This is a genomic window from Granulosicoccus sp. 3-233 (assembly GCF_052681095.1).
In genome coordinates this window covers 231,783-289,453 of record NZ_JBQYLE010000009.1, presented here as the reverse complement: position 1 = coordinate 289,453, position 57,671 = coordinate 231,783, and the positions used below count along the sequence as shown (strand labels likewise).

General features: G+C 57.3%; 47 protein-coding genes (2 of these 47 cut by a window edge). 34 read left to right on the top strand and 13 right to left on the bottom strand.

The window, feature by feature from the left end; genetic code table 11:
- From ACUNV4_RS22240 to ACUNV4_RS22225, 4 genes are all read left to right on the top strand, one after another.
- On the top strand, positions 1-1,048 hold the 3' portion of the coding sequence (locus ACUNV4_RS22240; RefSeq protein WP_430880826.1) for a TIGR01244 family sulfur transferase. Its footprint begins 632 nt before the window's first position; 1,048 of the gene's 1,680 nt are visible here — the last part of the coding sequence; its start codon lies off the left edge, out of view; the stop codon is at positions 1,046-1,048.
- Positions 1,045-2,796 carry a SulP family inorganic anion transporter gene (locus ACUNV4_RS22235; protein ID WP_430880825.1) on the top strand — a complete coding sequence of 584 codons (1,752 nt, stop codon included), beginning with the start codon at positions 1,045-1,047 and terminating at the stop codon, positions 2,794-2,796. Before ACUNV4_RS22240 ends, ACUNV4_RS22235 begins: the two co-directional genes overlap by 4 nt.
- Positions 2,797-2,900: 104 nt before the next feature.
- A complete protein-coding gene (locus ACUNV4_RS22230) occupies positions 2,901-3,341 on the top strand; it encodes a VOC family protein (RefSeq protein WP_430880824.1) in 441 nt (146 codons plus the stop codon).
- A gap of 166 nt (positions 3,342-3,507) precedes the next feature.
- A complete protein-coding gene (locus ACUNV4_RS22225; RefSeq protein WP_430880823.1) occupies positions 3,508-4,542 on the top strand; it encodes a DNA replication terminus site-binding protein in 1,035 nt (344 codons plus the stop codon).
- A 12-nt stretch (positions 4,543-4,554) separates the two neighbouring features.
- On the opposite strand, the gene speB is transcribed toward ACUNV4_RS22225, so the two are convergent.
- The 4 genes from speB to ACUNV4_RS22205 form a co-directional block, all read right to left on the bottom strand.
- Positions 4,555-5,499, bottom strand: a complete 945-nt coding sequence (speB, locus tag ACUNV4_RS22220) for an agmatinase (protein WP_430880822.1) — start codon at positions 5,497-5,499, stop codon at positions 4,555-4,557.
- A gap of 3 nt (positions 5,500-5,502) precedes the next feature.
- Complete coding sequence (locus ACUNV4_RS22215; protein ID WP_430880821.1) at positions 5,503-6,408, bottom strand: alpha/beta fold hydrolase; 906 nt, start codon at positions 6,406-6,408, stop codon at positions 5,503-5,505.
- Positions 6,401-7,885 (bottom strand): coproporphyrinogen-III oxidase family protein, encoded by a 1,485-nt coding sequence (locus ACUNV4_RS22210; RefSeq protein ID WP_430880820.1) that lies wholly within the window; start codon positions 7,883-7,885, stop codon positions 6,401-6,403. Before ACUNV4_RS22210 ends, ACUNV4_RS22215 begins: the two co-directional genes overlap by 8 nt.
- 437 nt (positions 7,886-8,322) lie before the next feature.
- Complete coding sequence (locus ACUNV4_RS22205) at positions 8,323-10,608, bottom strand: putative bifunctional diguanylate cyclase/phosphodiesterase (RefSeq protein ID WP_430880819.1); 2,286 nt, start codon at positions 10,606-10,608, stop codon at positions 8,323-8,325.
- Between the two features lie 476 nt (positions 10,609-11,084).
- On the opposite strand from ACUNV4_RS22205, the gene ACUNV4_RS22200 reads away from it, so the two are divergent.
- From ACUNV4_RS22200 to ACUNV4_RS22170, 7 genes are all read left to right on the top strand, one after another.
- Entirely contained in the window at positions 11,085-11,846 is a 762-nt protein-coding gene (locus tag ACUNV4_RS22200) for a GntR family transcriptional regulator (protein ID WP_430880818.1), read from the top strand.
- Between the two features lie 55 nt (positions 11,847-11,901).
- Positions 11,902-13,011 carry an ABC transporter ATP-binding protein gene (locus ACUNV4_RS22195; protein ID WP_430880817.1) on the top strand — a complete coding sequence of 370 codons (1,110 nt, stop codon included), beginning with the start codon at positions 11,902-11,904 and terminating at the stop codon, positions 13,009-13,011.
- Positions 13,012-13,016: 5 nt separating this feature from the next.
- A complete protein-coding gene (locus ACUNV4_RS22190; protein WP_430880816.1) occupies positions 13,017-13,940 on the top strand; it encodes an ABC transporter permease in 924 nt (307 codons plus the stop codon).
- 11 nt (positions 13,941-13,951) lie between these two features.
- Positions 13,952-14,833, top strand: coding sequence for a carbohydrate ABC transporter permease (locus ACUNV4_RS22185; RefSeq protein ID WP_430880815.1), 882 nt, complete (start codon positions 13,952-13,954; stop codon positions 14,831-14,833).
- A gap of 55 nt (positions 14,834-14,888) precedes the next feature.
- Entirely contained in the window at positions 14,889-15,836 is a 948-nt protein-coding gene (locus ACUNV4_RS22180) for a hypothetical protein (RefSeq protein WP_430880814.1), read from the top strand.
- Positions 15,837-15,945: 109 nt separating this feature from the next.
- Positions 15,946-18,264 carry a DUF4962 domain-containing protein gene (locus ACUNV4_RS22175; RefSeq protein ID WP_430880813.1) on the top strand — a complete coding sequence of 773 codons (2,319 nt, stop codon included), beginning with the start codon at positions 15,946-15,948 and terminating at the stop codon, positions 18,262-18,264.
- A 339-nt stretch (positions 18,265-18,603) separates the two neighbouring features.
- Positions 18,604-20,283: a two-component system sensor histidine kinase NtrB gene (locus ACUNV4_RS22170; RefSeq protein WP_430880812.1), complete on the top strand. Its 1,680-nt coding sequence runs from the start codon at positions 18,604-18,606 to the stop codon at positions 20,281-20,283.
- 21 nt (positions 20,284-20,304) lie between these two features.
- Here ACUNV4_RS22170 and ACUNV4_RS22165 read toward each other — a convergent pair whose 3' ends face one another.
- Together ACUNV4_RS22165 and ACUNV4_RS22160 are read right to left on the bottom strand one after the other, a co-directional pair.
- A complete protein-coding gene (locus tag ACUNV4_RS22165; protein WP_430880811.1) occupies positions 20,305-22,872 on the bottom strand; it encodes a GcvT family protein in 2,568 nt (855 codons plus the stop codon).
- A 108-nt stretch (positions 22,873-22,980) separates the two neighbouring features.
- Positions 22,981-23,457 carry a MarR family winged helix-turn-helix transcriptional regulator gene (locus ACUNV4_RS22160; RefSeq protein WP_430880810.1) on the bottom strand — a complete coding sequence of 159 codons (477 nt, stop codon included), beginning with the start codon at positions 23,455-23,457 and terminating at the stop codon, positions 22,981-22,983.
- Positions 23,458-23,599: 142 nt separating this feature from the next.
- Here ACUNV4_RS22160 and ltnD point away from each other — a divergent pair, with 142 nt between their 5' ends.
- The 13 genes from ltnD (at position 23,600) to ACUNV4_RS22095 (ending at position 36,129) form a co-directional block, all read left to right on the top strand.
- Complete coding sequence (gene ltnD, locus ACUNV4_RS22155) at positions 23,600-24,502, top strand: L-threonate dehydrogenase (RefSeq protein ID WP_430880809.1); 903 nt, start codon at positions 23,600-23,602, stop codon at positions 24,500-24,502.
- Positions 24,502-25,758 carry a 3-oxo-tetronate kinase gene (gene otnK / locus ACUNV4_RS22150; protein ID WP_430880808.1) on the top strand — a complete coding sequence of 419 codons (1,257 nt, stop codon included), beginning with the start codon at positions 24,502-24,504 and terminating at the stop codon, positions 25,756-25,758. The genes ltnD and otnK overlap by 1 nt, the downstream gene beginning before the upstream one ends.
- 2 nt (positions 25,759-25,760) lie before the next feature.
- Entirely contained in the window at positions 25,761-26,411 is a 651-nt protein-coding gene (gene otnC / locus ACUNV4_RS22145; RefSeq protein ID WP_430880807.1) for a 3-oxo-tetronate 4-phosphate decarboxylase, read from the top strand.
- Positions 26,408-27,169, top strand: a complete 762-nt coding sequence (locus ACUNV4_RS22140) for a hydroxypyruvate isomerase family protein (protein WP_430880806.1) — start codon at positions 26,408-26,410, stop codon at positions 27,167-27,169. The genes otnC and ACUNV4_RS22140 overlap by 4 nt, the downstream gene beginning before the upstream one ends.
- Positions 27,170-27,327: 158 nt before the next feature.
- On the top strand, positions 27,328-28,110 hold the full coding sequence (locus tag ACUNV4_RS22135) for an SDR family oxidoreductase (RefSeq protein WP_430880805.1): 783 nt from the start codon (positions 27,328-27,330) through the stop codon (positions 28,108-28,110).
- A 51-nt stretch (positions 28,111-28,161) separates the two neighbouring features.
- Positions 28,162-28,884 (top strand): UTRA domain-containing protein, encoded by a 723-nt coding sequence (locus ACUNV4_RS22130; protein ID WP_430880804.1) that lies wholly within the window; start codon positions 28,162-28,164, stop codon positions 28,882-28,884.
- A 109-nt stretch (positions 28,885-28,993) separates the two neighbouring features.
- Positions 28,994-30,076, top strand: coding sequence for an ABC transporter ATP-binding protein (locus ACUNV4_RS22125; RefSeq protein WP_430880803.1), 1,083 nt, complete (start codon positions 28,994-28,996; stop codon positions 30,074-30,076).
- 33 nt (positions 30,077-30,109) lie between these two features.
- Entirely contained in the window at positions 30,110-31,204 is a 1,095-nt protein-coding gene (locus ACUNV4_RS22120; protein WP_430880802.1) for an ABC transporter substrate-binding protein, read from the top strand.
- A 65-nt stretch (positions 31,205-31,269) separates the two neighbouring features.
- Complete coding sequence (locus ACUNV4_RS22115; protein WP_430880801.1) at positions 31,270-32,208, top strand: ABC transporter permease; 939 nt, start codon at positions 31,270-31,272, stop codon at positions 32,206-32,208.
- Between the two features lie 49 nt (positions 32,209-32,257).
- Positions 32,258-33,058 (top strand): ABC transporter permease, encoded by an 801-nt coding sequence (locus ACUNV4_RS22110; protein WP_430880800.1) that lies wholly within the window; start codon positions 32,258-32,260, stop codon positions 33,056-33,058.
- Positions 33,059-33,075: 17 nt separating this feature from the next.
- On the top strand, positions 33,076-34,398 hold the full coding sequence (hisD, locus tag ACUNV4_RS22105; protein WP_430880799.1) for a histidinol dehydrogenase: 1,323 nt from the start codon (positions 33,076-33,078) through the stop codon (positions 34,396-34,398).
- A gap of 12 nt (positions 34,399-34,410) precedes the next feature.
- The gene (locus ACUNV4_RS22100; protein WP_430880798.1) at positions 34,411-35,784 is read left to right on the top strand and encodes a hypothetical protein; all 1,374 of its coding nucleotides are present in this window, start codon (positions 34,411-34,413) and stop codon (positions 35,782-35,784) included.
- Positions 35,785-35,883: 99 nt separating this feature from the next.
- Positions 35,884-36,129, top strand: coding sequence for a hypothetical protein (locus tag ACUNV4_RS22095; RefSeq protein WP_430880797.1), 246 nt, complete (start codon positions 35,884-35,886; stop codon positions 36,127-36,129).
- Between the two features lie 19 nt (positions 36,130-36,148).
- Here ACUNV4_RS22095 and ACUNV4_RS22090 read toward each other — a convergent pair whose 3' ends face one another.
- From ACUNV4_RS22090 to ACUNV4_RS22075, 4 genes are all read right to left on the bottom strand, one after another.
- Positions 36,149-37,183 carry a YeiH family protein gene (locus tag ACUNV4_RS22090; protein ID WP_430880796.1) on the bottom strand — a complete coding sequence of 345 codons (1,035 nt, stop codon included), beginning with the start codon at positions 37,181-37,183 and terminating at the stop codon, positions 36,149-36,151.
- An 80-nt stretch (positions 37,184-37,263) separates the two neighbouring features.
- Positions 37,264-39,045, bottom strand: coding sequence for a sulfoacetaldehyde acetyltransferase (xsc, locus tag ACUNV4_RS22085; RefSeq protein WP_430880795.1), 1,782 nt, complete (start codon positions 39,043-39,045; stop codon positions 37,264-37,266).
- An 11-nt stretch (positions 39,046-39,056) separates the two neighbouring features.
- Positions 39,057-40,457 carry an NAD(P)/FAD-dependent oxidoreductase gene (locus ACUNV4_RS22080; RefSeq protein WP_430880794.1) on the bottom strand — a complete coding sequence of 467 codons (1,401 nt, stop codon included), beginning with the start codon at positions 40,455-40,457 and terminating at the stop codon, positions 39,057-39,059.
- 30 nt (positions 40,458-40,487) lie between these two features.
- Entirely contained in the window at positions 40,488-40,874 is a 387-nt protein-coding gene (locus ACUNV4_RS22075) for a nuclear transport factor 2 family protein (protein WP_430880793.1), read from the bottom strand.
- A gap of 727 nt (positions 40,875-41,601) precedes the next feature.
- On the opposite strand from ACUNV4_RS22075, the gene ACUNV4_RS22070 reads away from it, so the two are divergent.
- From ACUNV4_RS22070 to ACUNV4_RS22055, 4 genes are all read left to right on the top strand, one after another.
- Positions 41,602-42,606, top strand: coding sequence for a TRAP transporter substrate-binding protein (locus ACUNV4_RS22070; RefSeq protein WP_430880792.1), 1,005 nt, complete (start codon positions 41,602-41,604; stop codon positions 42,604-42,606).
- 141 nt (positions 42,607-42,747) lie between these two features.
- The gene (locus ACUNV4_RS22065) at positions 42,748-43,287 is read left to right on the top strand and encodes a TRAP transporter small permease (protein WP_430880791.1); all 540 of its coding nucleotides are present in this window, start codon (positions 42,748-42,750) and stop codon (positions 43,285-43,287) included.
- A 27-nt stretch (positions 43,288-43,314) separates the two neighbouring features.
- Positions 43,315-44,655 (top strand): TRAP transporter large permease, encoded by a 1,341-nt coding sequence (locus tag ACUNV4_RS22060; protein WP_430880790.1) that lies wholly within the window; start codon positions 43,315-43,317, stop codon positions 44,653-44,655.
- Between the two features lie 23 nt (positions 44,656-44,678).
- A complete protein-coding gene (locus ACUNV4_RS22055; protein WP_430880789.1) occupies positions 44,679-45,176 on the top strand; it encodes a universal stress protein in 498 nt (165 codons plus the stop codon).
- Here ACUNV4_RS22055 and ACUNV4_RS22050 read toward each other — a convergent pair whose 3' ends face one another.
- The gene (locus ACUNV4_RS22050; protein WP_430880788.1) at positions 45,177-45,539 is read right to left on the bottom strand and encodes a cupin domain-containing protein; all 363 of its coding nucleotides are present in this window, start codon (positions 45,537-45,539) and stop codon (positions 45,177-45,179) included.
- Between the two features lie 209 nt (positions 45,540-45,748).
- On the opposite strand from ACUNV4_RS22050, the gene ACUNV4_RS22045 reads away from it, so the two are divergent.
- The gene (locus tag ACUNV4_RS22045) at positions 45,749-46,273 is read left to right on the top strand and encodes an MgtC/SapB family protein (protein ID WP_430880787.1); all 525 of its coding nucleotides are present in this window, start codon (positions 45,749-45,751) and stop codon (positions 46,271-46,273) included.
- Here the strand turns inward: ACUNV4_RS22045 and ACUNV4_RS22040 are convergent.
- Positions 46,255-47,673 carry a helix-turn-helix domain-containing protein gene (locus ACUNV4_RS22040; protein WP_430880786.1) on the bottom strand — a complete coding sequence of 473 codons (1,419 nt, stop codon included), beginning with the start codon at positions 47,671-47,673 and terminating at the stop codon, positions 46,255-46,257. The two genes, ACUNV4_RS22045 and ACUNV4_RS22040, sit on opposite strands and share 19 nt — an antisense overlap.
- Before the next feature lie 120 nt (positions 47,674-47,793).
- Here ACUNV4_RS22040 and ACUNV4_RS22035 point away from each other — a divergent pair, with 120 nt between their 5' ends.
- The 5 genes from ACUNV4_RS22035 (at position 47,794) to ACUNV4_RS22015 (ending at position 56,998) form a co-directional block, all read left to right on the top strand.
- Positions 47,794-49,326 (top strand): acyl-CoA carboxylase subunit beta, encoded by a 1,533-nt coding sequence (locus ACUNV4_RS22035; protein ID WP_430880785.1) that lies wholly within the window; start codon positions 47,794-47,796, stop codon positions 49,324-49,326.
- Between the two features lie 11 nt (positions 49,327-49,337).
- Positions 49,338-51,347: an acetyl-CoA carboxylase biotin carboxylase subunit gene (locus ACUNV4_RS22030; RefSeq protein WP_430880784.1), complete on the top strand. Its 2,010-nt coding sequence runs from the start codon at positions 49,338-49,340 to the stop codon at positions 51,345-51,347.
- Entirely contained in the window at positions 51,344-53,479 is a 2,136-nt protein-coding gene (gene scpA / locus ACUNV4_RS22025; protein WP_430880783.1) for a methylmalonyl-CoA mutase, read from the top strand. The genes ACUNV4_RS22030 and scpA overlap by 4 nt, the downstream gene beginning before the upstream one ends.
- Before the next feature lie 197 nt (positions 53,480-53,676).
- The gene (locus ACUNV4_RS22020; protein ID WP_430880782.1) at positions 53,677-55,572 is read left to right on the top strand and encodes a propionyl-CoA synthetase; all 1,896 of its coding nucleotides are present in this window, start codon (positions 53,677-53,679) and stop codon (positions 55,570-55,572) included.
- Between the two features lie 268 nt (positions 55,573-55,840).
- Complete coding sequence (locus ACUNV4_RS22015) at positions 55,841-56,998, top strand: ABC transporter ATP-binding protein (RefSeq protein ID WP_430880781.1); 1,158 nt, start codon at positions 55,841-55,843, stop codon at positions 56,996-56,998.
- 248 nt (positions 56,999-57,246) lie between these two features.
- Here the strand turns inward: ACUNV4_RS22015 and ACUNV4_RS22010 are convergent, their stop codons facing one another.
- A protein-coding gene (locus ACUNV4_RS22010) for an ABC transporter permease (RefSeq protein WP_430880780.1) crosses the window boundary here: on the bottom strand, positions 57,247-57,671 show its final stretch. The gene runs 1,264 nt beyond the window's last position; only the last 425 of its 1,689 coding nucleotides appear in the window; its start codon lies off the right edge, out of view; the stop codon is at positions 57,247-57,249.

Sequence of the window (57,671 nt, the reverse complement as noted above, 5' to 3'; positions counted from 1 at the left end):
GCTGATACCCCCTGGTGTGCAATGGCTCAAGACAGCAGTCACGGCCTTCGAGCCGGCGAACGATTCGATCATACTTGAAGGCTGTCGAGTCATCCGGTACAAGCGGCTCATCGTCTGTCCAGGTCTCAAACTCGACTGGCACCGGGTGGAAGGGCTGACAGAGACCCTGGGACGCAATGGCGTGACCTCCAATTACCGCTACGATCTGGCTCCCTATACCTGGTCGCTGGTACAGTCGATGACGTCAGGCAAGGCGGTGTTCACACAGCCTCCCATGCCGATCAAGTGCGCCGGTGCGCCACAGAAGGCGATGTACCTGTCGGCAGATCACTGGAATCGCACTGGCGTTCTGCAGGATATCGATATCGATTTCAACAATGCCGGTGGAGTACTGTTCGGGGTCAAGGACTATGTGCCGGCACTGCAGGAATACGTTGAACGGTACCGTGCGTCACTGAATTTCTTTCACAATCTGGTGGCAGTGGATGGCGATGCGGGAAAGGCCTGGTTCGACGTGAGCGACGCCGACAAGCCCGTCAGACGAGTGGAAGTGGAATTCGACATGATGCATGTCTGTCCCCCTCAATGTGCTCCGGAATTCATCAGTGCCTCGCCGTTGGCTGATGCGGCCGGCTGGGTGGATGTCGAGCAGTCGACTCTGCGTCACAGGAGCCATGAGAATATCTGGGCATTGGGCGATGTCATGAATGCACCCAATGCGAAGACGGCCGCCGCTGCTCGCAAGCAGGCACCGGTCGTGGCGGCCAATGTCATTGCCGATATCGCTGGCAGGTCTCCCGTGGCGTCCTACGATGGTTACGGGTCCTGCCCCCTGACTGTCGAGCGTGGCAGGATTGTTCTGGCCGAGTTCGGCTATGGTGGCGCTCTGCTACCCAGCTTTCCGACATGGCTGCTCGACGGGACGCGGCCATCGCGCCTGGCATGGCTGCTCAAGGAGCGGATTCTGCCGCCCGTGTACTGGAAGGCGATGTTGCGTGGTCATGAATGGATGGCGCAGCCGGCCTCGCTACCGGACGCCAGTCAGTGAAGAGAGCGTCGATTGCCAGCTATCTGCCCTGTCTGGAATGGGGCAGGGAGTATGACCGTGGCTCCCTGATCAATGATCTGCTGGCTGCGGTGATAGTCACGATCATGCTGATTCCGCAATCCCTGGCCTACGCGCTGCTGGCCGGCTTGCCGCCAGAGGCTGGTCTGTACGCGTCTATCGTACCGATATTGTTGTATGCGATTTTCGGTACCAGTCGCACTCTGGCTGTCGGCCCGGTGGCCGTGGTTTCCCTGATGACCGCGACGGCCATCGGATCTGTCGTTCATAATACAGGGGTGGACCATGTCACTGCGGCGCTGACGCTGGCCGGCCTGTCCGGTGTGATGCTGGTGACCATGGGGCTTTTCAGACTCGGTTTTCTGGCCAATTTTCTGTCTCATCCGGTCATTGCAGGATTCATCACGGCATCGGCCATTCTCATTGCGGCCAGTCAGTTGAAGCATGTACTGGGCGTGTCTGCCGACGGTCACAATCTTCTGGAACTCCTGTTGTCGCTGGCAAGTCAGTTGAATGCGGCCAACCGGGAGACGCTGTTGTTGGGTGTCACCTCCATTGCATTCCTTTTCTGGTGCCGCAAGGGGCTCAAAGCCCTGCTTTTGCATCTGGGTCTGTCGCCGAAGCTGGCAGAGGCGCTGGCTCGGACGGGACCTGTCATGGCCGTTCTCGTGACGACGGCTCTGGTTTGGGGTCTGCAGCTGGATTCCCACGGTGTCAGCGTCGTGGGTGCCGTTCCGCAGGCCCTGCCACCACTGACCTGGCCGAGTGTCTCAGCCGACCTGTTGCGGGAGCTGTGGATGCCTGCGCTACTGATTTCGGTGATTGGCTTTGTCGAGTCCATCTCGGTCGCTCAGACTCTGGCTGCCAAGCGGCGACAGCGCATTCGCTCGGATCAGGAGTTGATCGGTCTGGGTGCTGCCAATATGGGGGCAGCGCTGACGGGTGGATTTCCCGTGACGGGTGGGTTCTCGCGCTCCGTGGTCAATTTCGAAGCCGGTGCCGAAACGCCTGCCGCAGGCGCCATGACGGCAGTCATGCTGGCGATTGCCGCGCTGATAATGACGCCGCTGATTCACTATCTGCCCAAGGCCACTCTGGCTGCCACCATCATTGTGGCTGTCTTCTCTCTGGTGGATTTCAGCATCCTGAAGCGCAGCTGGTCCTATTCCCGTGCGGATTTTGCCGCGGTATTCATCACCATGGTGGTTACGCTTGTCATCGGCGTGGAGGCCGGCGTCAGCGCAGGCGTGATTGCCTCGGTGGCGCTGTTTCTCTACAGAACCTCACGTCCTCATGTGGCTGAAGTCGGGCTGGTGCCGGGGACCCAGCATTTTCGCAACATCCACCGTCATCGGGTATTGACCGATCCTTCGCTGGTTACCATTCGAGTCGACGAGAGTCTCTACTTTGCCAACGCGCGATATCTGGAAGACCTGATTCATGATCGCCTGGCCTCCAGTGACACGACCCGACACCTGGTGCTGATGTGTTCGGCAATCAATGAGATCGACATGAGTGCGCTGGAGTCACTGGAGGCCATCAACCATCGGCTCGCGGACATGAATATCAGCATGCACCTGAGTGAGGTCAAGGGACCGGTCATGGACAGGCTGCAGCAGTCACATTTGCTGGACGAGCTGACCGGGCAGGTCTTTCTGTCGCAGTACGAGGCCATACAGAGCCTGACACCGGCAGTCATTGCCGCTGAGCTGACCGAGGCAGCTGCCTGAAACGTTGCAGCGTCGCCGGGATGGAAATCGTGGCATGGGCAGAGAGCTTTTCGAGGGACGGTCGCGTTTGTTATGTTGGAGGCACCTCATGCGGAGTACGAATCATGGCAGACAAGCGCAGTGCAGGCAGGGTGACTGGTATCGGCGGGGTCTTTTTTCTGGCCGACAAGGATCACGAGAGTCTCGCAAGATGGTACGAGCAGCATCTGGGCATAGCCCTGGAAAGCTGGGGAGGCGGTGTGCTCGAATGGAAGAACGACAGTGCCGAGGATGGTGGTGCGACAGTCTGGAATGTCGCCGCCAGAGACAGTGACTGGTTTGCACCGAGCCGGGCGCGGTTCATGATCAATTACCGCGTTGATGATATGGAAGCGCTGGTGTCAAGGCTGACATCCGCTGGCGTGGAGATCCTTGAAGGGCCTCAGTATCACGAAAACGGCGTCTTTGCGTGGATTCAGGATCCCGAGGGCAACAAGATCGAGCTCTGGGAACCGATGATATGGGATGAACGGAACAGGCGACAGGACACTCAACGCGATTCCTGACATCAGGCAAGGGCAAGAGGCCGGGTCCAGCGTGCCGGTGGACTCGGCGCGCACGCTCCAACATGCAGAACCCATCGGTGCTGCTCCCGACGCAGGTCACCATGTGCGGATTGTCAGACGGTGGCTTTCATCCTATTCTGTCGATTGACGGGTAGAAAAATACAGCATGGAATCACTCGAACGCATGACGGCTCTTCAGTTGCATGAAGAGCTGGTAGAAGCATTGCAGACTCTGGTTGGCGTGATTCGCGATCATTGCACGGGCGTGGTGGTTTTCGAGTTGCCTACCGTGGAAGTCGATGGTGTCGTGCCAACGCATATCGAGGTCAGAAAATGGGGAAGTCCTGATTCTCGCCAGAAGCCTGCGCTTGATCTGGCCTGTGATGCCCTGACGCGTCTGTCCATGACAGCCGGTCAAAAGAGCACAACGACCTACCGTCTGCCGGGAGTTCTGTCTGTGGCGACAGATCTGAGCGAAGCGATTTCCGCCATCAATGCGCTGAAGGACAAGCTGCAGACGCATCTTGCCCAGGCCTATCCGGATACCGTCGCCAGAAGTCGTGCCTGCAAACACATTTTTCCGGGCGTGCACATGAACCATGTCTATCGCCATCTGCATGTCATTCCGGAGAACATCAGCCGCCTGAATCTGACCTGGCAATGCCAGACGCCTGCCGATGTCTGGATCACGCCCGCTGAGGCCATTGAACTGAGCGAAGCAGCCATTGAAGAAGAGACTCGCAAGGTGCAATCCGGCGACCCGGACAGGGATCGTCTGCAGGCTCTGGAAATTGCCTTGCAATATTTCCGAACCCTGCCGACACCAGTGGAGTTGACCGAGAAGGACCTGTCGGGCATGAAGCCTGCTGAAATGCCTTATCAGCTGGTGCGTCGCAACTACGTTCGCCCACACCCGAGGGCGCAGCTGTTCGATCCACAGGTGAAGGCCAGTGCGCTGCATACCCATGCCGCCAATCTGCCATTGATTCGCCTGCCATCATCCGTATCCCTGAGTGTGCGGGGTCTGAAGGACTATGAAGCCGGGCAGTCGCGAAAGCGCTCTGATACCAAGAGGGGGTTCGAGGAGATCAGTCAGGCTCTGCACATCTACGGTGGTCGACCCACGGTGGACAACTATCGCAGACGGCTCAAGTTGCAGGAGAGCGCCAGACGCCGCAAGAACAAGCAGAGCGTGGCGTAGTGCCAGACCTGACTACTGGCAGGCTGGCAGGGCGCAGAGCATCTCGTACAGCAGGTTGGCAGCAATGACCGCGGTATTGCCGCTGGGATCGTAGGGCGGTGAGACTTCAACCAGATCGGTTCCCACCAGATTCAGGCCAGCGCAACCTCTGACGATTTCATAGGCTTGCCACACCGTCAGCCCGCCCGGCTCGACAGTGCCGGTGCCCGGGGCGAAAGCCGGGTCAAGGCTGTCGATATCGAAGCTCAGGTAGACCGGTGCGTCACCGATGGTCTGTCTGACTTCCTGCATCAGCGGTACCAGTGACTTGTGCCAGCACTGTTCTGCCTGAACCACCGTCCATCCCTTGCTGCGTCCCCAATCGAAGTCCTCGGGAGAATAGCCGGTTGCACGCAAGCCGATCTGATAGACCCGATCATTCAACAGACAGTCATCCTCCCAGGCTCGTCGAAATGGACAGCCATGAGCGACCGTCTCACCGAACATGTTGTCATTGGTGTCCGAATGAGCGTCGACATGGATCAGGGCAACCGGACCATGTCGCTGTCTGATGGCGCGCAGAATGGGCCAGGTCAGCGTGTGATCGCCACCCAGTGTCAGTGGAATGGTTCCGTGAGACAGGATTTCCCGGTAATGTCCGTCAATGATGTCCACGCTTTTCTTCAGGTCGAAGGTATTGATGGGCACATCGCCGATATCGGCAACCTGCATCCGCTGAAACGGCGCAGCTCCCGTGGCCATGTTGAAAGGGCGGATCATGCGGCTCTCATCCCTGATCTGTCGAGGACCGAGGCGGGTGCCGGGACGATTGGAGGTTCCTGTGTCCATGGGAATGCCGACGAAGCAGGCATCGAGACCTGCCGCAGAAGTCGCTGAGGGCAGGCGCATCATGGTCGCAGGGCCGCCGAAGCGGGGCATGGTGTTACCGCTCAGCGGCTGATTGAATGCGTCGGTCATGCGTCAGGGTCTGGTTCGGGTATTCATCTGTTGCGTTGACAGCCAGGTGCCGATACGCGGCCAGATTTCCCGCGCGGACGAACGCGAGCTGACCAGTCTTGCATGGCTGTAGTTTTCACTATAGCCCTGTTGCAGTCCACATTCCAGCCATGTCTTGTTCTCGCCAGGCAGTTGCGAGTACAGGTTCCGGCAAGCGATGGGAGGGGCGATGAACCAGTCTCCGGATCCAGCCATGCACAGTAGCGGCAGTTGCTCGAAGCCCTTGCATTGCTTCAGTGCATCCAGGTAGTCGAGTCCGTCAGCACCTGTCCAGTGGCCGGTCAGATTCCACGCGTACCATTGCAGCATGACGGCGGCGGCTTCGTTGTCAGGTCCCAGCTTGAGCCTTCTGGCCGGGACGTGGCCCAATGCTCGCGTCAGCAATGTGAAGGCTCTCAGGATCAGACGGTGTGACGGAAGCTGACCGGCGTCGCTGGCCTGGCTGGCAAGCATCACCAGAGATTGCAGATATTCCAGTGATCGGGGCTGACGGGCTATCGCCATCAACGCTGCCAGACCGCCGCCACTGTGGCCGATCCAGTGGACTTTCTGTCCCGTGGTGTCATGGACGAACTGCAGTGCACTGTACGTTCCTGACAGAAACAGGGACTCGAAATCTGCAGCGGGCTCTACCGAGTCACTGTCTCCATGTCCTTCGTAGTCCAGCAACCAGCAGTCGAAACCACGACTGGCGAGATAGCGTGCCAGCCCCCCGCAGGTTCGATGATTGGAGAAAGTGCCGTGGGCCAACAGCACCGGCTCTCCCACGGTTCCGTCAGTATTTCCCGCAGCAGCATTGATGCGCTGGAGTGCAAGTGTGGCTCCACGCTCCGAACGGAGCGTGAAGCGGCTTGTATGAGTATCAGTCAATGGTGGTAATCGGTATTCCCTTCAGGGATTTGCCATCCTTGTTCTTGCCGCGTATTTCGGCCAGTCGTTTGCTGGCGACCAGGGACTGAAACATCGGGATGTAATACTGACCTGCATTGATGAACTGCAGAACATCTCCGCTCCTGCGTATCCAGTTCCGAGCCTCGAGGGCTTCCCAGACCGGTGCAAAGGTATCGAGAATGTTCTCGTCGAAGACCTGCCGATAGGCAGCAGTGTCTATCTGCATGGTTTGCATGGACTGGAACAGCCAGGCCAGCTTGACATCTTGATGCTGATAGATGAATCCTCGCTCTACCGGAAATTCTCCCCGATCCAATTTATCGCAATAGTTCTTCAAGGACGTCTGGTTCATGTAGATCCAGCTGCGATCTCCGGGGTCAAGACTGTTTACATGGAAGTTCACGGCTGCAAATCCGATGCCGCATACCTGCCTGATCTCGTTCACCTGACCATCGTCCTGCTGAACGAAGTCATGCATGTTGTGTTCGTAGTCATAGGAACTGAGGCGAGCCGACTCCGCGTCGGTAGGCAGTCTGCGCCAGTCATACACGGTCACCTGTTCGAATCCGGCACCACGCAGGAACTCGTTGGCAGCCAGATACATCTCGATGTTCTCGCTGATGTCGGGTAACAGCTTGCGCTGCGCAGGAGCTGAAAAGTTACTGCGTCCCGCAATGTTCAGTTCGTAGTGGGTGATGTGATGCACGCCAGCATCGACTGCGCGTTTCAGGTCACCCAGCATGTCCTGCATGGTCTGTTCGGGCCAGCCATAGATGAGGTCGACACTGTTGGCCAGGTCGTACTTGTGGCAAAGTTCCAGCGAATTGTGCACCTGTTGCAGTTTCTGGTGACGTCCGCTGTAGCCGATCAACTTGTCGTTGAATTGCTGGACACCAATGCTGACCCGGTTGAATCCAGCTTCTCTCATGGCCTTGATCTTGGGTTCGCTGAACAGTTGCGGGATACCCTCGAGAGTGATCTCGATGTCGACAGGGACCCCGCCATAGAGGTCATCGACCATTTGCATGATTCGCCCATAGTGTTCCGGGCGATACAGATTGGGAGTACCGCCGCCGAAATAGATGCTGGCGAGCTTGTCTTCGGAATAATAGGGACGATAGAGTTCGAATTCCTTTTCGAGATAGGACAGATAGGCTTCCACGCCGCGATTGCCTTCATAGTCTTCGCTGGGAAAAAGGCAGAATCCGCAACGTGCGGGCTTGGTCTTTATGCAGAACGGCGTGCCGACATAGAGGTTGACATCGAAACGCGTATTGCGCGAATAGGCGGCACGTTCTTCAAGTAGCAGACTGGGTGGTGAAGTCAGCGGTTTCCAGTGCAGGGGGGAAGGGTGGCCGTGCAATACCTTGTTGGACTGTCGTCTGAATTCTTCACGATTCAGGAACTGATCGACTTCATTCTGATCGGGGGCAGGAACAGGATTGTTGCTGGTCATCAACTGTCTCTAGTGGCGCAGGTCCAGCTGCTGGGGCGCAATTTTTTGCTTGTCCTTTTGTCTAGGATTGACTAGCCAAACGTTTAGCGTCAACCCATTGCTATGTTAACAAATGCAAAATGTCTCTATTGATGAGAAATGGATCAATTTCCCCACCAATGTTTTCGTGTAAGGAATTGGTGGGTAGATACTGCAGGTTGTCGCGGGTTGTCGAGGCAGGGGGCGAGGGCCGTCGGAGCGTCAGATCACCGGACGTCAGATTGTCAGACAGAATGCCAGCCGAGCAGCCGGACAGCCGGACAGCCGAGCAGGCAAGCAGGCAAGCAGGCAAGCAGGCAAGCAGGCAAGCAGGCAAGTTCCGGCTCAGAGTATTCCTGAGCCGGACGGTGTCGATTCGATCGGGTCGTCGCGCGACAGGAGCTACATCAGTCGTGCAATCAGGCCGCTCGAGGCAATGACCAGTCCATGGTAGTCAGATGCGGAATCTGCTCAGCTTCGACAGGGCGACTGAAGAGGTATCCCTGTATGTAGGGGCAGTCATTGTTGCGCAGGAAGTCCAGCTGTTCGGCCGTCTCGACACCTTCGGCTACCACGTCGTAACCGAGTCCCAATGACAGGTCGATGATGCTTCTGACCATGAGCTGGGCCGCGGGGTCGTCGACTATGCCGTCGATGAAGGATTTATCGACCTTCAAGGTGTCCACTTCGAGTTGGCCGAGCACCGACAAGGACGAATAGCCGGTGCCGAAGTCGTCGATGGCAACTCTCACTCCCGCATTTCTGAGTCGGCGACAGATCCTTGTATGCACTTCCGGATCACGGCTGAGGCTCTCGGTAATCTCGATTTCGATATCCTGGAACTTCAGGCCATTTTCCCTGAGTGTGTCGAATACGAACTCGCAGAATCCCTCGGCCACGAAATGATCTCCGGATATATTGACCGCCATTCCCAGGCGCATCCCCCTGTCATTCCATTGCTTCAACTGAGCACTGGCGTTGGCCAGTACCCATTCACCTATCTCCTTGATCATGCCGACCCGTTCTGCCGTGGAGATGAACAGGTCTGGCGGTATCATTCCTCTGTCAGGGTGGCGCCAGCGTATCAGGGCCTCGACTCCTGTCAGTGTGTTGTCGAGAATGTCGAACTTGGGCTGATACCACAGTTCGAATTCATCACTGTCCAGTGCCTGGCGAAGATCTGCCTCCAGTCGTACGCGCTCGCGATTGTCTCTTGCCATCTTCTCGTCATAGAAGGCAAAGCTGTGTTTTCCCGCCTGTTTGACCGTATACATGGCCATGTCGGCACATTTCACCAGGTCATCTGCCGTCTGGGCGTTGTCGGGAAACAATGCAATTCCGACACTCAAGCGTGGGTGTATGCGATGGTTTCCCACTTGTACTATCTGATTGCAGTACTCGAGGCATTGCAATGCCATGTCATGGGCCTCCTGCCGGTTGTCGATGTCTCGAAGCAACAGGCAGAATTCGTCACCACCCAGTCGGGCGGCCATGTCACCGCGTTCTGTCAGTGAAGTAAGGTAGTTCGAGAAGTGCTTCAGATAGTTGTCGCCACATTCATGCCCGTAGGAATCATTGACACCCTTGAAGTCGTCCAGGTCGACATAGATGATGGCGAATTGCTGATGGCGCAATCTGGCCAGCGCGAATTCGGCATCGAGATTTTCATGAAAGTGTGCTCGGTTGGCAAGGCCCGACAGGTCGTCGTAGTAGGCCATGCTGTAGATCTTCTGTTCTGCGGATTTCACGTCGGTGACATCCTGAATCGTGCCCAGCAGAAACGTCTTGTCATCGGAGTCGACAAGCAGTTTCAGTACCTGTCGCATGTGGCGCATGTCGCCGCTTCGGGTATCCGCGGTGCGAAATTCGATTTCGGTGTCGACACCCGTTTTCATCACATGGGCGCAGGCGTGCTGCACTTTCAGCTGGTCATCGGGGTGCATGAGTGCGAAGCAATCCTTGATGTCTACCTTTCTGTTCCGGAAGCCCAGCATCAAGGTCAGATTGGTGGACATGTCAACGGCTTTCGAGTTCAGATCCCATTGCCAGTAGCCGAGTCGAGCCATCTGTTCCGTGGTACGAATCAAGGTCAGATTGGTTTCCTGGGAGTCCTGTCGCAGCCGTAACAGATCGATGTAGTTCTTGCCGACATCCTTGCCGCATGCGAGCAGAAATCCGAACACGAATGTGCTGAACAGGGCCAGTTCGATGGAAAAGCTGCTGCCTTCGACCAGCAGGCGGATGAATACGGAAGTGAAGATGAGCAGCTGGAAGATATTGCTGAGCGAGCGGTCGTAGGGCAGGGAAGCCAGGGCGCCAGCGGCCACGCCCCCGAGAGTCAGGACCAGCAGTACCTGATGTGCCATGTCGTCGGTGGGGAAGATCATCCACATGGACAGCGACCAGGCAATGGCGGATGACAGGGCGCCTGTCTTGAATCGCCTGGTCCAGTGTTGAACGTGCTGCCGAGCGTGCGTGGCACGCATGAAGAGGTAGCAATCCAACGCCCTGGCAAGATAAACCAGCCACAAGGCTGTGAACCAGATCCAGGCCGCTCCCTGCGACGCTACCAGAGGGCCGAAGAAGTACATGGCAACGACAGCAGCTGCCAGTGAGCCAACGACTGAGAATTTTACCCCTTTGTACAGGAGCTCATTCTGGTTGTGTCTGATGGCCTCCTTTCTGGCCGCCGTCGTACTCCCCATGAACCTTGTTCTCTGAAGAAAATATGCATCAGGTAGCCTCCATGAATTCTCCTACCCGGCACTTGTCACCCCTTGAACGGCCGAGCATGATCATTCTTTAGGCTCGATCAGCAGTTGAGTCTGCTCCATATGCAATGTCTTTCATGTTTTCCACCGGTATTTCTCCACTCTGCCGGTTCAGGTCAATCTTCTGACACCCGTGAGATTGGCCTTGGCATCTCTTTGCCGAGTCTGAATGCGATCAGTGTGTGACCATCACGGTCGCAGCGATGCAGATCCAGCTCCCGGTCCGGATCCCCGCTGGTTACGCAAATAGCAAAGTAAGGCCACAGACTCATCTGGCGTTGCGGACAGGTAATGCCGTAAAAAAACTATCAGGACATGTGTACAAGCGTCAGCAATATCTGATATCTTAGATTCACCATTAAGTATATGAGGGATCGCGACTCAAGGTGCCTGCCCCGAAAATCACAGATTTGCCGGTACTCAGCTCCATCGAAGATCTGCTGGATGGTGTTGAACTGCAGCCAGGGCAGGGATTGGTCGCCCAGATCTACGATGTGCTGTGGCAGCTGATCGTCTCGATCCGATTGCTGCCGGGTCAGCTGATCACGGAGAAGGAAATTGCGGAGGCACTCAAGGCCAGCAAGACGCCGGTACGCGAGGCGCTTATTCGACTGGAAGAGACCGGGCTGGTGAGTGTGGTTCCGAAGAGCGGCACCTATGTCACGCCAATACGCATCAACACCTACATCGAAGCCTGTTTCATCCGTTTGCAACTCGAGATCGGGGCCGTGCGTCGGGCAGCGACCTATAACGCCAATGGTCGCGCCCTGGAGCAACTGGACGAGATCATCGAACAGCAGTCCGAGGCGTTGAGCCGGGAAGACTTCGCCAATTTCTTTCTCTTGGACGAGGCGCTTCATCGTGCCTTTTTCGAGATGGCCGGTGTCACCGGAGCATGGGCAGTCGTCAAGCGCACGCAAAGCGAAATACATCGAATACGCCAGCTGAAACACCGATTCAGGATCAGCAGGAGATCGGTGGTACTCCGCGATCACAAGGCGATTGTCGAGGCTATCCGTTGTGGCGATTCGGACGAAGCGCAGTACGCACTGGTGCGCCATATCGGTTCACTGGAAGGGGAACTCCAGGAGCTGGCAGCGCTGCCGGAATTGCTGGCGTTCATGGAAACATCCGGTTTTACCAGGCCGGGTACTCGAACCACAAGAACGTAGGAAAACCAGACCCGCACGGTGTGCAGCACCCATCGGGTTGCTTAGGAGGTGAATAGTGTCTCAAGTAGTTCTGGAAAAGATCCTTAAGAGTTATGGTGAGGTCGATGTCGTTCACGGCATCGACTTGACGGTGGATTCAAAGGAGTTTGTCGTACTGGTCGGGCCATCGGGCTGCGGAAAGTCGACAACGTTGCGGATGATCGCCGGGCTCGAGGAGATCTCAGGCGGAAAGCTGTCCATCGGAGATCGGGTGGTCAACGATATTGCCCCCAAGGATCGCGATGTTGCGATGGTCTTTCAGAACTACGCGCTCTATCCGCACCTGAACGTGGCCGAGAACATTGCCTTCGGTCTGAGAATACGCAAGGTCGACAAGGACGAGATCAAGCGCTCGGTTGACGAGGTTGCCGACATTCTCGGTTTGACGAATTATCTGGACAGAAAACCTGCCGATCTGTCAGGCGGTCAACGCCAGCGTGTGGCGATGGGGCGAGCCATCGTGCGCCACCCGCAGGTGTTTCTGTTCGATGAGCCCCTGTCGAATCTGGATGCGCAACTGAGAACGCAGATGCGTGCCGAGATCAAGCGGCTTCATGCGCGTCTGGGTGTCACCAGCATCTATGTGACTCACGATCAGGTCGAGGCGATGACCTTGGCAGATCGAATCGTGGTCATGAGCGCAGGGCGAATCGAACAGATTGGCACTCCGATGGAATTGTTCATGAACCCGGTCAATCGTTTCGTGGCGGGCTTCATCGGATCTCCTCCGATGAATCAGGTCAAGGCAACCATCACCGATGGCGCTGATGGACCGGAGGCAAAGATATCCGATACCGTCAGCATTCCCCTGTCACGTGCCGAAGGGCTGGCCTCGGCCACCGGTCAGTCGGTGATTGTCGGTATACGTCCCGAAGACGTGCTGCTGGAATCATCGGGTGGTCAGCCAGCGGTACCGCTGGATGTCAACCTCATCGAGCCATTGGGTTCGGAAGCGCTCATTCATGCCAGTGTGGGGGGGGAGCCCTTTGTCATCAAGACGCCTACCCATGGCGACATTACACACCTCAACGACGTCAAACAGTTCTTTGTCGATGTCGGACGGGTGAAGATCTTTGATGAGAACAGCGGATCGGCGCTCTACCAAGCCGATCAGGCGCGGGGGTAGGCGCGATGAAGAATTCATCAAGAGGCAGCTGGCTCATACAGCATTTCAAGCGGGAGTGGCAGATCTATCTGCTGCTGGCCCCGTTGATCATCTGGTTTCTGCTGTTTCTGTACAAGCCGATGTATGGCTTGCAGATCGCATTCAAGGATTTCAGTCTGTTCAAGGGGGTGGATGCCAGCCCCTGGGTCGGTCTGGAGCATTTCCGCTCGCTGTTCGACAGCGACATGTTCATCAGAGCCATCAAGAACACTTTCATCATCAGTTTTCTGAATCTGCTGATCGGTTTTCCGATGCCGATCATTCTGGCACTCATGTTCAATGAGATCGCCCAGGGGAAATTCAGAAAGACGGTGCAGACCATCGTGTATCTGCCGCACTTCATCTCTCTGGTCATCATCGCCGGTATTGTCATCAACATCTTCTCGCCGTCAACGGGTGTGGTCAATCTGTTGCTGCAGAAACTGGGCTTCGATCCCATCTACTTTCTGACACAGCCCGAGTGGTTCCGACCGATTTTCATCGGGTCCGGTATCTGGCAGGAAGCCGGTTTTCAGTCGATTGTCTATCTGGCAGCCATCGCCGGAGTCAGTCCGTCCCTGTACGAGAGCGCCGTGGTCGACGGAGCCAGCCGCTGGCAGATGATGTGGAAGATCACGCTGCCCTGCATACTGCCAACGATCATCATCATGCTGATCATTCGCATCGGCAATCTGCTGGAAGTGGGTTTCGAGCTGATCATCCTGTTGTACCAGCCAGCCACGTTCCAGACAGCTGATGTCATCAACACCTTCATCTATCGTCAGGGCCTGGTAGGCAATCAGTACGATGTGGCTGCGGCAGCCGGACTGTTCAACGCAGTCGTTGCCTTCATCCTCGTCATGACAGCAAACACCATCAGTCGTCGCTTCACGCGCACGTCGCTCTGGTAGGGGAGAAAACGATGCAAAACATGAATCTCTACTCCCGCGGCGACAAGCTGTTTGTCAGGATCAACATCTTTCTGCTGACGCTGTTCGCCCTGAGCACGCTGTATCCGTTCATCTACATAGCCGCGGTTTCATTCAGTTCCGGTTCCGCGGTGACCGCCGGTGACGTGATCTACCGCCCCATAGAGCTGACTCTGGCGGCCTATGAATACGTCTGGAACGAGTCGCAGTTCTGGATCTCGTACATGAACACCTTCATCTACACGATCTTCGGTACGCTGGTCAGTCTGCTGATCATCATTCCCGGTGCCTATGCACTGTCCAGACCACAGTTGATCGGCCGACGTTTCCTGAACCTGTTCGTGGCCTTTACCCTGTGGTTCAATGCCGGGCTCATTCCGTTCTTTCTCAATATGCGGGACCTGGGGCTGCTGGACAGCTATTTCGGGATCATCATCGGCTTCGCCTGCAACGCCTTCAACGTGATCCTGTTGCGCAACTTCTTCGAAGGCATTCCGCAGTCGTTCGAAGAGGCGGCAAGAATGGATGGTGCCAATGATTTCCAGGTGCTCTGGAAAGTCTATATTCCCTTGTCCAAGCCGGCCATTGCCACGGTTGCATTGTTCTGTATCGTGTCACGCTGGAACGGCTTCTTCTGGGCCATGATCCTGCTGCGTGACGAAGGCAAGATTCCCTTGCAGGTCTTTCTTCGACAAACCATCGTGTCGCTGACCAATGACGAGGAGTTCGGCAGTACCTTGCTGGAAGCTGCCTATTCCTACGAAACGGTCACGGCTGCCATCATCGTTGCATCGATCATACCGGTGCTGTTCATCTACCCATTCCTGCAGAAATACTTCAACAAGGGAATATTGCTGGGTGGGGTGAAGGAATGATGGCTATTCATACACCACAGGCACTACCCCAAGATCACTACCAACGGAGGAATCCATGAGAGCGATGAAACTACCACTGGCGTTCGCCATAGCTACAAGCCTGGGGCTGTCTGCCCCTCTACTGGCGGCTGACGAAGACTACCGAATCGTCGACAAGCCGCTGACGCTGACCATTCATTTCCATTCGGGTGACAAGATTGTCTATGACAACGACTGGCCGGTGGAAAAGCGGGCGGCAGAGCTTACCGGGATCAGTCTCGATGGTGTTGCCTCGATGGCTACCCAGAAAAGCGCCGATGCCTTCAACCTGATGATTGCTTCGGGCGATCTGGCCGATATCGTGGGTGGCAACCGCCTGAAGGACGGATTCAATCAGTATGGTCAGGAAGGCGCCTTTCAGCCCCTGAACGATCTGATCGACGAACATGCGCCGAACATCAAGGCATTCTTCGAGTCACGACCCGACATCAAGTCGGCCATCAGCTATTCCAATGAGCATCCGGTCGAGACCATCAAGTATTTCGATTTCTGGTTCACCGAACTCGGTCGACGTCTGTCGAACTTCGGAGTGGAAGGTGTGCACTACGACCTGGTGGATGGAAAGGCAATCTACAAGCCTGAGGTACTGAATGCATCGGATCCGGTCAATGCGCAGATGTGGAACATCGGTGCACAGATACCCAAGGGATTCTGGCAGGATTTCGAATACCAGGTGCAGTGGACCAATGAAATGGGGCTGGAGAGCATAGCGCTGTATGAAGCGGGGGATTACCTGACCGAGCAGTTCCTTGGCGTCTCCATGAACCCGGAAGAGCAGAATGTCTATGACAAGTACCAGGGCAATCTGCTGACCTATATGCTCGAAATGCAACAGATCTGGATTCTGGGCACCGAGGATGTGGAAGCTGGCTGGGACAAGTACCAGGAGCAGCTCGACAAGCTGGGCTACCACAAGATCATTGAAGCCATGCAGTCGGCTTACGACCGTCAATACGGAAGCTGATCAACAGCAACCGGCGACCCACCTCGGCATACGGGGTGGGTCGCATGATTCAAACCATTACAGGGATTATTTTCCAATGTCATCACGAGTGTCCGAGAAAGGCAATTCCATGAAGCCAGAGCTTGCCTATCTGGATGAGCCCGCAGCGGGCGGGCTGACGATCAGCTACCGCCCGCAGGCAAGCGATCGGATTACCGAGAATCCGCCGCGTTTCTGCTGGTTGCCGGTACTGGATGAGGATGCTCGTTATGTGCTGCGTATTGCCGGCAGCGAAGATTACGCAGAGGCTGACACCCGCTACTACAGAAACATTCATCTGAACTTTCATACACCGGACGAGCCGCTGCCGCCTGGCGACTACGTCTGGTCCTATGCGGAGTGGTGTCCGGATTCAGGCACTGCGCTCAGTCAATGGAGCAAGTCGCGTGCTTTTCATATTGGTGAAGGCCTTCCGGAGACGCCATTGCCGACGCGCGACGTCAGATATGAAAGGACTGCTCCGAGCCACCCGCGATTGTGGCTGAACAAGGAATCACTGGGCAGCTTCCGCAATGAGATCAGTCAGGATCCGGCTTACTGCGCCTGGGATGTTTTCTTCAAGCATTCGGTTCAGCCGTGGATGGATCGTGACATCCTGCCTGAACCCTTGCCATACCCGAACAATCAGCGCACGCCACCGGTATGGCGCCAGACCTATATCGATTGTCAGGAAGTGCTGTATGCAATTCGTCATCTGGCCATCGCCGGCAAGGTTCTGGAAGACGATCCGATGCTCGAGAAGGCGAAGAGCTGGCTGCTGGAGGCCGCCAGTTGGGACCCGGATGGCACGACATCACGAGCCTACACCGACGAATGGGCGTTTCGCATCAATCTGGCGCTGGCATGGGGTTATGACTGGTTGCATGACGAACTCAGCGAAGAAGAGCGGGTGCTGGTACGCACTGCCTTGCTGGCGCGTACCCGACAGATTGCGGTGCATGTCATGCAGCAATCCAATATCCATCTTTTCCCGTTTGACAGTCATGCGGTGCGTTCGGTCTCTGCGGTGCTGATTCCCGCTTGCCTGGCCATGTTGCATGAAGAGCCGGAAGCTCGTGAGTGGCTGGATTACAGTATCGAGTTCCTGTTCACCGTCTATTCTCCCTGGGGCGATGCTGATGGTGGCTGGGCGGAAGGGCCGCACTACTGGATGACAGGCATGGCCTATCTGATCGATGCCGCCAATCTGCTCAAGAGTGCTACCGGGCTGGATATCTACCAACGGCCATTTTTTCAGAAAACCGGTGATTTTCCACTGTACACGAAAGCACCCGACACTCGTCGATGCACGTTCGGGGATGACTCGACCATGGGAGACCTGCCCTGCCTGAAGGTGGGTTACAACCTGCGTCAATTTGCCGGGGTCACCGGCAACGGTGCCTATCAATGGTATTTCGAGGAAATCCTGCGCAATGACCCGGGAACCGAGAAGGAATTCTACAACTATGGTTGGTGGGATCTGCGCTTCGATGACATGGTCTACCGGCATGATTATCCGGTTGTGGAGGCGCAACCCCCAGCAGATGATGATGTCCTGCGCTGGTTCAAGGGTATCGGCTGGGTTGCGTTGCAAGTGAGCATGGATGTTCCGGACAAGCACATCCAGTTTGTCATGAAGTCCAGCCCCTATGGATCGGTCAGTCACAGTCATGGCGATCAGAACGCGTTCGTGTTCTCGGCTTTCGGCGAAGATCTCGCCATTCAGTCGGGCTACTACGTGGCTTTCAACAGCTCCATGCATCAGCGCTGGAGACGACAGACGCGTTCGAAGAACGCCATCCTGATCAATGGCAAGGGGCAATACGCTGACAAGGACAAGGCACGGACCATGCGCGCGTCAGGCAATATCGAATTTGCCACGACCCATGAAGATCATGTGCACATTCGTGGCAATGCAACGGCTGCCTATGCGTCGCTGAGTCCGGAAGTCAGCAGCGTGCTGCGTGATGTGTACTTTGTACGAAACCAGTATTTTGTCATCGTGGACAGTATCGATGCCGATTCACCGGTCAGTATCGACTGGCTATTACATACAAATACGCCTCAGCAACTGGGCAAGAATTCTTTCCGCTACTCCGGGGAAAGAGCCGGTTTTTACGGGCAAGTGCTGTGGTCCGAGGCTGGAGCGCCGACGTTACGGCAGGAGGCTGCTTTTGCAGGTGTGGACCCCGCCGAGATCGAAGGCTTGCCGGTGAGTTCGCAGCTGAGCGTCTGCTATCCGGAATCGCGGCGCCACCGAATCGCTACCTTGCTCGTGCCATACCCGCTCGATCAGCCTCGACGTGTATTTCACTTTCTGGATGATCAGGGCTATGACTGTGATCTGTATTTTACCGACGCAGATGATCATTCCTTCAAGGTCACCGTGCAGAAGCTGGCGAAGGCATAGCCTGGTCGAGTCTCTGGCCTGACTGAGGGGCAAGACTGAGAGGCCTGACTGAGAGGCAGGCTGAGAGGCAGGCTGAGAGGCAGGCTGAGAGGCAGGCTGAGAGGCAGGCTGAGAGGCAAGGCACCCCGCTCATGGAGCGGGGCTTGCCCATGGTGTATGAGCGGCACAGGAGTCACAGCCAGGGTATGTCTGATCGCACCAGGTGTGGCTGATCAGGAAAGATCCGACAGTGACGGCTTGCGGTAATTTTTACACGCGGCTGCTCGTGGAACGACACTTTCCAGCAGGATATGGCACCATCAGGGACAGGGTGAAGGTGCTTTCCGGGATGAAAAGACAGTGAGTAACCAGAGGATCTACGAGGTTCAGGAAATTCTCGATGTCATGCCGCTCATGTTCTTTCAGAAGGACACGCGAAACTGCATAGTCAGAACCAATCAGGTTGTTGCCGATATGCTGGGTACAACCGTGGGTGCGATGATCGGTACTTCTGCGGAACAGTGGTTTCCCGACGAGGCAGGCGATTTCTTCAGTGATGATCTGCAGGTCATGAATTCCCGGCAGTCGCGGTTGAGCATCATCGAACAATTCGAGACACCCGTTGCTGGCAAATTATGGGTCAAGACGGACAAGCACCCTCATTATGATGCGACCGGTGAGGTTGATGGTGTGCTGGTATTCTCCAGAAGGGTCGACGGCAGGACGCTGGATGAGGAGCAGCGATCGGAACTCGAAGCGCAGGTCCGCTATGCCCAGAAGCTGGACAGCATCGGCGTTCTGGCCGCAGGTGTCGCACACGATTTCAACAACTATCTGACGATCATCATGGCCGGTACCGAGATGGCGCTGGATCGCATGGGTCGTGGCGTTCCGGAAGCACTTCCACTGGAAGAATCACTGAAAGCAGCTCATGAAGCCGCCAGAATTGCCAATCAGCTGGTCACCTATGCCGGCAAGTCGCCGATTGTCAGCAAACCGATCAACCTGTCGCTGCTGATCCACCAATTCAGCGACATGCTACATGCCTCTGTTGCAACGAATGTAGCGCTGTCGTTCAGTCTCGATTTCGATATTCCGGAGATCAATGCCGATATCGCACAGATGCACCAACTTCTCGTGAATGTCGTCATCAACGCGTCCGAGGCTATCGATGGGGAACGAGGCAAGATCATCATCAGCACCAGTGAGCGTCACTACAGCGCCAGGGAACTGATGAATACCGTTATCGGCTCGGCGCTGCATTCCGGTCCATTTGTTCTCCTTACCATCAGCGATACAGGACAGGGAATGTCGGCCGAAGTGATGAAAAGCGTTTTCGAACCCTTTTTCAGCACGAAGATGTCCGGTAGAGGTCTGGGACTGGCTACCGTCATTGGCACCATCAAGGGTCATGGTGGAACCTTGCATGTCGAATCCACAGAGGGGCAGGGCACCACCATTGACCTGTTGTTCCCGGTAGCGAACAGGGCTTATCACTCGGCTGGAAACGCTGCCGACGACGATCGTTCTGCGCTCAGCGCAATACAAGGCAGGCCAGGCGGTCATGCGCAGGATGCCAGCCCTGGTGTGTCGAGCGACGGCCGTTTTGCCAGCATCAGTCCGGGAACAAGCGCACAACAGACTGACAGGAACCGTTACCCGATACTGATCGTGGATGACAACAGTGCTGTCAGGGAAACCCTGCAGACATTTCTGGAGAGCGACGGCTTTACGGTGGTGAGTACTGATGGCAGCGAGGCAGCACTCGCCTTGCTACGGGCTCCAGAGGCAAGGTTCAGCGCTGCGGTCGTGGATTACTGCATGCCCGAAACCAATGGTCTCGAATTGTTCAGACAGATCAGGCAGCTGCGCACGGACTTGCCGTTCATTCTGGTCAGCGGCTCTGCCAATCTGGATTCCATGGAGCAATTCGAGAGTCTGTCCGGTGTTGCTTTTCTGAAGAAGCCATTCAACAGGGGCGCGATACTTGAAAAGTTGAAGGATCTGCTTGAAAACAGCCATGCCGAGCGTGCCGACTGAACGACACGCCAGTTGTTGATGTCAGGACTTCGGCCTGACATTCTCTGCATCGTACAAGGCTCGGTAACCCACTGCCTCAACGCTTACCGGGTACTGCTCGCCGAAATACTCCATCAGCAGTGTACGTCCCTCCTGGCAATACTCATGGGGCAGGTAGCCCAGCGCAATGTTCTTCCCCAGACTGGGTCCGTAGGCGATACTGGTGGTATAGGAACGTCGGCCATGCTCATCCTGCAGCACATCGCCGGTTTCCGGATCTACGATCGGGCAGGTGCCGACCGGGTATCGGGCCACACCATTGGCATCCTTGTTGTCTGTCATGACCAGGGTACACAGATAGGCAGACTGATGCTCGAGTTCTCGTTGTTCCAGATACGCTTGTTTGCCATGGAAATCGGCAGCCTTGACCTTGGGGCGTGCAAGACCGGCTTCATACAGATTGTATTCGGTCAGCAAATCGGCATTCTGCAATCTCAGGCTCTTCTCGAGGCGACGACTGTTGGCGTAGGTTTCCACACCGATCGGAGTCACGCCTTCAGCTGCCAGGGCATCCCAAACGGCCAGCCCGTCCTGGTAGGCGAAATGCAACTCCCAGCCCTGTTCTCCGACATAGGAAATCCGGAAAGCGCTGATTTCCACGTCACCGATGTGAAGTGTCCTGACCGCTGCGAACGGAAAATTTTCCTGGGTGACGGCGTTCGGGTCGCTGATGACCTTTTGCAGGACGCTGCGTGCATTGGGACCCCACAGTCCCAGGCAAGAGAAGTCTTCCGTGCGGTCCACGATGCTGACGGCTGGAAAACCATGGTCCTGACTGATACGCTGCATCCAGACGAAATCGCGATTGCCGGAGTCACCGCCGTCGATGACACGGAAATGATCATCGGCCAGTCGAATCACGGTCAGGTCGGCTCGCACACCGCCGGCATGGTCGATGAAGTGGGTGTAGACTCCCTTGCCGATCGGCGTATCACCTCCAACCTTGGCCACGCACAGGTATTCCATCAGGGCCTCGGCATCGACGCCTGACACATCGTAGAGTGCAAAATGCGACAGATTGACCATGCCGACATCTTCGGACAGCTGCAGATGCTCGGCGTTGGACACACGCCAGAAGTGGCGATTGTCCCATTCCGACTGACGAACCGGTACGCGGTCGCCGAATTTTTCCAGCAAGTGCTCATTGCCGGCGTATCCATGGGCGCGCTCCCAACCGGCCGCCTCCATGAAATGGGCGCCATGGGCCTTTTCACGCTCGTGGAAAGGGCTTTGCCGGATGCCACGTCCCTTGGAATAGGGCTCGCGATTGTGAACCGCAGGGTTGTATATCTTGAAGGCTGACTCATAGCAGCGATCATGGATGTATTGTTCTTCCTGCTGAAAAGGATAGTAGCGAGCCACGTCAACACCGAAATGATCCAGTTCGGTTCGTCCGTCGGTCATCCAGTCAGCGATAAGCTTGCCAGTGCCGGGTCCGTCCTTGACCCAGACAGACACCGCGTACCACAGACCGCGGACACGGGCCGACTCGCCAACGGAAGGGCCGCCATCGGCGGTGACCTGCAGCAGGCCATTGAATGAGCGCTTTTCGTCAAAACCCAATTCACCCAGGATAGGGGTCAGCTCCATGGCCCGTTCCAGTGGTTCCATGATCTGTTCCATTTCCAGATCCCGTTGAGAGGGTGACAGGCGAGCCTCTTCCTTTTCCTGAAGGTCGCGAGGATGACACATGCGAGGTTCCTTTTCCTCGTAATAGCCCCACTCGATCATGCCGCCTTCGGCCGTTCGTGGATCTCCGGTGTCGCGAAGGTAGGCCGAGTTGCCCTGATCGCGCAGCAAAGGCCAGCCGATTTCCTTGCCGGTATCGGCAAATTCGTCGTAGGGCCCGAACCACAGGAGTGGGTGATCGACCGGCATCACAGGCAGGTCCTCACCAGCCATCTGTGCAATCAGTCGTCCCCAGAGTCCTGCACAGACCACCACGTAGTCGGCCTTGATGTAACCCCGGCTGGTCTCCACACCGACAATACGACCTTCCTGTATATCCAGGCCGGTTGCCGATGTATTGGCAAAGGTGGTGAGCTTGCCTGTTTTTTCGGCCTCTTCCACCAGTTCTCCGGCGACAACCTGCGAGCGCGGTATGACAAGTCCTGCATCGGGATCCCACAGGGCGCCCTGAATGACATCCTCTTCCAGCAAGGGCATGCGTTGCTTTGCCTCGCTGGCGCTGATCATGGTTGCGCGCGTGCCGAAGGCCTTGCCTGATGCAACCTTGCGCTGCAGTTCGAGCATTCGTTCGTCATCACCCACGCGGGCAACCTCGAGCCCGCCCACCTTGGCGTAATGACCTCTCTTTTCATAGAAGTCGATGCTGTACAGGGTGGTGTGGCAGGTCATCTGATCGTGCGCCGTGGCGTAGCAGAAATCCGATGCATGCGCTGTAGAGCCGATGTCGGTCGGAATGGCAGACTTGTCGATACCGACAATGTTGCTCCAGCCGCGCTCGATCAGGTGGTGTGCAACCGACGCTCCGACGATTCCGCCCTGACCAATGATGACAACTGACGCCTGTTCTGGAAATTTAGCCATTATCAATTAACTCGAAGAGCACAAGGACCGTATGTAGCGGCCATAGTAAAACCGACAACAGATCTTCTCATTGTCATGATTGCGACACTCATCGTCGCCAGGCTGACCTCATGCACCGGAGCCAGGTGGTTGCTCATCAGCGCGAATGACATCCCTGATGCGGTTGCAGGCCATCATCAGGCTGCGCGCGCTCTTCTCATCGACCCCGATCGCGCATTGGATCGAGGCAGGGATACCCAGCGCCCGACGATACAGATCGTGCCCCTTGTCGGTCAGGTGAATCATCACACGGCGTTCGTCATCTCGACTGCGTACGCGACTGACAAGGCCCAGTTTCTCCAGACGCTGTATCAGGGGGGTGGTGGTTGCGCCCTCCAGTTGCAGTCGGGAAGCCATGGCCTGGATCGTGATGCCATCACCTTCCCACAATACCAGCATGGCCAGATACTGCGGATAGGTCAGACCCAGGTCCGCCAGCAGCTTGCTGTACTGGCGGGTGATGGCGCGCGATGTCGAATAGAGGGCGAAACACAACTGGTCCTGCAACAGGAGTCCATCTGACGGCTTGGAGACTGTCTTGTTCATGCTGGGCACTATATACCAGTGTGTCGAGGTGGCCTGCAAACCGCTGAACTGACCCCGTGCCGGCGCGGTATCTGAGAACCGGGCTGTCAGGTATTATGTTTGGTCCATTCTGCGATCGACAGCTACGAGAACCCTGACAGTTATGAGTGAAGCAAGGAATATTGCCGTTATCGGACTGGGCTCCATGGGGTATGGCATGGCAAGCTCTATACGCAAGGCGGGACACACCACCTGGGGTGTCGATATCGCTGAGTCTGCAATGCAGCGCTTTCGTGAAGAGGGCGGTGCTGCCGGTGAGCTGACTGATGTGGCTGGCACGCTGGATGCTGTTGTCGTTGTGGTGCTCAATGCCGCGCAGACAGAGAGCGTGCTGTTTGGCGACAACGGCATCGTGGCGGGTCTCAGAGCGGGTGCGGTCGTCATGGCCTGCGCGACGGTACCGCCTGAATTTGCCCGCTCCATGGCACAACGCTGTGCCGAGACCGGCGTACTGTATCTGGATGCACCCATCTCCGGCGGATCCGTCAAGGCGGCACAGGGAGCCTTGAGCGTGATGGCATCCGGCAGTCAGGAGAGTTTTGCCGCGGCGCGTCCGGTACTGGATGCAACCGCCGAGACCGTCTTCGAACTGGGTGATGAGGTGGGGATGGGGTCTGCGATGAAGGCCGTGAACCAGTTGTTGGCAGGCGTCCATATTGCCGCCATGGCCGAGGCCATGACCTTCGGCATGACACAGGGCATCGCACCGCAGACCTTCGTGGATGTGATCAGCAAATGTGCAGGTACTTCCTGGATGCTGGAGAATCGAGCCCCTCATGTTGTGGACGGTGATTATACGCCGCGTTCGTCCATCGATATCTGGCCCAAGGATCTGGGAATCGTTCTGGATATTGCCAAATCGGCGAAGTTCGGCGCGCCGCTGACCGCGGCAGCCCTGCAGCAATTCCTGGCGGCCTCCGGATCCGGTCTGGGGCAGGAGGACGATGCCGCCGTGGCCAAGGTCTACGCCCGCAATGCAGGCCTCGAACTGCCGGGAGAGGCGTGATGCTGCTGGGATGCATCGGGGATGACTTCACCGGCTCATCCGATCTGGCAAATACCCTGGCCAAGCAGGGCATGCGTGTGGTGCAGTACACGGGAGTACCCTCCACTGCTGCCGACTCGATAGTCGAGGCCGGCGTGGTCGCCCTGAAATCACGCTCCATCGACCCGGCTGATGCAGTGCGACAATCACTCGAAGCCCTGGAGTGGCTACAGGCGCAAGGTTGCGAACAGTTCTTTTTCAAGTACTGCTCCACCTTCGACTCCACGCCGGAGGGCAACATCGGACCGGTAGCGGATGCCCTCGCCGAAGCACTCGACGCCCACCGGATCATCGTCTGTCCGGCGTTTCCCGGGACGGGCCGCTCCATCTATCAGGGGCATCTGTTCGTCAAGGACACCCTGTTGAACGAAAGCGGATTGCAGAATCACCCGCTGACGCCCATGACCGATCCGGATATCCGCCGCTGGTTGCGTCCGCAGACGACATTCGAAGTGGGGCATGTGGCTGCAGCGTCGGTGTTTGCCGGCAGTGAGGCCATTCGTGCGGCTCTGGATGAACAACATGAACAGGGCAAACGACTGATCGTGGTGGATGCCCTGCGGGATGAAGACTTGATGCAGATCGGCGCAGCCGTGGATACGCTGCCCCTGATTACCGGAGGATCCGGCGTTGCTCTGGGCTTGCCCGAGAACTTCAGACGGCGAGGTCTGATCACTGGTTCGGGGGCTCACTGGCGAGGGGAATCCGGCAAGTGCGTCGCCTTGTCCGGGTCCTGTTCCACGGCGACCCGCGAGCAGGTGGCACGGCATCTCGAAAAGGCGCCCGGCATGGAGATTGTGGCCGCCGATGTCATCGAAGGCAGAGTCACACCGCAGGGCGTCGCGGATTTTCTGATCAACGCCGACGGTGTGCCATTGGCCTACAGTTCGGCTGACCCGATGGTTGTCAAGGAGGTGCAGGCACGTTTTGGTCGGGAGCGATCGGCCGAAGCGCTGGAGTCCTTTTTCGCGCAAGTGGCCCGGTGCCTGGTGGCTGGGGGTGTCAATCGCCTGTTGACCGCCGGTGGTGAGACCTCGGGGGCCGTGGTGGAGGGTCTGCAACTGGACACTCTGGAAATCGGTCCCGAGATCGATCCGGGCGTACCTGCGCTGAGAGCGGGTGACAGTCTGGTGATTGCCTTGAAATCCGGCAATTTCGGGGCGCCGGACTATTTCGAGAAGGCCGCCAGGGTGCTGGGCCTGTCAGGGCAGGAATAGCGATGAGTGCAGAAGCCGACTTGCGCGAACAGATGTGCCTGCTGGCCAAATCGTTGTTCGACCGGGGGTTGACCAGTGGCAGTACCGGCAACATTTCTTCCCGGACGGCTGATGGTGGTTTGCTGGTATCACCCACGGGCACCAGTTTCGGGCGTCTCGATCCGGGGCGTCTGTCCCGGTTCGATGCAGACGGCCGACTGATCGACGGAGATTCACCCACCAAGGAAATGTCACTGCATTCGGCCTTCTATACCACGCGAAGCACGGCTGGTGCCGTGGTGCATCTGCATTCCTGTCATGCGGTGGCCTGGTCACTGATGCCCGAGGTCGATGAAGACAACTTTCTGCCACCGCTGACTCCATACGGGATCATGAAGCTCGGGCGAGTCAAACTGCTGCCGTACTTTCGACCCGGCGATCCGGCGATGGGGGAGGCCGTACGCGGTCTGGCGGGCAAGCGCAGTGCCGTGATGCTGGCCAATCATGGCCCGGTGGTTGCCGCCAAGGATGTCGAGGCAGCCTGTAACGCCATCGAGGAGCTGGAAGACACGGCCCGACTGGCAATGATGATGCGCGGTCATGCCGCGCGTGCACTGAATTCAGATCAGATCGCTGATCTGGTATCGCATTTTGATGTGGAGTGGGAAGCTTGAAATTTTCTGCCAATCTCGGTTTTCTATGGACCGAATCGAGTCTGCCCGACGCCGTGCGCGCCGCTGCCAGCGCCGGTTTCGATGCTGTGGAGTGTCACTGGCCGTATGACACGCCTCCCGAGCAGCTTCGCCAGGCGCTGGCGGATACGGGGCTGACCATGCTGGGGCTCAACACCTCGCGTGGCAACCCGGATGCCGGCGATAACGGTCTGGCCGCATTGAGCGGACGAGTCGAAGAGGCTCGTCAGTCGATAGATGCGGCGATAGCCTATGCAGATGCTGTTGGCATTCCCAATGTGCATGTCATGGCCGGTTTTGCCGCGGGTGAGGAAGCACACACCACCTTTGTATCGAACCTGCAGTACGCCTGCGTAATGGCCGCCGCGCGGCACATCACCATTCTGATCGAACCACTGAACCACTACGATGCCCCGGGGTATTTTCTGAATACCACCACTCAGGCGCTCGACATCATGGATGCTGTGGCAGCTGACAATCTGAAGCTGATGTTCGATTGTTATCATGTGCAGTTGATGGAGGGTGATCTGAGCCACCGCCTGTCCGAACTACTGCCGCGAATCGGTCACATCCAGTTTGCTTCGGTGCCTGATCGTGGTGCACCGGATCACGGAGAGATCAATTATGATCATGTGTTCCGGCTGATCGACGAACTGGGCTACGCGGCACCGCTGGGCGCTGAATACAAGCCTGGAGGCGACACCGATTCCACGCTTGGCTGGTTGCGCGGATACCGTTGATGCCCGTGCTGTGACGGAGCCGGCAGGCAGTATTCCCGAGGAAAAAGGCCTGCAGGAGTAGGTTTTCATACTGTTTCGAGGGGGCTTCGACTGGTTGACACTGCCTGTATATACAGGCTATCGTCAACCTGAAATCCAGAATCAGCAAAGGTGGCCGGATGACTCCGGAGTCCGTCAATGCCCTGTTTGACCTGCAGGGCAGTACCGCAATCGTCACGGGTGCCAGTCGAGGTATCGGTCGGACCCTGGCAATGGGGCTGGCCGCTGCGGGTGCCGATATTGTCCTGACTGCGCGTTCGCAAGGCTCATTGCAGGACGTATCCTCTTGCATCGACGCGCTGGGGCGTCATTGCCATGTGCGTACGCTGGATGTCAGCCGTACAGGGTCGATCGAGGAATTGTTCGGGTCCCTGCAGGCCGACGGCATCCTGGCTGACATTCTTGTCAATAATGCCGGCGTCGAGCAGGTCTGTCCGTCCGTGGATGTGGACGCGCAATTGTGGGACACCATCTGCGATACCAATCTCAAGGGATCCTTCTTCATGGCGCAGCATTTTGCTCGCGCCTTGCTGGCGCATGACAAGCAAGGCAGCATCATCAATCTTGGCTCGCTGACATCCGCGGTTGGGGTTCCGGGAGCAACGGCCTATACCAGCAGCAAAAGCGGCCTGCTGGGAATGACGCGAGCATTGAGTACCGAATGGGCGCCTCGCGGCATCCGAGTCAATGCCATGGGTCCCGGCTATTTTCGTACGGCATTGACAGAAGAGTTCTATCAGGATGCCCAGTGGCAGGACACCATGTTGTCGAAGATTCCGATGCAACGTTTTGGCCGGTTGGAAGATCTGGTAGGGCTGGGCGTCTTTCTGGCAGGTGATGCATCCGCCTATGTCAGTGGCCAGATCTTCTATGTTGATGGCGGATATCTCGCTGCCATCTGAGGCGGGAGAATCCTCATGAATTTCGATAGTGATCGATGAGAGTCCAGTCCGATGAATGACCCGGCACCGTTGTACGTCAAGGTAAAGCGCCACATCACCGATGCGATCAGTGACGGAAAATATCTGCCGGGCGCCAAGTTGCCATCGGAGAGCGCCCTGGTCGAGGCGCTGGACGTCTCCCGAATGACGGTCAACCGGGCGCTGCGAGAGCTGACACGCGATGGGCTCATCACTCGGCTGCAGGGCGTTGGTTCCTTTGTCAGCAACGCTCGCCCCATGACCTCTCTTGTCGAGCTCAGGGACATTCGTGATTTCGTACTCGAGCTGGGCGCGGATTATTCCTGCAAGGTGCTGGTCGCAGAACGACGGCAGGCGAATCGGCGAGTGGGGGAGCTACTGGAAGTCGGCAAGGGCGCACAGGTTCTGCATGTGGCCATATTGCATTATTCCGATGGTGTTCCGATGCAGCTGGAGCGTCGCTTCGTGCGCGAGGATTTTTCGCCCGATCTGCTGAAGCAGGACCTGGAAGCCACCTCGACATTTCGCTATTTCCAGTCGATCGCGCCGGTATCCGAGCTGGAACAGGTGGTCGAGGCCTGTACACCCGATGCGCAAGAGCGTCGTTGGCTGAAACTGGAGGCGAATTGTCCACTGCTGAGAATCAGAAGGCGAACCTGGGTGGGTTCCAGAATTGTGACGCTGGGCTACTTTTCGCATCCTGGCGATCAGTTTCGTGTGACTGTCAGGCTCTGTCCCGGCGATCTGTCGCGTTGACATCGGGATATTCCTGTATCTTGTATATACAAGGGACGAGGGGTAAACTTCCTTACCGTCTTGCAGACACATGCCGTTAGAGCCGGGAGTTATGAGTACAGCTGCACACATGGTTGAGATCAGGAATGTCTCCAGAGCCTTCGGCCAGACTGTCGCGGTCGATAACGCGAGTCTCTCTCTGCAGCGCGGTGATTTCCTGACCATCGTTGGCCCCAGTGGTTGTGGCAAAACCACCTTGCTGCGAATGATTGCCGGGTTTGATGAACCGACCCGGGGCGAGATTCTGATCAACGGGCAGAATGTCGAATCCGTGCCGGCTTACCGGCGCTCGATCGGCATGGTGTTCCAGAAGCTGGCATTGTTTCCTCACATGACTGCCGCTGAGAACGTTGCCTTTCCACTGCGCATGCGTCGTTTCAATCCGGCATTGATCCCCGAACTGGTGAACCGATATCTGGCGCTGGTCAAGCTGGAACATCTTGCCGATCGCCGGCCTCATCAACTGTCAGGTGGACAGCAACAGCGTGTGGCCATTGCCCGCGCCCTGTCCTTCAGTCCGGATCTGCTGTTGCTGGATGAGCCCTTGTCAGCTCTGGACAAGAAGCTGCGGGAGGAGATGCAGTTGGAGTTCAGGCGTATTCAGCAGGAGCTTGGCGTCACCACGATCAATGTGACTCATGATCAACGCGAAGCGCTGGTCATGTCCGATCACATGATCGTCATGGATGAGGGCGTGGTGCAGCAGGCCAATACACCGCGCGAGGTCTATCACAGCCCCGGAAATCGCTTCGTGGCAGGTTTTCTCGGCGTTACGTCCATGTTCAAGGGCAGCGTGACGGCCATCCGGGAAGGCAGGCTGTCGGTGGATATGGGTGGCGTCACGATGACGGCTCGGGGTAACGGACAATTGTTTTCGGTCGGTGATGTCATCGACTGTGCTGTGCGTGCAGAACAGGTCGTTCTGTTCGAGGAAGATGCCCGGCATTGGGAGAATGCGGTCACGGGTGTTGTTCGCCAGCGCATCTTCGAAGGTGATCGAATGGTGTATGAGGTTCATGTCGAAGACATGAATGGTTCATTCATCCATGTGTTCGATCATGATCCCGGCAAGCACGCTGAACATGAGGTTGGAGCCATCGTGCATCTGGGCTGGAATGCAGAGTCGTTCTATGCGTTCCCTGTCGTTAAATAGCAGAACCTGAAAATCTTGAATCAGAGGATCGTGATGATGAACAGACTACCGATACAGAGCATGCGGCGACGCGCGGCACTCAAGGCCAGTGCGGCCGCCGCCGGAGCCCTGGCATTTCCTTCCCTGCTCAGAGCCAATGACAAGCCCGGAGAGTTGATCGTGCGCGCCTGGGGAGGCGCCTGGGGCGATGCACTCAAGGCGGGCGTTGCCGACCCGTTTACCGAAGCCACCGGCATCAAGGTGCGCCTGGATTTCACGGAAGACAACGAGATCAAGCCGAAGATCTGGTCGGCTGTCGATCAGGGACGCATTCCGCCCATCCATGTCAACTGGGACACCTCGACCAACGCAACGATTTCCGCGTTGCGGGGTGTGACTGTCGATCTGAGTGATCTGCCCAACCTCGAAGGCCTCTTGCCGCTGGCGAAACCTGCCGGACTGGAAGGCTATCCGCTGGTCAACACCTACGCCTATGTCTATGTCTGCGCCTATCGTCCCGAGGCGTTTCCCGATGGTCCGCCCACGTCCTGGAAGACCATGCTGGACCCGAAATACAAGGGGCGCATCGCCTTGTACGACGACGGCATCGGATTCAACCCCATCGCGGTGATCGCCGGTGGCGGCACATTCGACGATATTCCCGACAATATGGAGCCGGGTTACGAATTCTATCGTCAGCTCAAGGCGAACGAGCCATTGCTGGGTGAGGACTCCGACTTCACGACCTGGTTCCAGAACGGCGAGATCGATCTGGCCTGCACCATCTCGGTGAATGCACGGGCAGCTCGCCAGAACGGTATCGATGTGCAGTGGACCGTACCGGAAGAGGGTTGCAAGGTGGATACCGACGGTTTGTGGATTCCCAGAGGCTTGCCGGAGAACGAAGAGTTCTGGGCCAAGGAGTTCGTGAACTTCGCACTCTCCAGAGAAGCACAGGAAAAATGGTGTTCCCTGCTCGGATTGCCTCCCGTGTTTCCGGGAATCGCACCACCGGAAGATCTGGTCGACGATCTGTCCTACCCGACGAAACCGGAAGATTTTGCCAGACTGGTCAGTGTGCCGTCGCCCGTACTGGTCGAGAATCAGCCGAAATGGTTCGCCCGGTTCAACGAGATTTTCCAGGGCTGATGATGCCCATGGTGCAACCCCGGCAGCTGCCGGGGTTGCACGGCTACCTAGAGTGAATCACCGACTTGCCTGAACGTACACCGGATAGACTGCCACTGCGCTGGACACTGCTGGACAGGCTGGAAGCTATCGCAGCCCTGGTCTGGCCAGCGCGCTTGCGTGGGGCAACCGGCTGGCTGTTCATCACACCGGCCCTGTTGCTGGTAGGCGTGTTGCTGATCGGTCTGGGCTACATGATCGAGTACAGTCTGCACGAACTGGATCTGTCCACCTACCGCCTGAAGGAAGCCTACACGCTGGACAATTACCTGTTCCTCATGGAGCAACCCGTCTATCTGCGAGTACTGTTGCGGACTTTGCTGGCAGCGACCATTGTCACGGCAGCGACTCTGTTTCTGGCTTTTCCCTATGCTTATGTCATGGTCAGAACCTCGTCCTCGAGGTTGCGCAAGTTCCTGCTGATTTCGCTGTTTCTGCCTTTTTTCATCGGCCAGGTGGTACGTGCCTATGGCTGGCTGATCATCCTGGGCAAGGAAGGCATCATCAACAGCCTGCTGCTGACACTGGATTTGCCGACACTGGATCTGATCTACAACAACGGTGCGGTGATCTTCGGTCTGGTGCAGTACATGCTGCCCTTTGCCGTGTTGCTGATCGTACCGGCCATCACTGCCATCGGCGAGGATATCGAACTGGCAGCAGAAAGCCTGGGTGCCCACTGGACAAGAGCCTTCTGGCATGTGGTTCTGCCCATGGCCAGGCCCGGACTGGTTGGTGCCGGGGTTGTCGTGTTCACCCTGACCATGACAGATTTTGCCATGCCGGAAATTCTGGGTGGTGGTACCAGTGATTTCATCGCCAGTGCGATCTACGACAGCTTTTTCCAATTGTCCAATTCCGGTCTGGGCGCTGCCCTGTCCATTGTCCTGGTGACACTTGGCAGTATCCTGGTGGCCATCGTGTTCCGGCTCACCGGTGCCGGGACGCTGAGTATCCGGCAATGAGTCAGCTGTTGATCGTGTTGGTGAAGACGTTGCGATGTCAGGGGGGCGCATGAATCTCATGCCGTCGAAGAACTGGGTCCTGTGGACATTGGTGACTTTCAGTCTGATCACCTTGAGTCTGCCGACCATCATCATCATTGGTGCCTCGTTCACCTCGGGTGAGATCATCCAGTTTCCGCCAGATGGTTTTTCTCTACGCTGGTATGAACGTCTGTGGCAACTGGATGACTTCAAGGATGCATTCCTGCGCACGCTGCATGTCTCTTTCATCTGTACCCTGGTGGCCATTCCCGTGGGCACGCTGGCAGCTCTGGCCTGTGTGCGCTATCGCATGCGTTTCCAGCAGACCATACAGGTCTATCTGTTGCTGCCATTCACCATACCGCTGGTGGTATCCGGAATCGCCATGATGATCTTCTTCGGTGAGATTCGCATTTTGGGGCAGATCTGGCCAGTGGGTGTCGCGCTGTGCCTGATCAACCTGCCGTTCATGATCTGGTCGGTGAGCTCGACGGTCAACGGTCTGGACCCGGAGCTGGAGAATGCCGCTCACAGTTGTGGTGCACCACCGGTGCAGACGTTCTTTGCCGTGACGCTGCCGGCAGTCATGCCCGGTGTGATTACCGGGGCACTGCTGATGTTCATTCTGGCGTTCAACGAGTTTCTGGTCAGTCTGTTCCTGACCGATGCCCGCACCGTGACCCTGCCGGTGCAGATCTACAATTCGATTCGCAGTGTCATCACGCCAGACCTGGCTGCGGTATCGGTCGTCTACATCGTGGTCGCACTGCTTGCCGTCTGGTTGCTCGACCGTCTGGTCGGACTCGACATCTTCCTCAAATCACGATAAACCGCCTTCCCGCATTCATGAACATCAGTTTCCATCACCATGCGTCGCTGGACGATGCGCAGAAAGCTGCCTTGCTGCAGCGTACCGAAGGCGATCTGGGGCCTTTTCTGGAAAAGGTCGTGCCCATCATCCATGCTGTTCGGGATGAGGGTGACGCAGCGCTGGCGCGCTTTGCCAGGCAATTCGATGGCTCTACGGTTGCTGCCGATGCCATTGCGGCCACGCCTGCAGATTTCGACAAGGCGTTTGACAGCCTTGACAAGGACTTCATCGAGATACTGGAATACAACAGCGACAATGTGCGCCGCTTTCATCGGGCACAGATGCCCGAGCAGATGTGGATGAAGGAAATGCATCCGGGGGTCTTTGCCGGGGAGAAGGTTGAGGCGATCAGCTCGGTAGCCTGCTATGTTCCCAGAGGCAAGGGTTCGTTTCCCAGTGTTGTCATGATGACGGCCATTCCGGCCGTCGTGGCGGGTGTTCCCGAACCGGTCATCATCACGCCGCCGGGGCCCGATGGCAACGTGGATGCGGCGACTCTGGTGGCAGCCAGGATCGCTGGTGTCGAACAGGTCTACAAATGCGGTGGTGCTCAGGGCGTCGCAGCCGTTGCCCATGGCACGCAGACCGTGCCGCGTTGTCGCAAGATCGTCGGACCGGGCAGCCCCTGGGTGGTCGCGGCCAAACGTGTTCTGGCCGACCGTCTCGATCCGGGCCCACCCGCCGGTCCCAGCGAGTCGATCATCCTGGCCGATGAGACTGCCAATGGACGTGTAGCCGCTCTGGATCTGCTGATCGAATCCGAGCACGGACCTGACAGCTCTGCCTATCTGGTGACCTCATCAAGGGCGGTTGCCGAAGCTGCGATTGCGGCCATTCCCGGATATTGGAAGCAGATGAGTGAACAGCGAGTGGCGTTTTCATCCACGGTGCTGTGTGGTCCGCGAGGCGGAGTGATTCTGACTGACTCCATTGAAGAGGCCATCGCTTTCGTCAATGAGTATGCTCCCGAACATCTGCAGATACACTCGAAGGATGCGCATGACTACCTGGGCGCCATACGCAATGCCGGGGAGATACTGCTGGGAGAACATACGCCGATCTGTATCGGTAATTTCACGCTTGGTCCCAATGCTGTGCTGCCAACCAATGCAAGCGCACATACGCGCTCACCCCTGGGTGTGCATGATTACCTGAAGCTGGTCTCGATCGGCCATGTGACAAGAAAGGGTTACGACACCTTGGCGCCCTATGCCCGGAAGATGGCACGGTACGAAGGGTTCGATGCACACGAAAACGCGGTGTCGGAGATGCGCACAAAGGCGTTCGAGGCCGGATAGGCGCTGGACGACATGATGGATTCACGTTTGAAGATTGGCGCGCAAGCCGGTACGCCATTGGATAAGCAGGCTGGTTCGGGAGCCAGCCATGATGCACCGGCAAGCCCGTTGTCGCGGATCAGGCAGCTTGGCCGCGATCCGGCGAGCATGCCCGAGGCCGCGCTCGCGATGATCGAACTGCTGGATCGGAAGTTTCCGTTCACGGTGGTGCCGGGCAGTCTGACTCTTGACACCTGTAATCCACTGGCACTGAACTCGCTGCGAGCAGAATTCAGAACCGAAGACGGACAGCACCTGTTTCTCAAATGCCATCACGAGGACGGTGAAGCAGACCGAGTGGGGGAGTATTACCGGTCTGGTATTCTGGAAGAAGCCGGCTTTCCGATTGACAAGGCCCTGTATCAATCCTCCGCAGTTGGCGAGCAACTGGTGATCTACCGCTACCGGGATCGTCGCCAGTTTCCGGAGTTGCACAGTGTGGCCCGTGATCTGGAATCGCATGGTTGCAGGCCGGCGGACATGGCGCCAGTGGTCGCAGCCTTTGACCGCTTTCAGCAGCAGCTGGGAGCGCGTTATCTGGATAGTCTGCACCTTGCCTCCCCAGCGGAGGTTGCGGCCGAGGCGGTGCATGGCTTGTATCATCGACGCCTGGTCGATCACGAGGAAGCAGTCGTGTTCGGTGGGCGAGTTCGCGAATTCTACCTGGGAAGACAAGTAGAGCTGCCCGACGGCAGCAGCCTGCCGTTCGAACAATTCTGGCATTTACGCTGGCGTATCAATGGGCAGCTGCAAGAGTCGAGTCTGCATGAGGCCTTGCAACGCGCCCGGGTGCTGCTGCTGCCGACACCGCATGAGTCCGTGGCGGCCCTGACAGCCCATGGCGATGACCACACCGGAAATCTGCTGTACAACCCGGCGGAAAGTATCGACAGGGCGATCAGCTATTTTGATCCGGCTTTCGCTGGCAACCACATTCCGGCATTGATGGCGCCCTGCAAGGCGCTCTATCATGTCTGTTATGCGCATCCGAACATGCTGTACGATCCGGACGAACTGCGGGTGGATCTGTCAGCGAAGGTGAGTCAGGGTGTGCTGCAGATCGAGCATGACTGGCAGCTGACGCCGTTGCGGCAGCAATTTCTGGCATCGCAGACAAGACATGTCTGGCAACCCTTGCTGCGAACCATGAGGGCACAGAATCTGCTGCCCGTGCAGTGGCGGGACATCATCGGTGCTGCATTGCTGTGCTGCCCGTTGTTGTGCAAGAATCTTCTGGCAGGGGCAGGTCGACCCAACCCCTTGACGGCTGAAGCCTCACTGCTGACGTTCTCGGTTGCCCTGCAACTGGCCGATGGCCTGTTTACCCATCAGCTGGACGACCCGTGAGCTGCGTGAAGACAGCGACACGCTGAAGAACAGCTGTGTGTACCTGATCCGAATCCCGGCGTATCATGACGCTGAACCCGGCTACCGGTGGAGACTGTCATGTCGCGGCAAATACCTGCATTGAAGCGCATCACCATTCGTACGGCACGCGAACTGGATGTCTGGCTTGCCAGTGGCTTCACTCAGGCAAACAGCGTCATGCTGGTGACCCATGCCAGATCCTCCGATCCGCAAAGCATCAGCCCGGATCAGATGGCACAGGCAATGGCAGGGCATGAATGGAAGGTCGGGCGTCGCTATACCCTTGGATCGGGCCTGCTGGGACAGGTGATCAGCAGACCATGACCGGGGTGGGTCTGCGTGATCAAGCCAGAAAATGCACGCCGACAAGAATGAACACGCCGATGAACAGGGTTTCAGCCACGATGAGGATGATGGCCTGAGAACCGACGTCGAAGATTCTGCGCAGAGACGTTTTCATGCCTACTGCCGAGATGGCGGTCAGCAGGGCCCAGCGAGACAGATCGTTCAGGAAGCTGCCAACGGACTCCGGTATCAGATTCAGGGAATTGATGCCAGCCAGCAGCAGAAAACCCAATACAAATCCCGGCACCAGTGGTGGTCGTTTCTTGCCTTCAAGCGATTCCGATTCGCCGCGCATGCGGATCACCAGAGCGAAGACCAGTACCACGGGGGCCAGCATGCTGACACGGATCAACTTCACAAGCGTGGCTGTTTCACCGGTCTGTTCGGAGACGGAGAAACCGGCACCGACAACCTGCGCGACATCGTGGATGGTGCCGCCGAGAAAGACCCCGGTGGCAAGATGATCCAGCCCCAGTGTCTGTGTGATGATGGGGTAGGCAATCATGGCGATCGTGCTCAACACGGTGACGCCCAGTACCGTGAACAGCAGATTGCGTTCGGAATGTTCGTTGGTGGGCAGAACGGCGGCAATGGCCATGGCCGCTGATGCTCCGCAAATGGCAACAGCGCCCCCCGTCAGCAAACCCAGTCGCCAACCGCGTCCCAGTACCGCGGCACCGCCCAGACCGAACAGGATGGTCAGAATGACACCGGCTATGGTCAGCGAGATCATGGACGGACCAAGACCGATCAACAGATCGATACTGATTCTGACACCCAGCAAGGCCACACCGAAGCGCAAGACAGTGCGTGCCGTGAATTCGATACCCTTGACGCAGACGCCTTCTTCAGCAAGAAAATGAAAGGCAATCCCCAGCAGCAAGGCCATCAGCATGGCGGGCGCGCCATAGTGCTCTGACAGGAATTGCGCGGTCACGGCAATGACCAGTGCGACACACAATCCCTGGCCTACCCCTCCCAGACGACCGCTGACTGCATCGAATCGGGAGGCAATCGCTGACTGCATATTCATGGTGACGTTGTTCGTGATTTCAGGTTGGGGGGGCGAGGTGTGGGGAGTCAGGAAGCGGATGCTCCCTGACTCCTGTCCAATCAGGAAGGTTGTTGCGGACGCATGTCGGCAGCATTGATGCCGGCAACCGATACCGGTGCTTTCATGGCATCGCGACGGAAGGGTTCGCCGAGTTCCTGGTTCAGTACGACTTCGATGAAGGTAGTGACATTGTCGTTCATCTGTTCCTGCACGGCAGTTGTCAACGCAGCCGAGAGATCCTCGGTATTGAACACCTTGACACCCTTGAGGCCGCAGGCTTCAGCGATCTTCGCGTAATCCACCTGAGTATCCAGCTCGGTTCCGACAAAGTTGTCCTTGTACCAGAGTGTGGTATTGCGCTTCTCGGCGCCCCACTGATAGTTGCGGAAGATCACCATTGTAATCGCTGGCCAATCGTTTCGGCCGCAGGCGGTCATTTCATTCATCGAGATACCGAAAGCACCGTCTCCGGCAAAACCGACGACCGGTACATCGGGACAACCGATCTTGGCGCCCAGGATGGCTGGCAGACCGTAGCCACAAGGTCCGAACAGGCCGGGAGCCAGGTACTTGCGACCTTTTTCGAAGGTCGGGTAAGCGTTGCCGATGGCGCAGTTGTTACCGATGTCGCTGGAAATGATGACGTCTTCAGGCAGTGAGTCACGGATTGCCAACCAGGCATTGCGCGGTGACATGCGATCGGGATTGCGCTCACGCGCACGCTCGTTCCAGGTGATGCCCTCGTCGTTGTCTTCCTCGTGCTCCATGGACACCAGTTCCTGCGCCCAGCGATCCTTGGTGTGCTTGATGTCGGACTTGCGTTCGCTGCGGCCGGCATCACCGGCAGTCTTGCTCAACTGGCCGAGAATTTCGGTGGCCACGTACTTGGCATCACCCTGGATGGCTACGGTTACCGGCTTGGTCAGCCCGATACGATCGGCATTGATATCCACCTGAATGAGCTTGGCGTCCTTCGGCCAGTAGTCGATTCCGTAACCGGGCAGTGTGGAGAAGGGGTTCAGACGCGTGCCCAGAGCCAGCACCACATCCGCCTTGGCAATCAGTTCCATTGCCGCCTTGGAGCCGTTGTATCCAAGGGGACCGACAGACAGCTCATGTGAGCCGGGGAATGCATCGTTGTGCTGGTAATTGCAGCAAACCGGTGCATCCAGTTTTTCGGCCAGCTGGCGTGAGGCATCGATGGCACCACCGATAACGACACCGGCACCATTGAGAATGACGGGAAACTTCGCTTCAGACAGCAGTTTTGCCGCATCGGCAATGGCATCGGCGCCACCGCGTGGACGTTCCAGACGCACGATCTGTGGCAGTTCGATGTCGATGACCTGAGTCCAGTAGTCACGAGGAATGTTGATCTGCGCCGGTCCACACAGACGCCAGGCCTGCTCGATGACGCGGTTCAGAACCTCGGCAACACGGGAAGGATCACGAACCTCTTCCTGGTAGGCCACCATGTCCTCGAACAGGGCCATCTGCTTGATTTCCTGGAAGCCGCCCTGACCGATGGTCTTGTTGGCTGCCTGAGGTGTTACCAGCAGCATGGGGGTGTGGTTCCAATAAGCAGTCTTTATGGGAGTCACGAAATTGGTGATGCCCGGGCCGTTCTGGGCAATGGCCATGGACATCTTGCCCGAGGCACGGGTATAGCCGTCGGCACTCATGCCGGCGTTGCACTCATGTGCGCAGTCCCAGAACTTGATGCCGGCAGCCGGGAACAAGTCGGAAATGGGCATCATGGCAGAGCCGATGATGCCGAATGCATGTTCGATACCATGCATCTGCAGTACCTTGATGAAGGCTTCTTCTGTTGTCATTTTCATGGTGTTGGTCCTCAGAGTTTCTCGTCTTGCAGGTGGTAGTAAACGTACATGAATCGTTGACCCAGACGTCTGAACGGAGTCAGTACGCCATGGCTGGGCAACGGTGATGTAAAGATGGGTAGATCAAGGCCCTGGTTCTGTCCCGCGACCAGTTGCGCCATGCGACGGCCGGCCTGTGCGGAATACATGACTCCGTTGCCGCCGTAGCCCATGGCGTAATAGATGGTCTGCTTCGGATCGGGCTGGAATATTCTCGGCATCATGTCGTGACTGACGTCCACCCAGCCCCACCAGGAATAATCCAGATCGATATCGTCGAGCACCGGAAATTTTCTGGCCAGTCCCTGACGCAGTGCTGCCAGGTGCTTCGGGTTCTCAGCATCCTTGCCGGTCACGGCACTACGGCTACCGATCTGTACCCGGCCATCAGGCAGATAGCGGTAGTAGTGGCGCAGCGTACGCGTGTCGGTCAGGGGCGAGCAGGTCTGGAATCCGCATTCACTTTTCTCTTCGTCGGTCAGAGGCCGAGTCACGATCGAGTTGGACAGAATCGGCATCAGGCGATTCTTGGTGCGGTTGCTCAGGCCTGCCGGCGTATAACCGGCGGTTGCCAATGCCACCGAACGTGCGCGTACGATGCCGCCGGGTGTTGTCAGATGGTGGACACCGTCGATGGTCTTCCAGCCCATGACAGGGCTACCCGGATGAATGGATGCTCCGAGCTTGCGTGCCATGTTCTGGTAACCGAATGCCAGCTTGGCTGCGTGTATGGAGACACCATCCGGCTCCCACATGGCACCGGCTGCTTCCTGGTCTCGGACATGATTCTCGTGAAGCTCCTCGCGGGACATCATGCGTGAGCCATACCCGAAAGTATCATTGAGCAGTTGGCATTCCTTGTTCAGTTTTGCCATGACGCCGGGCTTGTGTGCGATGTAGAAGTGACCACCATCCTGTGGTTCGCAATCGAACTCGCCACAACCGATCAGGTCACGAAACAGTTCAAAGCCCTCGCTGACCTCGGCATGCATCTTCTTGGCGACGTCCACACCCCAGCGATCGATCCACTGGGAGCGCTTGAGTCGTCCGGAGGAGATCTGCGCCTGACCACCGTTACGCGTGGAGCAACCCCAGGCGACGGTATTGGCTTCCAGTACAGTGGCCTTGATGCCGAATTCCTTTGCCAGGTGAATGGCGCAGGACAGACCGGTGTATCCGGAACCGACGATGGCAACATCGACGTCCATATCTCCGGACACAGGGCCATCATCCTCTGGCGGTTCTCCGGCCGTGCCTACCCAATAGGTGGGCGCGTAGTCGCGGTTGTGTCCCGGACCGGAGTCGACGAGAGGATCGTATCGAGGGTCGTAGCTGGATTTTGGCCAGTGTTTCCGACGTAGTGAATCAGTCATGGCGGCAGACTTCCTGCGGAAGAGAAACTATCAGGATTGTTGGAGAGGGCGATCCTTGCGCAACGCCTGTTTGACAATGATCTTGCCGTCGCGCAATGTGAACAGGTCTGCTCCCTGCGCTTCAACGCGAGAGCCATCGGCATTGGTACCGGAGAAAGTCCACTCGGAAACGGCACGGTCACCGTGTACGAAGTGGCTGTGGTGATCCCAGTGGGCGTCCTTCATGCCTGCCCAGACAGCGCTGAATGCCTTGGCGATGGCTTCCTTGCCTTCGATCTTGCTGCCGTGCACTTCGGGTCCACCGACCGTGTAGAACACGCAGTCGTCGGCGAAGCAGGTCATGACACCCTCGATGTCATGGCGATTGAAGGCGTCGAAGGTTGCGGCAAGGTCTGCTGCAGTGAGTTCGTTGGACATCGGTTTCTGTTTCCCTGAGTAAGCTGAGACACCAGGAGCAGGTCTCTTGGTGATGGATCTTAGGGGGACTGGGGCGTTTGCGTACGTACCAATGAAAACGCGGCGGTGGAGCCAGCGTGTGTGTCGAGACGGATGGACCCTGGGACAGGCCTTGGCCTCAATGAGACATAAAGACGCGCAGCAGAAACGCGATAGACCGGTGAATACAGTCGCGCACGGAGTTGTTTTCGGGGCGGCCCTCCGCAAACCGTGGCTTGGTTACTCCAAGTGAGGTTTGGAAATATCGAGTACGCGGCTGTAGACGCCGGTATAGCGCGAGCCGTAGGCGGTTTCTGGTCGTGGACTTATGTCTCATTGAGGCTAGGTCAGGGACTTCTTGCGCAGCAGTAAACAAGTTGATTGATGAACCAGATCAGTGCAATCATGGTCAGGGCTGCACTTTGCCTGTTCAATCGAACACGACATTTGGGCCAGCTGTCAGTTCCGTCTGAGGCCACTGACAAAGTTGTCTGGACGTGAACCCGATTAGCGGTTACAAGTTGTCCCACGAATTCAGAGCACCGGGAATCTCACGCCCTCGATGAAAAACGCTCTCTTTCGGACTTTTGAAATTCCACAGCCTGACAGGATCAGGATTGGAAGAAGTCATCGTTGCGCCGCATGAGTCCTCGGCGCAACTGCAACACATCGATAGTCGATGTCGTCCCCATACCACGGAGAAACGATCATGAAGTTGTTTTCGAAACTTGCCATTGCGGCATTTACTGCCACCTTGTTCGCAGCACCTGCCAGCGCGAAGAATTTCAAGATCGCCGTCGGCGACAGTGGTGGCAGCAGCCAGGAAGCGACGGGCCTGGGTTTTGTCTCGGCTCTGGAAGAGCTGTCCGGTGGCAAACATACAGCGACGCTTTTTCTCAACGGACAATTGGGTTCAGAGCAGGACACGGTCAATGAAGCGGCGATCGGCACACTGGACATGTCCTTGCTTGCCATCAACAACATCACACCTTTCTCTCCGACTGTCGGTGTGTTCTCACTGCCCTATGTCATCCTGAGCCTGGAAGATGCGGAGAAGCTGACGCAAGGCCCCATCGGTGCAGAACTGACCGAGAACACCATCGAGGACGCAGGTGTCCGCATCATTGCGTGGACCTACACAGGCTTTCGCCGTCTGACCAACTCCAAGAAACCGGTAAAGTCCGTGGCTGATCTTGAAGGGCTGGTCATTCGCGTTCCCAAGAATGAAATCATGATCGATACCTACAAGTCCTGGGGTATCAGCCCAACGCCCATGGCCTGGTCCGAGACCTTCGCCGGCCTGCAGACCAAAGTGGTTGATGGTCAGGACAATCCCTACACCACCATCAATGCAATGAAATTCTACGAAGTGCAGAAGTATGTAACCAACATTCGGTACATCTTCTCCATCGAACCTCTGGTGATTTCCGAGCAGGTTTTTCAGGAACTCTCAGCCGAAGACCAGGATATCGTCCTGAAGGCCGGTGAGGCCGCCACTCAGGCATCGGCAACATTTCTGCGTGAAAAGGAAGCCGAGATCAAGGACATCCTGATCGAGAAGGGCATGCAGATTGACGACCCTGAAAATGACGAAGCCGAGTTCATCGAACTGGCTACCAAGGCGGTATGGCCCAAGTTCTACGAGAGCATCGGTGGCATCGAAAAGCTCAATGCCGTTCTGGCAGAAATCGGCCGCGAACCAGTCGCGGAATAAGGTCTGTCTGGCGGTCATCGAGAGTGCCGGTCTAGACTGGCACTCTCGAATGCCCATCCGTTTTGCCCATGATAACGGGTTGACGGCAGCAGTCCTGACATCGATAGTAACAATACAACCACGAAACAGACAGAGAGTGTAATGAACAGATTCTGGAGCTTTGTCGACAACCTGGAAAGTTATCTTTGCCGCACCTTGCTGGCCACCTTTGTCTGTCTGCTGTTTCTGCAAGTGGTGGTCAGAACACTGTTCAATTTCTCTTTTTCGTGGCTTGAGGAATTGACTGTCTACATGTTTGTCTGGTTCGTGTTTTTCGGTGCAAGCTATGCAGCCAAGATGGCAGCCCACAACCGGGTGACATTCCAGTTCAAGTTTCTGCCGGCTTCCGCCATCAAGTACATCGAGGCCTTTGCGGATCTGTTCTGGATTGCGTTCAATGTCGTGTTCATCTATCTCTCCATCGATTTCATCTTCAACAAGATGAACAAGTTCCAGTCGTCACAGACCATGGGTTTTCATCTGAGCTGGGTGTATATCGTGCTGCCCATTGCGTTCTCGTTGATGACGTTCAGGGTTCTGCAGGTCAATTACAAGAAGCTGGTTCTCAAGCAGGACATGCGCGATCCGGATGCCATCGATCTGGATGAAGTGAAATCGGAAATCGAACGCGGCGAAAGCTGATCAAGAATCAAACGGGAATACTCGGCAATGGAAAGTGAAATCATTCTGATCCTGTTCGGATCTTTTCTGGCACTGCTGTTCATCGGCGCACCGATCACCGTGGCACTGGGGGTGTCCACGCTGATCTCGTTCATCTATCTTGGCGACAACCCGATCAAGTTCGTGCAGATCGCCTTTACGTCGGTAGGCTCGTTCCCCCTGATGGCCTTACCGGCCTTCATACTCGCTGGTGCGCTGATGGAGGCAGCAGGACTGTCCCGGCGATTGATCAACGTGGCGGAGAGTTTTGCCGGCCCGTTTACCGGTGGCATGTCGGCGGCAGCCGTTGTGGCCTGTCTTTTCTTCGGGGCCATTTCCGGGTCCGGGCCCGCTACCACTGCAGCGGTAGGCATGCTGATGATTCCTGCCATGATCGATCGCGGTTACAGCAAGGGCTACGCATCGGCCATCACGGCGTCCTCGGGGGGGCTGGGTATCGTCATCCCGCCCTCCATCCCGATGATCATCTTCGGTATTGCAGCTCTGGGTATGCCGCCGCCTCCAGAGGCTGTCGACAAGTTCGGTGTGTTCCAGACAGTGTCCATTCCCAAGCTGTTCATCGCCGGATTTCTGCCCGCCTTTCTGATAGCAGGCAGCCTGCTGACGATGAACTACTTCCTGTCGAAGAAGCATGGCTACAAGGGGACTACGGAAGGCTGGTCCTCACGTCAGATCTGGTGTGAGCTGTATCGCGGCTTCTGGGCGCTGATGGCACCGGTGGTCATACTCGGTGGTATCTATTCCGGATTCTTCACACCGACCGAAGCCGCCATCGTGGCGATCTTCTATACCTTGATCGTCGGCACATTCATCTATCGCGAGATGAGCTGGAAGAAGCTGTTCACCGCCCTGGAAACCACCACCTGGCTGACAGGGCGTGTGCTGCTGATCATGTTCACCGCCACGGTCTTTGGCCGGCTGCTGGTCGAGAACCAGATCCCGGCGACCATCGCAGAAAGCATGTTGTCGTTCACCAGCAATCTCTACGTGATCTGGACCTTGATCATCGTGTTTCTGTTGTTTGTCGGCATGTTCATGGAGACACTGGCGACCATTCTGATTCTGGTGCCGGTCATGCTGCCGGTAGCCTACAGCGTCGGCATCGACCCCATACACTTTGGTGTGGTCATGATCTGTACCCTGGGCATCGGTTTTCAGACACCGCCACTGGGTGAGAATCTGTTCATTGCCTCGGGCATTTCCAAGATCTCCATCGAGGAGATCTCTCTCAAGGCCTTGCCGTTTGCCGTGGTCAATACGGCTGCCATCTTCATCATCGCGTTCTTCCCGCAGATATCGCTGTGGTTGCCGCGGTACTTCGGCTATTGAGCCTTCAGGAGGCGATGAGCATCATGAGTTCCACGATATCCCGAATGCTGTTCACGACAGATCTGTCTGTCAATTCCACCTATGCCTTGCACCAGGCGATCGGCCTGGCCAGGGCCACCGAGGCGCGCATGCATATCCTGCATGTTGCAGAGCCCATGAGTGAGGACGCACGCATTACCCTGAGGTTGTTCATTCAGGATGAAAAGGCCCGTGAGTCGGCGTTACAGACACGCAAGCAGGCGATCGAACAGGAGCTGGCAGACAGACAGGAACGATTCTGGTCGGCCTTGCCGGAAGACTCGCAGTCGATAAGGCAGCAGGTTGATGAAGTCGAAGTGGTGGAAGGGCATCCGGCGGAAGTGATCTTGCGCCGTGCGAAAGAGCTTGATTCCGATCTGATCGTACTGGGTGCGCACAGTCACGGTTTTTCCCAGACGTTTCTGGGGTCCACCGCCAAGCGCGTCCTGCGCCGGGCAACCATCCCGACGCTGGTCGTACCTTATCGTTCTGACAGGGACTGATCAGTACTGTCTGATGACAAAGTGCTTGCGTGTCTCCTCGATGACTTCCCAGTAGCCCCGGAAGCCATTGGGGATCAGGAAGGCATCACCGGTCTTGTAGGTGTTCGATTCACCGTTTTCGCTGATGAGGCGGCAATGGCCGTAGATGATGTAGCAGAATTCGTCTCTGTCGGTGAAAGCATGCCATTTACCGGGTGTGCTGGTCCAGCTGCCCGCCAGCAGGGACTTGTCTTCACTCTCGAACTGTATCTGCGTTTCATGATGCGGGTCGCCATCGACCACCCTGTCCGGCAAGTCAGCCAGTCGTCGGCTGGAACTGGAGGCGGGTGGGTTGGAGAAGGAGACTACCTGGGTATCCGGCATGGTTGTTTCTCTCGGGTGGCTGGTGATTGAAATGCAGCATCCATTGTATGGGATCGGCCTGTTCCTGAATGAAAGGGGCGTGAAAATATTGCATTACCGTTGAACCATTGCCGTTGAAGTCTATCGTTTGACAAAGACTTGCGTGTGGCGTGTGGCGTGTGGCGTGTGGCGTGTGGCGTGAGATTCCACCCGGATGACGGTGAGCGAAGATGCTGGAGACTCTTCTTTCAGAATTTGGTACGGATCAGGGTTTGCCGATGCTGGTCATTGCCGTGCGGGTTGCGGGAGCAGCCTTGTTCAGTGGCGTGATCGGCCTGGAGCGAGAAATACGCAAGGATACGGCTGGACTCAGGACTCATATGCTCATCGGTACGGCAGCAGCGGTCTTTGCGGTCATAACCATCGAGCTGATGCTGCTGGCGCAGGGCGATTATGGCGCGCTCAGGCTTGACCCTCTGCGTCTGGTCGAGGCGGTGACGGGCGGAGTTGCATTTCTGGCTGCCGGCATTGTCGTCTATACCAAGGGCAATGTGAAGGGGCTGACCACAGGCGCCGGCATGTGGCTGGCAGCGAGCATCGGACTTGCCTGCGGACTCGGGTACTGGTCCATTGCACTGATTGCCTGCGTTGCCGGGATCATCGTCATCGGTTTGCTGCGGCACGTGGAGGTCGCCTGCGGATCGAAGGAGCTGGCCGGGAAGTCGGTAACAGGTTCTCAGTCCTCCAGCGAATAGGGCATCAATTCGCGACTGTTCTGATCGATGGTCAACGCCCGCTTCAGCGGTGGCAAGGCGCGTTGCACACAGTGCTCCCGCTCGCAGATTCGGCAGGATATGCCGATAGGCTCGAAATTCTCCAGGGGTTGGCCGGCGAAATTGTCGCTGTACACGAACTCATCCTTGAAACGGTATTCGCAACCCAGTGCCAATGCGTACTGCTGGGTCGGATCCTTGAAACCGCCGGTGGGTTTGTCCACGGTGCAGGCCAGACAGAGATATTGCACACCATCGGGTGTCTCGGCAAGCTGGCGAATGATCCGGCCCGGAGATTCGAACGCCCGGTGGGCATTCCACAAGGGGCAGGCGGAACCGAAGCGGGCAAATTGCAATCGTGTGGCACTGTGGCGTTTGGTGATGTTTCCTGCGCGATCAAGCCGTGCGAAGAAGATCGGTACACCTGGCAGGCCTGGTCGCTGCAGTGTACTCAAGCGGTGCGAGACCTGTTCGAGGCTGGTCTGGAAGCGATCTGCCATGTCAACCAGGTCGTGGCGCAGCTCGCGAGCCGATTTCTGGAAGCGGGTATAGGGCATCAACAGCGCGCCGGCAAAATAGTTGGCCAGGCCGATTCGGCAGACCTTGTCGGCTTCGGCATTGCCGAACCCGGCCTTTGCGATGATGTCGTTCATCGTGTCTGCCTGTTCCAGCAGGGCTATCTGGTGGGCCATCTGAAAGGCGCGGGTAGATGCCGGATGACGCCTGTTCAAATGCAGTTGTCGAGTCTCGGGGTCATAGGTACGAATGGTCTCGTTATCTGCCAGATCAATGCCGATGCTGACCTTGTGTTGACGTCGCAAGTGTTCCATGAGCAATTGGTCGCGATCGCTGGCGCTGGCATCGAAGAGCTGCTCGGACAGGCTCTCCGCGGCCAGGTCCAGCTCGTGAATATAGTTATCGTTGAAGTGAAAGTAATCGCGCACCTGCTCATAGGACGTCGCCTGCACGATGACGCCCGCTCGGGTGATGGTGTCATCCAGTTCGGCAAGTTGGTCATGCGCGCGTCGCAGTGCCTGATGCATGGAAACCAGCGCCATGGCCACAGCCGGCGAGTTCTGACTGGCAAGACGCAGTTCCCGGCTTGAGGGGCTCCTGTCCTTCAGCAGCGGGTCGGCGAAGACTTCGGTCAGAGTTGCCAGCAGGCGATCACTGTCCTGTCTGGAGAGGCTGGCAATATCGACGGAGAAATGCTCGGCCAGACCCAGCAGTACCGTGGCGGTGGCGTGCCGCTGGTTGTTTTCCAGCTGGTTCAGATAGCTGGTGGAAATGCCCAGCCGCTCGGCAAAACGCGCTTGCGTCAGGCGGTGCTCTTCACGCAGCGCACGCAGTTTTTCACCAATGAAGAGTTTGTGTCCTCGCATTTCGCAAGTTTACTATTTGTAAACTGTGTTTTGCAATATTCACAACGGGACGCCTTAATACAGTTGCCATGAGACTCGAAAATTGCAATGGTTGTCAGATACCAATGAGGAGTAGCAACCATGAATGCCATCACGCAGGAGTTGGAGAATCGGCGAGCGAAGGCTCGTCTCGGTGGTGGGCAGGCGCGGATCGACAAGCAACATGCCAAGGGCAAGCTGACAGCGCGCGAACGCATCGATGTTCTGCTTGATGACGAGTCGTTCGAAGAATACGACATGTACAAGACGCATCGTTGCACGGATTTCGGCATGGCCGATGACCGACCGCCGGGTGATGGTGTTGTCACGGGCTGGGGCACGATCAATGGTCGACCCGTCTATGTCTTTTCGCAGGACTTCACCGTATTCGGCGGTTCGCTGTCGGAAACCCATGCGGAGAAGATCTGCAAGGTCATGGATCTGGCCGTACAGAACGGTGTGCCCGTGATCGGGCTCAATGATTCGGGTGGCGCTCGAATCCAGGAAGGCGTGGCGTCTCTGGGAGGCTACGCCGAAGTGTTCTACCGCAATGTACAGGCCTCGGGAGTCATCCCGCAGATCTCGGTCATCATGGGCCCCTGCGCGGGAGGCGCGGTGTACTCACCGGCCATGACCGACTTCATCTTCATGGTCAGGGACACCAGCCACATGTTCGTCACCGGTCCTGACGTCGTGAAGACCGTGACCAATGAGGTGGTGACGGCCGAGGAACTGGGTGGCGCCGGTACGCATACCAAGACCTCGTCAGTGGCAGATGGCGCATTCGACAATGATGTCGATACCCTGCTCGAGATACGGCGCCTGTACGATTTCCTGCCTCAGTCCAGTCGCACCGCCGCGCCCGTCGTCGAGACCACTGATCCGTTTGATCGACTGGAGCCGGCGCTCGATACCCTGGTTCCGGATGACTCAAGCAAGGCCTATGACATGAAAGAGGCCGTGCGCAGTATTGCCGACGAAGGCAATTTCTTCGAGATCCAGGCTGATCATGCCGGTAATATTCTGTGCGGATTCATTCGCATCAATGGCGAGAGCATCGGTGTGGTGGCCAATCAGCCGATGGTGCTGGCGGGCTGTCTCGATATCCAGAGTGCTCGCAAGGCCGCGCGATTTGTCCGATTCTGCGACGCCTTCAATATCCCCCTGTTGACACTGGTCGATGTGCCGGGTTTTCTGCCGGGAACCGCTCAGGAATACGGTGGCATCATCAAGCACGGTGCCAAGCTGTTGTTTGCCTATGCCGAAGCCACAGTGCCGAAGGTGACCGTCATCCTGAGAAAGGCCTACGGCGGCGCCTATGACGTCATGGCGTCCAAGCACATCCGTGCCGATGTGAATTATGCCTGGCCGACTGCCGAGATTGCGGTCATGGGGGCCAAGGGGGCGGCGGAGATTCTGTACCGCAGCGAGTTGGGTGATCCCGAGAAGATTGCAAAGCGCACGCTCGACTATGAAGAACGGTTTGCCAATCCCTTCATCGCTGCGCAACGCGGTTTCATCGATGAAGTGATTCAGCCGCATTCGACGCGGCGCCGGGTGGGCCGGGCGTTCGAATTATTGAAGAACAAATCGACCGTACGTCCTGACAGAAAACACGACAACATTCCACTGTGAGGCAGAAGCACATGTTTTCAAGAATACTTGTTGCCAACCGTGGCGAAATTGCCTGTCGTGTCTTCGCGACAGCGAAGCGAATGGGGATTCCCACGGTAGCCATTCATTCGGATGTCGACGCCGAAGCCCTGCATGTGAAAATGGCCGATACGGCCGTTGGCATCGGTGGCAAGACGGCGGCCGAAAGTTATCTGGATATCGACAAGGTCATCGATGCCTGTCGCCAGAGCGGCGCCGATGCCGTGCATCCCGGCTATGGTTTTCTGTCGGAAAATGCGGAGTTTTCCGAACGGCTGGCAAAGGAAGGCATTACCTTCATCGGCCCGTCTGCCCACGCCATACTGTGCATGGGAGACAAGATCACCTCGAAGAAGCTCTCGGCGGAGGCCGGTGTCAATACCGTGCCGGGATTCATGGGCATCATCGATGATGCTGATCAGTGCGTGCGAATCTCCTCGGATATCGGCTACCCGGTCATGATCAAGGCCAGCGCCGGTGGTGGTGGCAAGGGAATGCGGATTGCCTGGAATGATGACGAAGCAAGGGAAGGCTTCGAGCGGTCGCGCTCGGAAGCAAAGTCGTCATTTGGTGATGACAGGATCTTCGTCGAAAAATTCATCACGCAACCCCGGCACATCGAAATACAGGTGATGGCAGACAGCCACGGCAACTGCATCTACCTTGGTGAGCGCGAATGCTCCATTCAGCGACGCAACCAGAAGGTGGTGGAAGAGGCGCCTTCACCATTTCTCGACGAGGCCACCCGTCGTGCCATGGGCGAGCAGGCGGTCGCGCTGGCCCGTGCCGTGGAGTATGTCAGCGCAGGGACCGTTGAATTCATCGTCGACAGTCAGAAGCAATTCTATTTTCTGGAGATGAACACGCGCTTGCAGGTCGAGCATCCGGTTACCGAACTGATTACCGGCGTTGATCTGGTTGAACAGATGATTCGCGTGGCGGCCGGCGAGAAGCTGAGCATGGCACAGGATGATGTCAAATTGACCGGCTGGGCCATCGAGAGTCGTCTTTATGCCGAAGATCCGAAACGCAACTTTCTGCCCTCCATTGGCCGGTTGGCACGTTATCGTCCACCACAGACCCTGACGACAGCCGAGCATGTCGTGCGCAACGATACCGGTGTCGAGGAAGGGGGCGAGATCTCGATGTATTACGACCCGATGATTGCCAAGCTCTGCACCTGGTCGACCACGAGGGAAGCCGCCATCGATGACATGTCCCGAGCCCTTGGCCAGTTCGATCTGGCCGGTGTGGGCAACAACCTGCAGTTTCTGTCCTCGATCATGAAACACCCACGTTTTCGCACCGGTGATCTCAGCACGGCATTCATTGACGAGGAATATCCGGATGGTTTCCATGATACGGATCCGCCAGCCGAGACCATGGCGCTGTTCGCGGTAGCCGCCGCGGTGATCGAGCACGCATCGTCACGCTCGCCTGCAATCAACCGTGATTCTGCCGTACTGTGCGGAAAACCGGCCAGTGCATCGCGCGATGTCGTGGTCATCATCGGGCAATCACAAACCCGACTGCAGGTGACAAACAGCGATGATGGTCTGGTGTTGCAGGATGAAACGGGCAAGGCCACGACAGCCTCCACCGATTGGACCGCAGGCCAGACGATTGCCACGATTCGTATCGACGGCAGGGAACATGATTTCAAGCTATGGCCTCGGGTGGCAGCGCTGGGGTTGGAACACGGTGGTTATCTGGTCAAGGCACAGGTGCTCAGTCCGCGCAAGGCGGAACTGGCGGCGCTGATGCCGATCAAGGCAGCGGCCGACCTGTCGAAGTTCCTGCTTTGCCCCATGCCGGGCCTGGTCACGACACTGATGGTCAAGGAAGGTGATCCGGTCGAACCCGGTCAGCCACTGGCGATTGTCGAAGCAATGAAGATGGAGAACGTGCTGCAGGCGGAAAAGTCCGGTGTGGTGTCGAGAATTCCAGTTGCCGCAGGTGATAGTCTGATGGTGGATGACATCATCATGGAGTTTGAGACATGAGCGACGCTAAAGATCAATGGGCCAGCATTGCCCAACGCGAGTTGAAGGATCGTCCGCTGGAATCCATCACCACGCAGACGCCTGAGGGGATCAGTATCCAGCCCTTGTACACAGCTGAAGATTGCCCTGAGGAAGCTGCCGATGCGCTGCCGGGAGTTGCACCTTTCGTACGCGGTGTGCGAGGTACGATGTATACCGGCAGGCCATGGACAATACGTCAATACGCCGGTTTCTCCACCGCCGAAGAGTCCAATGCCTTCTATCGCAAGAATCTGGCGGCAGGACAGAAAGGCCTGTCGGTCGCCTTCGATCTGGCCACCCATCGCGGTTACGACAGTGATCATGAGCGGGTAGTCGGGGATGTCGGCAAGGCGGGAGTAGCCATCGACAGTGTCGAGGACATGAAGATCCTGTTTGATGGCATCCCGCTGGACCAGATGTCAGTGTCCATGACCATGAACGGAGCGGTTCTGCCGGTGCTGGCCATGTTCATCGTGGCTGGCGAGGAGCAGGGCGTGGATCGTGCGGTGTTGAGCGGTACGGTGCAGAACGATGTGCTCAAGGAGTTCATGGTTCGCAACACCTACATCTATCCACCTGAGCCTTCGATGCGCATCGTGGCCGACATCATCGAATACACCTCGAAGGAAATGCCGCGCTTCAACTCGATTTCCATTTCGGGCTACCACATGCAGGAGGCCGGCGCCAACCTGGCACAGGAACTGGCGTATACACTGGCTGACGGAATGGAGTATGTGCGTGCCGCTCAGTCGAAGGGGCTGGATATCGACGCATTTGCCGGTCGATTGTCGTTCTTCTTCTGTATCGGTATGGACTTCTTCATGGAAGTGTCCAAGTTGCGCGCAGCGCGTGCGCTGTGGGCGCGCATCATGACCGACCTGGGAGCACAGAAGGAAAGCTCCAAACTGCTGCGGACTCATTGCCAGACCTCTGGTGTGTCACTGACCGAACAGGATCCGTACAACAATGTGGTCAGAACTGCCTATGAGGCACTGGCGGCAGTGCTCGGCGGAACCCAGTCCCTGCATACCAATTCCTTTGACGAGGCCATCGCGCTACCGACAGAGACATCGGCAAGAATTGCGCGCAATACGCAGCTGATATTGCAGCATGAGACGGGCGTGACACGAACGGTCGATCCGCTTGGCGGGTCCTACTATGTGGAATCACTCACGGCCGAACTGATGGACAAGGCCTGGGAGATGATTCAGGAGATCGAATCCTACGGCGGCATGACGAAGGCATTGCTCGACGGATTGCCCAAGCGACGGATCGAAGAGGCTGCCACCGGTAGGCAGGCGAGGGTGGACAAGGGGGATGATGTCATCGTCGGTGTCAATCGCTACCGGCTTGACGAAGAAGGTGCGATCGATGTGCATCAGGTGGACAATACGTCCGTGCGCCGACAGCAACTGGAACGCCTCGGGAGGATCCGGCAGAGTCGCGACAGCGAGGCGTGTTCTGCCTCGCTGCAACGCCTGACGGAAGTTGCCGAATCCCGTTCCGGCAATCTGCTGGAAGCGGCGGTGGAAGCGGCGCGTCATCGTGCCACACTGGGTGAGATATCCGATGCTCTGGAGGCATCCTTCGGGCGTCATCAGGCCAGAGCAGAGGTGGTCTCTGGCGTCTACGACAGCCAGAGTGACACGTCGGCCGAATACGTGAACGTCAAACGTCGTGTGACGGATTTCCGGGACACCCACGGCAGGCCCCCTCATCTGCTGGTGGCCAAGATGGGGCAGGACGGGCATGACCGGGGAGCCAAGGTCATTGCTTCCTCATTCGGTGACATCGGTTTCAAGGTCGGCATGTCGGAACTGTTCATGACACCCGCTGAAGTGGCAAGCCTGTGTGTCGAGGAAAATGTCGATGTCGTGGGTGTCTCCAGTCTGGCGGGTGGTCACCAGACGCTCATTCCCCAGCTCATCGAACTGCTGGCCGAGCAGGGCCGAGAGGATATCAAGGTGGTGTGCGGAGGCGTCATTCCCGAACAGGATTATCAGGCTCTGCGCGATGCGGGAGTTGCCGAGATATTCGGTCCGGGCACGAATGTAGTGGATGCGGCCAATGCGGTTCTGGGGCAGGTCCTGGGCGAACGTCGCAACCGCTGATTCACGGCACTGTGGTCAGAGTCATCATCTGATTCACGGCACAGTTGTCAGAGTCATCATCAGGAGGTCAGTCCGCTTCAGGCAGTCAAGCACGAAATCAGGTGTGATGACACGCATCCGAGCGGACCGGATGCTGTCGGGAAAAAACCGGTGTTGAGCGCTCGGCAAGGAGGGCTCAACCGAAAAAGGAGAGAATCATGAGCAGTCACGATGAAGTGCTTCGTCGTTCACTTGAGGACCCGGAAGCGTTCTGGGCAGAGCAGGCCGAGTCTGTTCACTGGTACAGGAAATGGGACAAGGTACTTGATAGCAGTGATGCACCGCTGTATCGCTGGTTCTCCGGCGGCCAGCTCAATACCTGCTACAACGCGCTGGATGTGCATGTGGAACAAGGGCGTGGAGAGCTGACCGCACTGATCTACGACAGCCCGGTAACCGATACAAAACGTAGCTACACTTATGTCGACCTCAGGGACAGGGTTGCAAAACTGGCAGGGGCCATGCAGGAGCAGGGTGTAGGTCGTGGCGATCGAGTCATCATCTACATGCCGATGATTCCGGAGGCCGTCATGGCCATGCTGGCCTGTGCCCGCCTGGGTGTCATTCATTCTGTCGTGTTCGGCGGGTTTGCAGCCAACGAACTGGCGGTTCGTATCGATGATGCCCGGCCGAAGATGATTCTGAGCGCCTCCTGCGGAATCGAAGGCAGCCGTGTCATTGCCTACAAGCCTTTGCTGGATGCCGCCATCGATGCCGCGACACACAAACCCGAGCGTTGTATCGTCTTGCAGCGTGAACAGTTGACGGCTGACATGGATGCGCCAAGAGATCTGGACTGGCAGAGTGCCGTCGATACAGCGACTCCCTGTGACTGTGTGCCGGTCGATGCAACGGATCCCTTGTACATTCTCTACACCTCCGGTACGACCGGCCAGCCCAAGGGGGTGGTCCGAGACAATGGTGGTCATGCAGTAGCGCTCACATGGAGCATGAAGAACATCTACAACATGCAACCGGGTGATGTCTTCTGGGCGGCGTCCGACGTGGGCTGGGTTGTGGGACATTCCTATATTGCCTATGCACCCTTGCTGTATGGCTGCACCACACTGGTCTATGAAGGCAAGCCGGTCGGCACACCCGATCCGGGTGCTTTCTGGCGTGTGATTGCCGAGCATGATGTGCGCACCCTGTTCACGGCGCCGACTGCCTTTCGGGCCATTCGCAAGGAAGACCCGGAGGCAGCCTGTCTGGCCAGGCATGACACCAGCCGATTGCGGGCACTTTTTCTGGCGGGGGAACGCTGTGATCCGGACACCCTGTTCTGGGCTCAGCAGAAGCTGGGTATTCCCGTGATCGATCACTGGTGGCAGACAGAGACCGGCTGGGCCATCGCGGCCAATTGTCTCGGGCTGGAAGAGTTGCCAGTCAAGCCCGGGTCACCGTCGCGGGCTGTGCCCGGCTATGACGTGCGCATACTCGACGAAGCGGGTGGTCCGGTGCCCGCCGGCGACATGGGCAGTATCGCCATCAAATTGCCCCTGCCACCAGGCTGTCTGCCGACTCTCTGGCAGAATGATGATCGCTACAAGCAGGCGTATCTCACGACCTATCCGGGTTATTACCTGACCGGTGATGCGGGATTCATGGATGAAGAGGGTTATCTGTACATCATGAGCCGCACCGATGATGTCATCAATGTGGCTGGGCATCGACTCTCGACCGGAGCGATGGAGGAAGTGCTGGCCTCTCATCCGGATGTGGCCGAATGCGCTGTCATCGGACCCCATTGTCCACTCAAGGGGCAGGCTCCACTGGGTCTGGTAGTACTGAAGGCCGGGGTGGATCGTCCCGATGCGGATATCGTGAGCGAGCTGATTCAACTGGTGCGGGACAGGATCGGTCCTGTCGCGGCCTTCAAGGATGCTGTCGTTGTCGAGCGTTTGCCCAAGACACGTTCGGGCAAGGTATTGCGAGCCACGATGAAGCAACTGGCCAATGGCGAAGACTACAAGGTGCCGCCGACCATCGATGATCCGGAGATTCTGGGCGAACTGGCCCGTTCACTCGACCCGATCGGCTACCCTCGGCATTGACAGCACGGCCCGCCCGATCGGAATCCGCGGTGACCGTACCGTCTGCGATCCGATCGGGCCTCGGTGCGGCAGTTCAGGGCTGAGACTCGAACAGGTCTCGGTGCTGGTGCTGACGGCTGAGATTCCATTCGGGGGCGCGGTGACCGTACCGCCTGCGATCCGATCGGGAGTCGCGTGGGCGGGTATTGTCTGCGCCCCCGTTGGATGAAGGCTTTTGCCTTGACACCACCTGTCAAATCACGGTTCTCCGGGCTGTTTCGGGATATCCTTGACGTTTCAAGTGATCGCCATACCGTCAAGCATGTTGAAGCGCCCCAGGTCTGCCAGTACCTTGCCCCGAACGCAACAAGACACGGGCAACGGAGTTGTTCTGTCCATTGACAGTGTGACTCGTCGGTTTGGTGCCGAACCGGCGGTGGATCGCTTGTCACTGAATGCCGAGCCGGGCGAGTGCATTGTTGTTCTGGGCGCATCCGGCTGCGGCAAGAGTACCTTGTTGCGCATGGTGGCAGGTCTGGAGCGAGCGGATGAAGGCACCATCAGTCTGGATGGAAACATCGTGTCCGGACCTCGGACTTTCACACCGACCGAGGAAAGAGGTGTTGGGGTTGTATTTCAATCCTATGCGCTGTGGCCTCATCTGGATGTGGCTGCCCACGCACGGTTTCCACTGGATGCCGCGGGCATGCGCGGCACACAGGCAAGACGTCAGGTAGCCGAAGCACTGGAAATGGTCGGTTTGCAGGATCTGGCGGATCGGCGTCCTGCCGAGCTGTCAGGCGGTCAGCGACAGAGAGTGGCGCTGGCGCGTTGTCTGGCGCAGTCGGCCAGATTGATACTCATGGATGAACCCCTGGCGAACCTGGACCCTCACCTTCGAGGGACAATGGAACATGAGATCAACCGGGTACGTCATGATACCGGTGCGACCATGCTGTACATCACGCACGATCAGCGAGAAGCGATGGCCCTGGCAGATCGCATTGCTGTTCTGGATAACGGTCGTCTGCAACAGATTTCAACACCAGAGCAGTTGTATCGGGAACCGGCCAATCGCACGGTTGCCGGATTCATCGGCTCAGGTTGTTTTCTCGACGCCCGACTTGTCGGACAGGGCCTGAATGCCGATCAGACGCTGGAGGTGGATATCGGCGGCCGTATCATCCCTGTGCGCGCCAGGGCTCGACCTGATCATGACAAGGTGTTGCTGTTGGTACGGCCCGAGGATGTCCGGCTGAGCGATGCCACGGCGTCAGCCGACAGGCCGACTGCCCGGGTGATGTCGGATGTGTATCGGGGTGACCATCACGAACTGGGTCTGCAGCTGCATTCAGGTCAGTTTCTGCAGGCCAGAAGTCGATACGGCTGGCCGCAAGGTATCGAGGTCAGTGTCGACATCAGCGATGCCTGGCTGGTGCCGGCATGACGCGGCAGATCGTGCTCGTCACGGCGCTCAAGTCATCAAGTGGAGTTGTGGAGTTGTGGAGTTGTGTAGTTGTGGAGCTGAGGGGCTGAGGAGCTGAGGGGCTGAGGGGCTGAGGAGCTGAGGGGCTGAGGGGCTGAGGGGCTGAGGAGCTGAGGAGCTGAGGGGCTGAGGGGCTGAGGGGCTGAGGGGCTGAGGAGCTGAGGGGCTGAGGGGCTGAGGGGCTGAGGAGCTGAGGAGCTGAGGAGCTGTCAGGCCCAGGGCACCACACCGGCGGGTAGCCGTCTGGCAAACAGACGAAGCAATGACATCATGACGATCGTTGCAATGATGACCGTTACCGACATGGCCGCTGCCAGCGTCGTATAGCCACCATCCTCGTAGTTGAAAATGACAGTGCCGATGGTCTCGTTGCCGCTGGACCACAACAGTGCCGACACGGTGATCTCGTTGTACGCAGTCAGAAATACCAGTATGGCCCCGGAGACCGCCGGGGCGGCCAGCAGCGGGGCCTGGATACGCGTCAGTCTGCGCAGGTAACTGGCGCCACAGACCCTGGCTGCATCATCCAGAGCATCATCCAGCTGGCTGGAGGCGCTGACCACCGGTTTGAGGCCAACAGCCAGGAAAACCGCTACATAGGCCAGACCGATCAGAGTCAGTGTGTTGTACAAGG

Excerpts from the sequence above, each read along its gene's own strand:
- ACUNV4_RS22230 (WP_430880824.1), top strand. The coding sequence starts at position 2,901 with ATGGCAGACAAGCGCAGTGCAGGCAGGGTGACTGGTATCGGCGGGGTC.
- ACUNV4_RS22225 (WP_430880823.1), top strand. The coding sequence starts at position 3,508 with ATGGAATCACTCGAACGCATGACGGCTCTTCAGTTGCATGAAGAGCTG.
- speB (WP_430880822.1), bottom strand. The coding sequence starts at position 5,499 with ATGACCGACGCATTCAATCAGCCGCTGAGCGGTAACACCATGCCCCGC.
- ACUNV4_RS22210 (WP_430880820.1), bottom strand. The coding sequence starts at position 7,885 with ATGACCAGCAACAATCCTGTTCCTGCCCCCGATCAGAATGAAGTCGAT.
- ACUNV4_RS22205 (WP_430880819.1), bottom strand. The coding sequence starts at position 10,608 with ATGGGGAGTACGACGGCGGCCAGAAAGGAGGCCATCAGACACAACCAG.
- ACUNV4_RS22190 (WP_430880816.1), top strand. The coding sequence starts at position 13,017 with ATGAAGAATTCATCAAGAGGCAGCTGGCTCATACAGCATTTCAAGCGG.
- ACUNV4_RS22185 (WP_430880815.1), top strand. The coding sequence starts at position 13,952 with ATGCAAAACATGAATCTCTACTCCCGCGGCGACAAGCTGTTTGTCAGG.
- ACUNV4_RS22180 (WP_430880814.1), top strand. The coding sequence starts at position 14,889 with ATGAGAGCGATGAAACTACCACTGGCGTTCGCCATAGCTACAAGCCTG.
- ACUNV4_RS22175 (WP_430880813.1), top strand. The coding sequence starts at position 15,946 with ATGAAGCCAGAGCTTGCCTATCTGGATGAGCCCGCAGCGGGCGGGCTG.
- ACUNV4_RS22165 (WP_430880811.1), bottom strand. The coding sequence starts at position 22,872 with ATGGCTAAATTTCCAGAACAGGCGTCAGTTGTCATCATTGGTCAGGGC.
- ACUNV4_RS22160 (WP_430880810.1), bottom strand. The coding sequence starts at position 23,457 with ATGAACAAGACAGTCTCCAAGCCGTCAGATGGACTCCTGTTGCAGGAC.
- ltnD (WP_430880809.1), top strand. The coding sequence starts at position 23,600 with ATGAGTGAAGCAAGGAATATTGCCGTTATCGGACTGGGCTCCATGGGG.
- otnK (WP_430880808.1), top strand. The coding sequence starts at position 24,502 with ATGCTGCTGGGATGCATCGGGGATGACTTCACCGGCTCATCCGATCTG.
- otnC (WP_430880807.1), top strand. The coding sequence starts at position 25,761 with ATGAGTGCAGAAGCCGACTTGCGCGAACAGATGTGCCTGCTGGCCAAA.
- ACUNV4_RS22135 (WP_430880805.1), top strand. The coding sequence starts at position 27,328 with ATGACTCCGGAGTCCGTCAATGCCCTGTTTGACCTGCAGGGCAGTACC.
- ACUNV4_RS22130 (WP_430880804.1), top strand. The coding sequence starts at position 28,162 with ATGAATGACCCGGCACCGTTGTACGTCAAGGTAAAGCGCCACATCACC.
- ACUNV4_RS22125 (WP_430880803.1), top strand. The coding sequence starts at position 28,994 with ATGGTTGAGATCAGGAATGTCTCCAGAGCCTTCGGCCAGACTGTCGCG.
- ACUNV4_RS22120 (WP_430880802.1), top strand. The coding sequence starts at position 30,110 with ATGATGAACAGACTACCGATACAGAGCATGCGGCGACGCGCGGCACTC.
- ACUNV4_RS22110 (WP_430880800.1), top strand. The coding sequence starts at position 32,258 with ATGAATCTCATGCCGTCGAAGAACTGGGTCCTGTGGACATTGGTGACT.
- hisD (WP_430880799.1), top strand. The coding sequence starts at position 33,076 with ATGAACATCAGTTTCCATCACCATGCGTCGCTGGACGATGCGCAGAAA.
- ACUNV4_RS22100 (WP_430880798.1), top strand. The coding sequence starts at position 34,411 with ATGATGGATTCACGTTTGAAGATTGGCGCGCAAGCCGGTACGCCATTG.
- ACUNV4_RS22095 (WP_430880797.1), top strand. The coding sequence starts at position 35,884 with ATGTCGCGGCAAATACCTGCATTGAAGCGCATCACCATTCGTACGGCA.
- ACUNV4_RS22090 (WP_430880796.1), bottom strand. The coding sequence starts at position 37,183 with ATGAATATGCAGTCAGCGATTGCCTCCCGATTCGATGCAGTCAGCGGT.
- xsc (WP_430880795.1), bottom strand. The coding sequence starts at position 39,045 with ATGAAAATGACAACAGAAGAAGCCTTCATCAAGGTACTGCAGATGCAT.
- ACUNV4_RS22080 (WP_430880794.1), bottom strand. The coding sequence starts at position 40,457 with ATGACTGATTCACTACGTCGGAAACACTGGCCAAAATCCAGCTACGAC.
- ACUNV4_RS22075 (WP_430880793.1), bottom strand. The coding sequence starts at position 40,874 with ATGTCCAACGAACTCACTGCAGCAGACCTTGCCGCAACCTTCGACGCC.
- ACUNV4_RS22070 (WP_430880792.1), top strand. The coding sequence starts at position 41,602 with ATGAAGTTGTTTTCGAAACTTGCCATTGCGGCATTTACTGCCACCTTG.
- ACUNV4_RS22065 (WP_430880791.1), top strand. The coding sequence starts at position 42,748 with ATGAACAGATTCTGGAGCTTTGTCGACAACCTGGAAAGTTATCTTTGC.
- ACUNV4_RS22060 (WP_430880790.1), top strand. The coding sequence starts at position 43,315 with ATGGAAAGTGAAATCATTCTGATCCTGTTCGGATCTTTTCTGGCACTG.
- ACUNV4_RS22055 (WP_430880789.1), top strand. The coding sequence starts at position 44,679 with ATGAGTTCCACGATATCCCGAATGCTGTTCACGACAGATCTGTCTGTC.
- ACUNV4_RS22050 (WP_430880788.1), bottom strand. The coding sequence starts at position 45,539 with ATGCCGGATACCCAGGTAGTCTCCTTCTCCAACCCACCCGCCTCCAGT.
- ACUNV4_RS22045 (WP_430880787.1), top strand. The coding sequence starts at position 45,749 with ATGCTGGAGACTCTTCTTTCAGAATTTGGTACGGATCAGGGTTTGCCG.
- ACUNV4_RS22040 (WP_430880786.1), bottom strand. The coding sequence starts at position 47,673 with ATGCGAGGACACAAACTCTTCATTGGTGAAAAACTGCGTGCGCTGCGT.
- ACUNV4_RS22035 (WP_430880785.1), top strand. The coding sequence starts at position 47,794 with ATGAATGCCATCACGCAGGAGTTGGAGAATCGGCGAGCGAAGGCTCGT.
- ACUNV4_RS22030 (WP_430880784.1), top strand. The coding sequence starts at position 49,338 with ATGTTTTCAAGAATACTTGTTGCCAACCGTGGCGAAATTGCCTGTCGT.
- scpA (WP_430880783.1), top strand. The coding sequence starts at position 51,344 with ATGAGCGACGCTAAAGATCAATGGGCCAGCATTGCCCAACGCGAGTTG.
- ACUNV4_RS22020 (WP_430880782.1), top strand. The coding sequence starts at position 53,677 with ATGAGCAGTCACGATGAAGTGCTTCGTCGTTCACTTGAGGACCCGGAA.